Source organism: Magnetospirillum moscoviense (assembly GCF_001650635.1).
GTDB classification, from domain to species: Bacteria; Pseudomonadota; Alphaproteobacteria; order Rhodospirillales; family Magnetospirillaceae; genus Magnetospirillum; species Magnetospirillum moscoviense.
On the sequence record NZ_LWQU01000129.1, the window covers coordinates 1 to 48293 of the forward strand.

40 protein-coding genes and 1 pseudogene are annotated in these 48293 nt (G+C 65.1%); 21 read left to right on the forward strand and 20 right to left on the reverse strand.

Annotated elements, in window-relative coordinates; genetic code table 11:
- Positions 1-165 precede the first annotated feature (165 nt).
- The gene (locus A6A05_RS07960; RefSeq protein ID WP_216635773.1) at positions 166-759 is read right to left on the reverse strand and encodes a hypothetical protein; all 594 of its coding nucleotides are present in this window, start codon (positions 757-759) and stop codon (positions 166-168) included.
- 446 nt (positions 760-1205) lie between these two features.
- On the opposite strand from A6A05_RS07960, the gene A6A05_RS07965 reads away from it, so the two are divergent.
- A complete protein-coding gene (locus A6A05_RS07965; protein WP_068499203.1) occupies positions 1206-1883 on the forward strand; it encodes a response regulator transcription factor in 678 nt (225 codons plus the stop codon).
- Positions 1870-3261 carry a sensor histidine kinase gene (locus A6A05_RS07970; RefSeq protein WP_082910796.1) on the forward strand — a complete coding sequence of 464 codons (1392 nt, stop codon included), beginning with the start codon at positions 1870-1872 and terminating at the stop codon, positions 3259-3261. Before A6A05_RS07965 ends, A6A05_RS07970 begins: the two co-directional genes overlap by 14 nt.
- On the opposite strand, the gene A6A05_RS07975 is transcribed toward A6A05_RS07970, so the two are convergent.
- A complete protein-coding gene (locus tag A6A05_RS07975; protein WP_068499204.1) occupies positions 3262-4044 on the reverse strand; it encodes an Hpt domain-containing protein in 783 nt (260 codons plus the stop codon).
- Positions 4045-4209: 165 nt separating this feature from the next.
- Between A6A05_RS07975 and A6A05_RS07980 the strand changes: the two genes are divergently transcribed.
- Both A6A05_RS07980 and A6A05_RS07985 read left to right on the forward strand, forming a co-directional pair.
- The gene (locus A6A05_RS07980) at positions 4210-6723 is read left to right on the forward strand and encodes an EAL domain-containing protein (RefSeq protein ID WP_068499206.1); all 2514 of its coding nucleotides are present in this window, start codon (positions 4210-4212) and stop codon (positions 6721-6723) included.
- Entirely contained in the window at positions 6720-7607 is an 888-nt protein-coding gene (locus A6A05_RS07985; protein ID WP_245644229.1) for a DMT family transporter, read from the forward strand. Before A6A05_RS07980 ends, A6A05_RS07985 begins: the two co-directional genes overlap by 4 nt.
- A 45-nt stretch (positions 7608-7652) precedes the next feature.
- On the opposite strand, the gene A6A05_RS07990 is transcribed toward A6A05_RS07985, so the two are convergent.
- Together A6A05_RS07990 and alaS are read right to left on the reverse strand one after the other, a co-directional pair.
- Positions 7653-7943, reverse strand: a complete 291-nt coding sequence (locus tag A6A05_RS07990) for a hypothetical protein (protein ID WP_068499208.1) — start codon at positions 7941-7943, stop codon at positions 7653-7655.
- 67 nt (positions 7944-8010) lie between these two features.
- Entirely contained in the window at positions 8011-10641 is a 2631-nt protein-coding gene (alaS, locus tag A6A05_RS07995) for an alanine--tRNA ligase (RefSeq protein WP_068499210.1), read from the reverse strand.
- A 113-nt stretch (positions 10642-10754) separates the two neighbouring features.
- Between alaS and A6A05_RS08000 the strand changes: the two genes are divergently transcribed.
- Complete coding sequence (locus A6A05_RS08000; RefSeq protein ID WP_068499214.1) at positions 10755-11258, forward strand: thermonuclease family protein; 504 nt, start codon at positions 10755-10757, stop codon at positions 11256-11258.
- A gap of 131 nt (positions 11259-11389) precedes the next feature.
- On the opposite strand, the gene A6A05_RS08005 is transcribed toward A6A05_RS08000, so the two are convergent.
- From A6A05_RS08005 to A6A05_RS08030, 6 genes are all read right to left on the reverse strand, one after another.
- Positions 11390-12226: a hypothetical protein gene (locus tag A6A05_RS08005; protein WP_068499216.1), complete on the reverse strand. Its 837-nt coding sequence runs from the start codon at positions 12224-12226 to the stop codon at positions 11390-11392.
- 101 nt (positions 12227-12327) lie between these two features.
- Positions 12328-13101, reverse strand: coding sequence for a hypothetical protein (locus A6A05_RS21480; RefSeq protein ID WP_068499218.1), 774 nt, complete (start codon positions 13099-13101; stop codon positions 12328-12330).
- 48 nt (positions 13102-13149) lie between these two features.
- Positions 13150-14049, reverse strand: coding sequence for a 50S ribosomal protein L11 methyltransferase (locus tag A6A05_RS08015; protein ID WP_068499220.1), 900 nt, complete (start codon positions 14047-14049; stop codon positions 13150-13152).
- A gap of 32 nt (positions 14050-14081) precedes the next feature.
- Positions 14082-14486, reverse strand: a complete 405-nt coding sequence (gene vapC / locus A6A05_RS08020; RefSeq protein WP_068499221.1) for a type II toxin-antitoxin system tRNA(fMet)-specific endonuclease VapC — start codon at positions 14484-14486, stop codon at positions 14082-14084.
- Positions 14486-14707, reverse strand: a complete 222-nt coding sequence (vapB, locus tag A6A05_RS08025; protein ID WP_068499223.1) for a type II toxin-antitoxin system VapB family antitoxin — start codon at positions 14705-14707, stop codon at positions 14486-14488. Before vapB ends, vapC begins: the two co-directional genes overlap by 1 nt.
- Positions 14708-14744: 37 nt before the next feature.
- Entirely contained in the window at positions 14745-16976 is a 2232-nt protein-coding gene (locus A6A05_RS08030) for an ATP-dependent helicase (RefSeq protein ID WP_068499225.1), read from the reverse strand.
- Between the two features lie 99 nt (positions 16977-17075).
- Here A6A05_RS08030 and A6A05_RS08035 point away from each other — a divergent pair, with 99 nt between their 5' ends.
- From A6A05_RS08035 to A6A05_RS08055, 6 genes are all read left to right on the forward strand, one after another.
- Positions 17076-17927, forward strand: a complete 852-nt coding sequence (locus A6A05_RS08035) for a LamG domain-containing protein (RefSeq protein WP_068499227.1) — start codon at positions 17076-17078, stop codon at positions 17925-17927.
- Between the two features lie 43 nt (positions 17928-17970).
- Positions 17971-19200 (forward strand): anion transporter, encoded by a 1230-nt coding sequence (locus A6A05_RS08040; protein WP_068499229.1) that lies wholly within the window; start codon positions 17971-17973, stop codon positions 19198-19200.
- Positions 19201-19558: 358 nt separating this feature from the next.
- The gene (locus tag A6A05_RS20085; protein WP_172822224.1) at positions 19559-21148 is read left to right on the forward strand and encodes a peptidoglycan-binding domain-containing protein; all 1590 of its coding nucleotides are present in this window, start codon (positions 19559-19561) and stop codon (positions 21146-21148) included.
- Positions 21105-21662: a hypothetical protein gene (locus A6A05_RS20755; protein WP_156520955.1), complete on the forward strand. Its 558-nt coding sequence runs from the start codon at positions 21105-21107 to the stop codon at positions 21660-21662. Before A6A05_RS20085 ends, A6A05_RS20755 begins: the two co-directional genes overlap by 44 nt.
- Complete coding sequence (locus tag A6A05_RS08050; protein ID WP_068499230.1) at positions 21659-22723, forward strand: BPSL0067 family protein; 1065 nt, start codon at positions 21659-21661, stop codon at positions 22721-22723. Before A6A05_RS20755 ends, A6A05_RS08050 begins: the two co-directional genes overlap by 4 nt.
- A 40-nt stretch (positions 22724-22763) precedes the next feature.
- Positions 22764-23612, forward strand: coding sequence for a hypothetical protein (locus A6A05_RS08055; protein WP_068499233.1), 849 nt, complete (start codon positions 22764-22766; stop codon positions 23610-23612).
- A 143-nt stretch (positions 23613-23755) separates the two neighbouring features.
- Here A6A05_RS08055 and A6A05_RS08060 read toward each other — a convergent pair whose 3' ends face one another.
- Together A6A05_RS08060 and A6A05_RS08065 are read right to left on the reverse strand one after the other, a co-directional pair.
- A complete protein-coding gene (locus A6A05_RS08060; RefSeq protein WP_245644230.1) occupies positions 23756-24820 on the reverse strand; it encodes a GGDEF domain-containing protein in 1065 nt (354 codons plus the stop codon).
- 27 nt (positions 24821-24847) lie between these two features.
- Positions 24848-25336, reverse strand: a complete 489-nt coding sequence (locus tag A6A05_RS08065) for a pentapeptide repeat-containing protein (protein WP_068499234.1) — start codon at positions 25334-25336, stop codon at positions 24848-24850.
- 137 nt (positions 25337-25473) lie between these two features.
- On the opposite strand from A6A05_RS08065, the gene A6A05_RS08070 reads away from it, so the two are divergent.
- Positions 25474-26349 carry a tetratricopeptide repeat protein gene (locus A6A05_RS08070; protein WP_068499236.1) on the forward strand — a complete coding sequence of 292 codons (876 nt, stop codon included), beginning with the start codon at positions 25474-25476 and terminating at the stop codon, positions 26347-26349.
- A gap of 10 nt (positions 26350-26359) precedes the next feature.
- Here the strand turns inward: A6A05_RS08070 and A6A05_RS08075 are convergent, their stop codons facing one another.
- On the reverse strand, positions 26360-27742 hold the full coding sequence (locus tag A6A05_RS08075; RefSeq protein WP_068499237.1) for a class II 3-deoxy-7-phosphoheptulonate synthase: 1383 nt from the start codon (positions 27740-27742) through the stop codon (positions 26360-26362).
- A gap of 143 nt (positions 27743-27885) precedes the next feature.
- On the opposite strand from A6A05_RS08075, the gene A6A05_RS08080 reads away from it, so the two are divergent.
- The 3 genes from A6A05_RS08080 to A6A05_RS08090 all read left to right on the forward strand — a co-directional run bounded on the left by A6A05_RS08080 (position 27886) and on the right by A6A05_RS08090 (position 29157).
- A complete protein-coding gene (locus tag A6A05_RS08080; protein WP_068499240.1) occupies positions 27886-28512 on the forward strand; it encodes a class I SAM-dependent methyltransferase in 627 nt (208 codons plus the stop codon).
- Between the two features lie 104 nt (positions 28513-28616).
- Positions 28617-28832: an AbrB/MazE/SpoVT family DNA-binding domain-containing protein gene (locus A6A05_RS08085; RefSeq protein ID WP_068499243.1), complete on the forward strand. Its 216-nt coding sequence runs from the start codon at positions 28617-28619 to the stop codon at positions 28830-28832.
- Positions 28819-29157, forward strand: a complete 339-nt coding sequence (locus A6A05_RS08090) for a type II toxin-antitoxin system PemK/MazF family toxin (protein ID WP_068499244.1) — start codon at positions 28819-28821, stop codon at positions 29155-29157. Before A6A05_RS08085 ends, A6A05_RS08090 begins: the two co-directional genes overlap by 14 nt.
- A gap of 3 nt (positions 29158-29160) precedes the next feature.
- Here the strand turns inward: A6A05_RS08090 and A6A05_RS08095 are convergent, their stop codons facing one another.
- The 4 genes from A6A05_RS08095 to A6A05_RS08110 form a co-directional block, all read right to left on the reverse strand.
- Positions 29161-30462 (reverse strand): phenylacetate--CoA ligase, encoded by a 1302-nt coding sequence (locus tag A6A05_RS08095; RefSeq protein WP_068499246.1) that lies wholly within the window; start codon positions 30460-30462, stop codon positions 29161-29163.
- Between the two features lie 67 nt (positions 30463-30529).
- On the reverse strand, positions 30530-32560 hold the full coding sequence (locus tag A6A05_RS08100) for a CoA-binding protein (RefSeq protein WP_068499248.1): 2031 nt from the start codon (positions 32558-32560) through the stop codon (positions 30530-30532).
- A 23-nt stretch (positions 32561-32583) separates the two neighbouring features.
- Positions 32584-32991 (reverse strand): thioesterase family protein, encoded by a 408-nt coding sequence (locus A6A05_RS08105; RefSeq protein ID WP_068499250.1) that lies wholly within the window; start codon positions 32989-32991, stop codon positions 32584-32586.
- 170 nt (positions 32992-33161) lie between these two features.
- Positions 33162-35609, reverse strand: a complete 2448-nt coding sequence (locus tag A6A05_RS08110) for a bacteriohemerythrin (protein ID WP_082910799.1) — start codon at positions 35607-35609, stop codon at positions 33162-33164.
- Positions 35610-35729: 120 nt separating this feature from the next.
- On the opposite strand from A6A05_RS08110, the pseudogene A6A05_RS08115 reads away from it, so the two are divergent.
- Positions 35730-37065: pseudogene (locus tag A6A05_RS08115) on the forward strand (IS701 family transposase).
- Positions 37066-37220: 155 nt separating this feature from the next.
- Here A6A05_RS08115 and A6A05_RS08120 read toward each other — a convergent pair.
- Positions 37221-39509 (reverse strand): bacteriohemerythrin, encoded by a 2289-nt coding sequence (locus tag A6A05_RS08120; protein ID WP_245644231.1) that lies wholly within the window; start codon positions 39507-39509, stop codon positions 37221-37223.
- A 389-nt stretch (positions 39510-39898) separates the two neighbouring features.
- Between A6A05_RS08120 and A6A05_RS08125 the strand changes: the two genes are divergently transcribed.
- Positions 39899-40111: a DUF2934 domain-containing protein gene (locus A6A05_RS08125; RefSeq protein WP_068499256.1), complete on the forward strand. Its 213-nt coding sequence runs from the start codon at positions 39899-39901 to the stop codon at positions 40109-40111.
- 25 nt (positions 40112-40136) lie between these two features.
- On the opposite strand, the gene A6A05_RS08130 is transcribed toward A6A05_RS08125, so the two are convergent.
- Positions 40137-41597 carry an NAD-dependent succinate-semialdehyde dehydrogenase gene (locus A6A05_RS08130; RefSeq protein WP_156520956.1) on the reverse strand — a complete coding sequence of 487 codons (1461 nt, stop codon included), beginning with the start codon at positions 41595-41597 and terminating at the stop codon, positions 40137-40139.
- A gap of 79 nt (positions 41598-41676) precedes the next feature.
- Between A6A05_RS08130 and A6A05_RS08135 the strand changes: the two genes are divergently transcribed.
- Positions 41677-42516: an alpha/beta fold hydrolase gene (locus tag A6A05_RS08135; RefSeq protein ID WP_068499257.1), complete on the forward strand. Its 840-nt coding sequence runs from the start codon at positions 41677-41679 to the stop codon at positions 42514-42516.
- Positions 42517-42771: 255 nt separating this feature from the next.
- Here the strand turns inward: A6A05_RS08135 and A6A05_RS08140 are convergent, their stop codons facing one another.
- Positions 42772-45033: an adenylate/guanylate cyclase domain-containing protein gene (locus A6A05_RS08140; RefSeq protein WP_068499259.1), complete on the reverse strand. Its 2262-nt coding sequence runs from the start codon at positions 45031-45033 to the stop codon at positions 42772-42774.
- A 232-nt stretch (positions 45034-45265) separates the two neighbouring features.
- Here A6A05_RS08140 and A6A05_RS08145 point away from each other — a divergent pair, with 232 nt between their 5' ends.
- Genes A6A05_RS08145 through A6A05_RS08155 form a run of 3 tightly spaced genes read left to right on the forward strand, consistent with a single transcriptional unit; the run spans position 45266 to position 48140 of the window.
- Positions 45266-45784 (forward strand): SET domain-containing protein-lysine N-methyltransferase, encoded by a 519-nt coding sequence (locus tag A6A05_RS08145; protein WP_068499261.1) that lies wholly within the window; start codon positions 45266-45268, stop codon positions 45782-45784.
- On the forward strand, positions 45781-46941 hold the full coding sequence (locus A6A05_RS08150; protein ID WP_068499263.1) for a type III PLP-dependent enzyme: 1161 nt from the start codon (positions 45781-45783) through the stop codon (positions 46939-46941). The genes A6A05_RS08145 and A6A05_RS08150 overlap by 4 nt, the downstream gene beginning before the upstream one ends.
- Entirely contained in the window at positions 46938-48140 is a 1203-nt protein-coding gene (locus A6A05_RS08155) for a TIGR03862 family flavoprotein (RefSeq protein WP_068499265.1), read from the forward strand. Before A6A05_RS08150 ends, A6A05_RS08155 begins: the two co-directional genes overlap by 4 nt.
- Positions 48141-48293 lie beyond the last annotated feature (153 nt).

Below are 48293 nucleotides of genomic sequence, written 5' to 3' on the forward strand. Positions count from 1 at the left end.
CGCGGATCACATCATGGCCAGCGGTCAGGTGAACCGCACAAACAGGCCGGACACATGACTGCACCCAGCCTGGTCGCACAGAACGTCGAATTTCCCTTGCAACGCAGGGGCCGTCCACACATGGGCGCAAGATACGTGGCCCGATTTCATCAATCGGGCCACGTATTATCTCCCGGTGATCCACGTCACCTTGAAGCCCAGCACATGGCCGTCCATCACGTCGATGGCGATGGGAAAGGGCGACCATACCCAGGTCTCGATCCCCTTGCCCTTGCCGGGGCAGCGCCGGGACGGCTTGCCCAACTGGTCGATCACCGCCTGAATCGTGTCGCCCAGCGCCAGGCCGGAAAAACCCGCCGGCATCTCGGTCGGCGGCCCCATCAATTGCATCGCCACCGCCACGTCGTCCTGATAGGTCACGACGTAATAGGGATGGGGGATCGAACGCTGGGCGATGAAATAGCCGCGCGCCTCGGTACGCCAGTCGATGGCGGTAATGGCGTCGGGCGGGCCCAAAGCCTCTTCGACCTGGCGCAGCCCCTGCGAGATCGCCACCGCGCCAATGCGCAGACAAGGCAGGAAGCTGGTCGGCTTGGTGCCGTGGGCCATGGATTGGCCGACATCGTTGGCCACCGCGCAGGCCAGGTTGCGGTCGGCGGTGCGCACGAACCGGCCGGCAACCGGCTGGGGCATGGCGCCGGGTTCGGGCAGTCCCTCGGGGCCCATGCAGGCGGCCGAAGCCGAGGAAGCGGTGGCCACGAGCACGGCCAGAAGGGCAAGGATTTTCATGGCGCCGGATGATAGGCGGGAATGCCGGCCCTGTCACCACCGGCGCTGGGCGCGGTGGGCGTTCCTCCTCCCCTTCGATGCAGGCGCCGGGACGGGTCCGTCAATTCCCGGGATTCTTACGGCGATTTAATGATGCCGAAAGGTGCGTGTAACCAGACGACGGGCATAGTTGTCGTCATCAGGAAGAGACAAGACGTCCAGCGAACCAGCGCTCCTCGCAGACGACATCCTCTCCCCGACAGGCGGACGAACTCCTCCGCCGACCGGACCCCGCGGCCCCCCTCCCCCACCGCCGCGGGAACACTTCACCGGCCGATCCCCCCTCGGCCGGCCCAGCGGAAAACGGCCCCCGCAGCGATCCCCCTGGCTGCGGGGGCTTTCCTTTGGGGCGGCCCACACGGTAATCTGGGAGCACCATGCGAATCCTGCTGATCGAAGATGACGGTGAGGCGGCGGCCTATCTCGCCAAGGGGCTGAAGGAAGCCGGCCATACCGTGGACCATGCCGCCAACGGCACCGACGGTCTGTTCCTGGCCACCACCGAACGCTACGATTCGATGATCGTCGATCGCATGCTGCCGGGCCTGGACGGGTTGGCCATCATCCAGACCCTCAGGAATTCCGGCCACACCACCCCGGTCCTGATCCTGTCGGCGTTGGGCAAGGTCGATGACCGCGTCCGCGGCCTTAAGGCCGGCGGCGACGATTATCTGGTCAAGCCCTATGCCTTCGCCGAGCTACTGGCCCGCATCGAGGCACTGGGCCGGCGCGCCCAGGCCACCCAGCCCGACACCCGCCTGAAGGTCGAGGATCTGGAGATCGACCTACTGGCCCGAGCGGTCACCCGGTCGGGCCGGACCATCGACCTGCAGCCGCGCGAATTCCGCCTGCTGGAATATCTGATGCGCCATGCCGGCCAGGTGGTGACCCGGACCATGCTGCTGGAAAACGTGTGGGAATATCATTTCGACCCGCAGACCAACCTGATCGACGTCCATATCAGTCGGCTGCGCCAGAAGGTCGACAAGGATTTCGACCAACAATTGATCCATACCGTGCGCGGTGCCGGATACTCGCTCCGTGCGGCCCGCTAGTTTTCCCCTGCCGCCCTTGCTGCGCGCCACCATCTTTCGGATGGCGCTGTCCTATCTGGGTATCTTCACCGTCTCGGCCATCGCCCTTCTGGCCCTGGTATCGTGGACGACCTCGGTGTTCATCGAGTGGCAGATCCAGGAAACCGTCGAAGCCGAGACCACCGGCCTGTCCGAGCAATATCGCGAGCGCGGCATCACCGGCATGGCCGAGGTCATCGGCAGCCGCGCCTCGCAGGATCTGGAACGGCGCGCCGTCTATCTGCTCAGTTCGCCCGACGGCACCCGCCTGGCCGGCAATCTGTTCGGCTGGCCGACCGAATCGGTGGCCGAGGGCGGCTGGATGCGCTTTCCCATCGAACGGTTCGGCGAAGGCCGGTTCGGCACCGACATCCTGGCCCGGCTGTACATCCTGCCCGACGGCCACAAGCTGCTGGTCGGCCGCTCGCTGCACGAGGCCCGCCGCGTCAAGTCGGCCATCAATCGCGCCCTGGGCTGGGGTCTGGCGCTGACCATCCTGTTGGGCATCGTCGGCGGCTACCTGACCAGCCGGCACATGCTGCAGCGCGTCGATTCCATGAGCCGCACGGCGCGGCGCATCGTCGGCGGCGACATGGCCAGCCGCATGAAACTAAGCGGCGCCCGGGACGAGTTCGACCAGCTGGCCGCCAGCTTCAACGACATGATGGACGAGATCGAGCGGCTGGTGGACAACATCCGCACCGTCACCGACAACATCGCCCACGATTTGCGCACGCCGCTGAACCGGCTGCGCTCGCGCATCGACGTCGCCCTGCTGGCCGAGCCCGACGCCGCCGCCTTGCGCCGGACCCTCGAGGAAACCCTGGCCGAGGCCGACAATCTGCTGGCCACCTTCAATGCCCTGCTGGCCATCAGCAACGCCGAATCCGGCCAGCGCCTGCACAGCTTCGAGCCCCTGGACCCGGCACGCCTGGCCGAGGACGTGGTCGAGCTGTACGAGCCGTTGGCCGAGGACAAGGGGATTTCGCTGTCGTGCCACGCCGATATTGGCCTGCAGCTGGACGGCGACCGTCATCTGCTGTTCCAGGCCCTGGCCAACTTGGTGGACAACGCCGTCAAATACACCCCGGCGCAGGGTCGGGTCGCCGTCACCGTCGCCGGGCTGGATCAAGCCATCGAAATCGCCGTGACGGATTCGGGGCCGGGGATTCCCAAGGAAGCCTGCGGTCGGGTCCTGGACCGCTTCGTCCGCCTGGACCAGACCCGTTCGACGCCGGGGAACGGCTTGGGGCTGTCGCTGGTCCGCGCCGTCGCCCACCTGCACGGCGCCGCCCTGAACCTGGACGATAACGGGCCGGGCCTGAAGGTGCGGATGACCTTCCCCCTGCCCCCGGCCTGATCAGATCAGGAACAGGTCGTCCAGGGCCTTGAACAGATCGTCGCCGAAGGAAGGCCCCTTGTGCAGCACCGGCACCTTGCGGGGCAGCAGGGCCAGGCGCTCGTCACCCTGGTCCAGCGAGGTGATCACCGCGATAGGGATGTTGCGGGTCGCCGGCATCGACACCAGGCCGATGGCCAGGTCGATACCGTCGAGATGGGGCATGATCGCCGACACCACGATCAGGTCGGGCTTGGTCTGCACCGCCTGCGAGAAGGCCTCGATGGTATCGGGCACCACCGAGACGCGGTAGCCGCATTGCTGCATTTCGCGCTCGACGAAGCGGGTCTGGGCGCCGGGCGGCATCACCAGCATCACCTCGACGTTCCGGACCTCGATGTCGCCGACGTCGAAGCCCAGGCGGGCCGGCAGCTTGCGCACCAGGGCGGCGGTTTCGGTGTCGGGGTCCAACCGCCCCTCGGCCAGGGCCAGCATGATGTCGATGAAGGATTGCAGATCGTCCCACAGCCGGGGCGGCATCACGCGCGGCGCATGGGTGACGTAATCGTCCAGACGCAGCACCACCGTCGCCAGCTGGCGCAGCCCGAAATTGGCGGCCTGGCCCTTGAAGCGAAGGGCGGCGCGGCGGAACGGCTCGATCACCTCGGCCTCGGTCTGATGCCCGTTGCGGCCGGAATCCAGTTTGACGTCAAGTTCCTGCAGGACCTCGACCACCTCGTCGAGGAACTCGTTGCGCATCTCGTCTGCCAGATCGTGCAGCTTACCAGTACCGGAATCAGTCATCGAGTTCGCGCCTTATTGCTGCCCCCAGCCTTGTCACCTTACTCCCTATGTCTGCCTGCGACTACCCTTCCGGAAAGGCATTGATGCATTCGGACGGTTGCGTTGGGAGCAAAACCCTACGACACTGGAACATCGCCTGAATTCGCGGCCAAGGGATGCCGAACGTTGACGACAGAACACACGCTGGACCGCATCGCCAACCGGGAAATCCTGTCCTGCATGCCCGAGACCCCGATCGTCGAGGCGGCGCGGCAGATGGCGTCGCTTCGGTGCAGCTCGATCGTCGTCGTCGAGAACGGCCTGCCGGTCGGCATCTGGACCGAGCGCGATGCCCTGGCCATCGATTTCACCAACCCCGCCTCGGTTCGCCGCCCCATCTCGACGGTGATGAGCAAGCCGATCAAGACCATCCATGCCTCGACCTCGGTGGGCGACGCCGGTGTCCGTTTCCAGATGGAAGGGGTCCGCCATTTCGTGGTGATCGACGATGCCGGCCACCCGGTCGGCGTGGTCAGCCAAAGCGACGTCATCTTGCGCCACGGGGTCGAGCATTTCCTGGTGCTGCGCAACGTCGCCTCGGCGATCAAGCGGCCGATGGTCATGGTTGGCGATCAGGCGCCGCTGACCGAGGCCGTGGCCGAAATGCGCGCCGGCCAAGTCGATGCCGCCGTGGTGATGGGCGAGCGCGGCGAGGCGCCCGGCATCATCACCGAACGCGACGTCGTGCGCATCATCGCCTCGGGCGGCGAGGTCCCGGCCCGGGTCGGCCTGATCGCCAGCCGCCCGCTGATCAGCATGAACAAGAACGACAGCCTGTTGGCTGCGCGCAACATGCTGGAGGAACGCCATATCCGCCACCTGGCGGTGACCGACGACGACGGCACGCTGATCGGGTTGCTGTCCTTCTCGGACATCCTGGCGACCTTGCAGTACGAGTATGTCCAACGCCTGGACGAAGCCTTGCGCGAACGAGACGAGGCGTTGCTGAAATCCCGCAAGGACCTGCATCTGGCCCGCAAGGTCATCGAGGCGTCGCTGGACGGCATCATCATCTGCAGCCCGCAAGGCCTGATCGAATTCGTCAACCCGTCCTTCACCCTGCTGACCGGCTATGCCTATGACGAGGTGATCGGCAAGAATCCCAGCCTTTTGAAATCCGGCCGCCACGACGAAACCTTCTACCGCGCCATGTGGGACACCCTGGCGACCGAGGGCGTGTGGCAGGGCGAGGTGTGGAACCGCAGAAAGACCGGCGAGATCTACCCCGAATGGCTGACCATCAACGTCATCCGCGACGAGGATGGGCGCATCACCCAATATGCGGCGGTGTTCTCGGACATCACCGAACGCAAGCGCACCGAAGAGCGCATCAAGAACCTGGCCTATTTCGACGTGCTGACCGGGCTGCCCAACCGCCGCCTGTTCACCGACCGCCTGCAGATCGCCATCGCCAACGCCCACCGCCACGACCACCAGCTGGCGATCATGTTCCTGGACCTTGACCTGTTCAAACGCATCAACGATTCGCTGGGCCACGGCATCGGCGACCGGGTGCTGGTGGAAACCGCCAACCGCCTGAGCCATTGCGTGCGGGAAGGCGACACCGTCGCCCGGCTGGGCGGCGACGAGTTCGTGGTGCTGCTGCCCGAGATCGACCATGTCGAGGACGCGGCCAAGCTGGCCGAACGCATCATCGCCCACGTCAAGATGCCGTTCCAGGTCACCGACCACGAGCTTTACGTCACCACCTCGATCGGAATCGCCGTCTATCCCGATGACGGCACCACGGCGGAAACCCTGATCAAGAACGCCGACACCGCGATGTACCGGGCCAAGGATCTGGGCCGCAACGCCTTCCAGCTCTACACGCCCGCCATGAATGCCCGCTCGTTCGAGCGCTTGGCGATGGAATCGGCGCTGCGCCACGCGCTGGCCCGCAATGAATTCACCCTGGTCTACCAAGGCAAGGTCAATCTGGTGAACGGCCAGATGTCCGGCGTCGAGGCCCTGGCCCGCTGGCGTCACCCCGAAATGGGCATGGTGTCGCCGGTCGAGTTCATTCCGCTGGCCGAGAACATGGGGCTGATCTCGGAAATCGGCGCCTGGGCCCTGAAGGCCGCCTGCCGCCAATGCAAAAGCTGGCACGAACTGGGCCTGCCCAAGGTGCGCATAGCGGTCAACGTCTCGACCCTGCAATTCCGCGAGAGCGACATCCCGTCGCTGGTCACCGAGGCGCTGGCCGAAAGCGGGCTGGAACCGCATTACCTGGAACTGGAAATCACCGAATCGGTGCTGATGGCCCGGGTCGACGACGTCTCGCAGGTGCTGCGGGATCTGCGCGCCATGGGCGTGCATGTGTCGATCGACGATTTCGGCACCGGCTATTCATCGCTGTCCTACCTGAAGAAGATTCCCATCGACGCCCTGAAGATCGACCGGTCCTTCGTCGCCGACATCGAGGACGGCACCGGCGACGGCGCCGAAATCGTCTCGACCATCATCGACCTGGCCCACAATCTGAAGCTGCGCGCCATCGCCGAGGGCGTCGAAACCGCCGAGCAGGCCGACTTCCTGCGCTCGAAGGGCTGCGACGAGATCCAGGGCTATCTGGTCAGCCGCCCGGTCTCGGGCGAGGATTTGATCAGCCTGTTCGACCGCGACCTGCTGCCCGGCGCGTGACGCGCAAGGCCGACCTAGACGCTGCCGCCATGGCCCTGATGGTGACGTTGTGCGCCGTCTGGGGCCTGAACCAGGTCGCAGCCAAGGTCGCCAATGCCGGTATTTCCCCTTTGTTGCAAGCGGGCCTGCGTTCGGCCGGCGCCGCCGTTCTGGTGGGAGCGTGGTCGGCATGGCGCGGCGTACCGTTATTTGCCAAGGACGGCACCCTGGCCCCCGGATTGCTGGCAGGATTGATGTTCGCCGCCGAATTCGGCCTGATCTTCAAGGGATTGGACTTCACCACCGCCGCCCGGGGCGTAGTGTTCCTTTACACCGCCCCCTTCGTCGTCGCCATCGGCATGCATGTGCTGGTCCCGGCCGAGCGGCTGAACCGTATCCAGACCGGCGGACTGGTTGCCGCCTTCCTGGGCATCGTCGCCGCCTTCGGCGAGGCGCTGACGCTGCCCGCCGACCGACAATGGATCGGGGATGCGATGCTGCTGGCCGCCGCCCTGTTGTGGGGGGCGACCACCCTGGTGGTGCGCATTTCGCCGCTTGGCCGCGCCAAGGCCGAAAAGACCCTGTTCTACCAGCTGGCGGTGTCGGCGATCCTGCTGCCGGTGGCCTCGGTCGCCTTGGGCGAACAGGGCCTGACCGACCCCACCGCCATGGCCTGGGTTTCGCTGGCCTGGCAAATCGCAGGCGTCGCCTTCGCCTCGTACCTGGCGTGGTTCTGGTTGATCACCCGTTATCCGGCCACGCGTCTGTCGGCCTTTTCGTTCCTGACGCCGCTTTTCGGCGTCCTATTCGGCACCGTGCTGCTGGACGAGCCGTTCACCTGGCCATTGGCAGCCGGGTTGGTTCTGGTCGGGCTGGGCATCAGACTGGTCAACACCCGGACATGAAACGGCCGCCACCCGTGGGCGGCGGCCGGTGACCGATGGTCGCGATCAATCGCGGTCCTTCTTGCCCTTCTTGTCCTTCTTGTCCTTTTTGTCCTTCTTGTCCTTGCCGTGGCCCTTCATCTCGTCATCCATACGGTGGTCTTCCGACATGCCGTAATTGGGCGAGCCCTTCTTCGAGGTCGAGGTCGAGGTCCCGGTGGACTTGTTCATCTGCTCGGTCGCGGCCTGGGTGGCGGCGTCCTTGGCGGCCTGGGTGACGGTATCCTTGACGGTCTGGGCCTGGGCCCCCTGGGCGGCCAGCATCAAGATCGCGGCAGCGGCGACGACAAACTTCATGGATAGGTTCCTCCAAGGCTTCAATTGAAACCTCAGAGTGAACCTATCCAAAAGGAATGTAAACCGGTCAGCCGGCCAGCGCCGCCTCGATGCGGGCCACCGCTTCGGCGGCAAGGGCGGCGTCGGGGCCGCCGGCCTGGGCCATGTCGGGACGGCCGCCGCCGCCCTTGCCGCCCACCGCTTCCGAGCCGACCCGGACCAGATCGACCGCCGAGAACCGCCCGGTCAGATCGTCGGTCACCGCCACCACCAGGCTGGCCTTGCCGCCATCGGTGGCGACCAGGGCAACCACGCCCGAGCCGATCTGCTTCTTGATCTCGTCGGCCATGCCCTTCAGATCCTTGGCCGGCACGCCGTCCAGGACCCGGCCCGAGAAATTGATTCCGGCCACCTGCTTGACGGCAGCACCGCCGCCGCCACCGCCGCCGGTGGCCATCTGCTTGCGAGTCTCGGCCAGTTCGCGCTCGAGACGGCGGCGATCCTCGATCAGGCTGGCGACGCGGACCGGCAGGTCGGCGGGCGCGGCCTTCAACACCGACGCCGTCTTGGCCAGCAGCTCTTCCTGCTCGTTGGCCCAGACCAGGAAGGCGCTTCCGGTCACCGCCTCGATGCGGCGCACGCCGGCGGCGACGGCGCTTTCGGCCAGCACCTTGATGCCGCCGATGTCGCCGGTGCGCCCGACATGGGTGCCGCCGCACAGTTCGACCGAGAAATCGCCCATGGACACCACGCGCACTTCCTCGCCGTACTTCTCGCCGAACAGGGCCATGGCCCCGGCCTCGATGGCGGCGTCGGGGGTCATCAGCTTGGTCCCGACCGCCGCGTTCTTGCGGACCTGATCGTTGACGCGGATTTCGACGGCGCGCAATTCGTCATGGCTCAGCGCCTTGGGGTGGGCGAAGTCGAAGCGCAGGCGGTCAGCGCCGACCTGGCTGCCCTTCTGGGTGACGTGGTCGCCCAGCACGGCGCGCAGCGCGGCATGCAGCAGGTGGGTGGCCGAATGGTGGCCGCGGGTGGCGTCGCGGCGGGCGACATCGACGGCGAAATGGGCGTCCTCGCCCACCGTCACCGGGCCGCCTTCGACGGTGCCGACATGGACGATCAGATCGCCCAGCTTCTTCAAGGTGTCACGCACGACGATGCAGGCCTTGCCGCCGGCGATGGTGATGATGCCGGCATCGCCCATCTGGCCGCCGGATTCGCCGTAGAACGGGGTCTGGTTGGCGACCACCATCACTTCATGGCCGGGATGGACCGCTTCCACCGCCTTGCCGGATTCCACCAGGGCGACGATCTTGCCCTCGGCGTCGGTGGCGTCATAGCCCAGGAATTCGCTGGCGCCGACCTTCTCGCGGGTCTCGAACCACAAGGTCTCGGTCGCCGCCTCGCCCGAGCCGGACCACGCCTTGCGGGCCTCGGCGCGCTGGCGCTCCATGGCGGCGGCGAAACCGTCGGTATCGACGCCGATGCCCTTGGCCTTCAAGGCGTCCTGGGTCAGATCCAGCGGGAAGCCATAGGTGTCGTACAGCTTGAACGCCACCTCGCCGGCCAGCTTCTGGCCCGAGCCCAGACGGGTCAGTTCGTCGTCCAGCAGCTTCAGGCCCTTGTCCAGCGTCGCCTTGAAGCGGGTTTCCTCGAGCTTCAGGGTCTCGGTGATCAGGGCGCCGGCGCGGCCCAGTTCGGGATAGGCATCGCCCATCTGGGCGATCAGGGCCGGCACCAGCTTCCACAGCAAGGGATCGGTGCAGCCCATCAGGTGGGCGTGGCGCATGGCGCGGCGCATGATGCGGCGCAGCACATAGCCGCGCCCTTCGTTCGACGGCAGCACGCCGTCGGCGATCAGGAAGCAGCTCGAGCGCAGATGGTCGGCGACGACGCGGTGGCTGACCTTGTGCGGGCCATCGACATCGGCGCCCGAGGCGTTGGCCGATGCCTCGATCAGGGCGCGCATCAGGTCGATGTCGTAATTGTCGTGCTGGCCCTGCAGCACGGCGGCCAGGCGTTCCAACCCCATGCCGGTGTCGATGGACGGCTTGGGCAGCGGGATGCGGGTGGCCTTGTCCACCTGCTCGAACTGCATGAACACCAGATTCCAGATCTCGATGAAACGGTCGCCATCCTGGTCGGGGCTGCCGGGCGGGCCGCCGGGGATGTGCTCGCCATGATCGAAGAAGATTTCCGAGCACGGTCCGCACGGGCCGGTATCGCCCATGGCCCAGAAATTGTCCGAGGTCGGGATGCGGATGATGCGGTCGTCCGAGAAGCCGGCGATCTTCTTCCAGGCGTTGAAGGCCTCGTCATCGTCGTGATAGACGGTGACCAGCAGCTTGTCCTTGGGCAGCCCGAATTCCTTGGTGATCAGGTTCCAGGCCAGCTCGATCGCCCGATCCTTGAAATAATCGCCGAAGCTGAAATTGCCCAGCATCTCGAAGAAGGTGTGGTGGCGGGCGGTATAGCCGACATTGTCGAGGTCGTTGTGCTTGCCGCCGGCGCGCACGCACTTCTGCGAGGTCGCGGCGCGGACATAATCGCGCTTCTCGATCCCGGTGAAGACGTTCTTGAACTGCACCATGCCGGCATTGGTGAACATCAGCGTCGGGTCGTTGCGCGGAACCAGCGGGCTGGAGGACACGACTTCGTGGCCGTTCTTGCCGAAATAGTCGAGGAAGGCGCGGCGGATGGTATTTGCGGTTTGCATGGGACCCCGGGAATCAGGCGCTGAATTGGACCCTCGCTTTTACCCTTTGGCCCGCCCCCTGTCCAGTCGAGCGGGGCTGGTGCCGGCGCCGATCCTGCGATAGAGTGCCGACCATGCATGCAATCCTCGCGTTTATCCTGTTGCTGTTCGCCACCCAGGCTTTTGCCGGCCCGATCCGTTGCTCGGACGATGGCGAGGGCGGCGCCTGCGTGTGGGGCCGGGCCGAAGGGTTCGACGGCGCCACCCTGCAGGTGCGCGGCCTGAAGATCCATGTGGTCGGCATCGGGGTACCCAGCCGTCGCGACCTGTGCGCCAGCCGCACGACGAAAGAGGAATTCGATTGTGCGCGGCCGGCCAGGAAGCGTATGGGCGAGTTGCTGGCCAAGGGGGTGGCTTGCGACATCCTGGACGTTGCGGGCGACAAGCTGCACGGCCGCTGCAGGGTGACCGAGGGCGACCTTGGCCGTCTGCTGGTGGCCGCCGGCACCGCCAAGGCGGCCAAGGACGGCCCCTACGAGCCCGATCAGGCGGCGGCTTTGGCCGCCCACAAGGGCCTGTGGGCCACCGACATCGTACTGCCGAAGGATTGGGACGCGGTCAGGCGCAAGGCGGAATAGGCTCGTGGCGCATGTTCCGATCTGACCCGGTCAGATTGGAACATGCGCCAAGCCCGCGCGGCGCTTAAGCGGGCCCGGCACGGGCCGTACAGACAAAGCCTGAAGCCGGTTCCGATTTATCGGAAACGGCTTCAGGCCGCCACGCGGCCGGCCATCGCCTTCAGTTCGACGAAGAGCGGCCCGAACACCCCCTGCGGCTCGGATCCGTATTGCGCGACGAAGCCAGCCCGGCGGGCGTCGTCATAGGTGGTGGGATGGACCGGGGCGAACAGTGCCTCGAACAACTGCACCATCTGGCGTTCCGAGAATTGGCGCTGGGCCTTGTCCTCGGCCCGCTTGGGCACGAAGGCGTTCGACGCCACCGACACCGCCGACGGAGAGGAATCCATCATGATCAGGAACCAATCCTTGCGCGGGTCGAAGCGGCGGAACGATCGGGCGATGGTGACCAGCACCCGTTCCAGAATCAGGAAGGCCCGAGGATCGGCATGGAAAGATTCCCACTCGATCAGACCGCCCTCGCCCCGGTGGGTTTCGGCGATCAGGCGGATCTTGGCTTTCAGTTCCGAATGCATCTCGTCGCCCAGGATCATGCGCACCGCGGCGAAGAATTGCGGCAGATGCTTGCGCTCGATACCGCTGCCGGCCTGGTCCAGCAGATGTCCGAACGGATGGGTGATCAGCCGCCCCAGATAATCGGTGCGCTTCCGCTCGATCGAGGCCATCTCGAAAATGGCGTCGCAGGTCGATTCGGTCTTGTCGTAGAAGGCGGTCAGCGGGCCTTCGGCGGCCATGAAGGCATTGGCGATGCGGCGGACCTGATCCATCGACACCGAACCGTCCCCGTCCGCCGTTCGCTCGACCACTTCGAGAAACGTCTTGAGGGCCGATCCCACCAGGGACCGGCATCGTCGGCCGCCCGAGGGCCGCTTGTCCGATTCGACTTCGCCGATGACTGCCTCCTGCATTCCGGCCAAGCGAAAAGCTTCCTGCTTTGCAGGAAGACCGCAGCCAAGGATAGCAAGTCACTGTGCGTAAGTGTTAGGAGAAAAAAGTATAGCTCGCAACCCTACTCGCGGTTGCGCGCCCCGCACTCATCCACCAACTTTCCAAGCTGTTTGCACAACTTGGCGCGTTCGTCCTCGTCATTGGCCATGGCGTAAAGACGAACCCACTTTCCCTTCTTGCCCAGATCGACCGATTGCGTCGAAGGCTTTTGTCCGGCCAGGATCGGCGAGGCCTTGGCCAACACCTTCCAACCGGCCTGGGCCGAGCTTTCGGTCTTATAGGACGCCAGATAGACCAGGGTGCGCTTTTCCAGCATCGGGGCCGGAGCCGGGGTCGGGGCCGGAGCGGCGACCGGCGCCGGCTCGGGCGTCAGCACCACCGGCGGCGGGGCCGGCGGCGGCGCGGCGCGGTTCAGGGTCAGCACCCAATTGTTGACCCGGGTCATCAACGAGCCGTCGGGCTGGCTGACATAGGCCCCGAAGGACTGGCCGTCGCACATGACCTCGAGCACCGGCCGGACCGCACCCGAGCGCGTCGCCTCGCCCCGGGTCGGGCCCAACACCGTGGCGGGGCTGGCGTCCCATCCCTGAAAGACCGGGGTCTTGCACAAGCGCCCGGCCGGGTCGCCGGCGGCGTCAAGCGCCAGCATCATCTTCTGCCCCAGATAGGGAGAGGTCATCGGCGTGGGCGACGGCTCGACCGCGGCGGCGCCCACCACCTCCCACATGCCGCCGGGCGGCATGGCGGTGACCTTGGTGACCATCGGTTCGGACGGCTGCGACGCGCAGGCGGCCAGCAACAGAAGCGGCAACGCGACCATGGGGCGACGAGTCATTTCGATCTCCTCTGTTTCACCCCATGGTAGCGTGGTTTCACGGGCTCGTCACCGCCCGATCAGCAAAGTGGCCCAACCGTCACGCACAACCCGGTCCTTCAGGCGCAACCCTTGGCGCTCGTGGGTGCCCATCACCATCCGTTCCTGCCAGTCCAACAGGCCCGACAGCACGGCGACGCCGTCGGGAGCCAGGTGGGCGGCCAGGTCCTTGGCCATGCGCATCAGCGGCTTGGCCAGGATGTTGGCGACGATGATGTCGAACGGTCGGCCCTTCTTCAGGGCCCGGTTGCGGTAACCGTCGGACAGGACCGAGGTGAAGCGGCTGGCGACGCCGTTCAGGCGGGCATTGATGGCGGCGACCTTGACCGCCGCCGGGTCGATATCGGTGGCCAGCACATCGACCGCCCACATCTTGGCCATGGCGATCCCTAAGATGCCCGAGCCCGAGCCCAAATCGAGCGGCTTCATGAACCGGCGGCGCTTGGCCAGGCGGTCCAGCATCATCAGGCAGCCCTTGGTGGTGGCGTGCTCGCCCGAGCCGAAGGCGGTGCCGGCATCGACCAGCAACTCGGTCCGCCCCACCGGCACGCGGCCGTGCCAATGACTGCCGCGCACGAAGAAGCGGCCGGCATCGATGGGCGGAAAGTCGCGCAGGTTTTCCAGCACCCAATCGATATTATCCAACTGCTCGATGTCCAGCGCCGGCACGTCGATGCCGTGGGCGGCGGCCACCGCCGACAGGGCCGAGACGATCTTGACCCGCTCAGGGGGCGTGCGCGAATAGCCTTCCAGGAACCAGTCGCAATCGCCGTCGGAAATGCCCGACTTGTCCTCCATGAACATCGTCACCGATTCGGCAAAGGTCTCGAACACCTCTTCGAACAGGGGAAGGGCGTCGGGTCCGACCTTCAGACGCAGGTGCCAGATGGCGGGAAAAGCGGAGCGCATGCAAAGGTGCCTTTCGTCAGTCAGTCAGTCAGTCAGTCGGCCAGCCAGTCCTCGGCCCTCAGGCCATCGACCCGGCTGAATTCGTCCAGGTTGCCGGTGACCACCACCAGCCCGCGGCTGCGGGCATGGCCGGCGATCATCAGATCATAGGCACCGATCCTTCGGCCTTGGCGTTCCAAGGTGGCTCGGATGTCGGCGAAATGGGCGGCGGCCGCGTCGTCGAACGCCAAGACGGTCAGACGCGCGGCGAATCGCTCGACCTCGGTTCGGGTCTCGGCCGGCCGCGCCGACTTCTCGGCGCCGAACAGCAACTCGCCCAAGGTCACGGTCGAGATGCACAACGAGGCCGCCTCGGCGTTGAAGCGCGCCCGCAAGCCCGAAGGCCGATCCCGTAGCACGCGGATGCAGAGATTGGTGTCCAGCAGATAGCGCAACATCACAAGGAATCGCGATCCTGCGCTGCCGGCTGCCCTCGCTCGGGCAGGTCCAGGCCGGCGGCGTCGAAGAAATCGTCCCACACCGCGTCGGCCGGCACGATCACCCGCCGGGCGCCATCCTTCAGGATCGCGACCTCGCGCACGCCCTCGGGGAAGGCGACATCCTTGGGCAGCCGGACGGCCTGCGAGCGGTTGCTGTGGAACAAGGTGGTGGTGGTCATCGGCGACGCGCCTTTGTATATGCCGGTGGGATATACGCTACATCAATTCGACGAAACTGCCCAGCACCTTCTTGGTGCCGGCCTTGTCGAAGGCGATTTCCAGCTTGTCGCCATCGACGGCGACCACCGTGCCGGGGCCGAACTTGGCGTGCAGCACGCGGTCGCCGGGGTCGAAATCGGTGCCGGCCGGGCGCTGGGCCACCTGCCAGGTGTCGATCTCGGCCGGTTTGCGCCACTGGGTGGCGCCGCCGGCATGAAAGCCGCGCTCGGCCTCGCGCTCGACATGGGCGTCGGGCAGTTCGTCGAGGAAGCGGCTGGGCAGCGCCGTCTGCCACTGGTTATAGATGCGGCGGTTGGCGGCAAAGGTGATCAGCAGGCTTTTCCTGGCCCGGGTCAGGCCGACATAGGCCAGGCGGCGTTCTTCTTCCAGACCGGCCAGGCCGCCCTCGTCCAGGGCGCGCTGGTGGGGGAACACGCCTTCTTCCCAGCCGGGCAGGAACACGCGGTCGAACTCCAGCCCCTTGGCCCCGTGCAGGGTCATGATGACCAATTTGTCCAGGTCGTCGCGATTGTCGTTTTCCATCACCAGCGCGACATGGTCCAGGAACTGTTCCAGCGATTCGTACTCGCCCAGCGCCCGGATCAGTTCGCCCAGATTCTCGACCCGGCCCGGCGCCTCGGGGCTCTTGTCGGCCTTCCACATGGCGAGATAGCCGGACTCGTCGATGATGCGTGCCGCCAGCGGGCCATGGCCGACCAGTTCCAGGTCGCCCCGCCAGCGGATGATGTCGGCGCAAAAGCCGGCCAGGGCGGCGCGCGGCTTGGGCTTCAACTCGTCGGTCTCGGACAGCAGGCGAGCGGCCTCGAACAACGACAGGCCCTTGGCCCGGGCGGTCATGTGGACCATCTGCAGGGCGGCGTCGCCCAGGCCGCGCTTGGGATTGTTGACCACCCGCTCGAAGGCCAGCCCGTCATCGGGCGAGGCGACCAGGCGCAGATAGGCCATGGCGTCGCGGATTTCCAGCCGCTCATAGAAACGCGGCCCGCCCAGCACGCGATAGGGAACGCCGGTGGTGATCAGGCGTTCCTCGAACTCGCGGGTCTGGAAGCCGGCGCGCACCAGGATGGCCATGCCGGCCAAGGCCTGCCCGGCCCGCTGGTGGGTCTCGACGGCATCGACGACGACACGGGCTTCCTCGGGACCGTCCCACACCCCCCTCACCCGCACCTTGACCGATTCGCCCTCGGGGAAGTCCAGGCCGGGCCGCAACGTCTTGCCCAAGCGGCCCTGATTGTGGGCGATCAGATGGCTGGCGGCGGCCAGGATGTGCGGGGTCGAGCGGTAATTGCGCTCCAGCCGGATCACCCGGGCGGCGGGGAAGTCCTTCTCGAACTTCAAGATGTTGCCGACCTCGGCGCCGCGCCAGGAATAGATCGACTGGTCGTCGTCGCCGACGCAGCAGATGTTCTTGTGCTTCTGGGCCAACAGCCTCAGCCACAGATATTGGGCGACGTTGGTGTCCTGGTATTCATCGACCAGGATGAAGCGGAACTGCTCTTGATACTCGGCCAGGATGTCGGCGCGATCCAGGAACAGCGTCAGGCAATGCAGCAACAGGTCGCCGAAATCGCAGGCGTTCACCACCCGCAGCCGTTCCTGGTACAGGCGGTAAATCTCGGGCATGCGGCCGCCGGCCAGCTCGCCGCCTTCGCCCCCCACCTTGGCCGGAACCTGGCCGCGATCCTTCCAGCGCTGGATGGTCCCCATCACCGCCTGGGCCGGCCAGCGCTTGGGATCGATGCCCTCGGCCTCCATCACCTGCTTCAACAGCCGCAACTGATCGTCGGAATCCAGGATGGTGAAATTGCTTTTCAAGCCCACCAGTTCGGCATGGCGGCGCAGGATGCGCACGCACAGGGCATGGAAGGTGCCCAGCCACAGCGATTCGGCCGCCGGACCGACCAGTTGCGCCACCCGCTCGCGCATTTCGCGCGCCGCCTTGTTGGTGAAGGTCACCGCCAGGCATTGCCACGGATGAGCCCGGCCCGAGGCCAGGATATGGGCCAGCCGGCTGGTCAGCACCCGCGTCTTGCCGGTGCCGGCGCCGGAAAGAACCAGCACCGGTCCGTCCAGGGTGGTGACCGCCTGGTGCTGTTCAGGGTTCAGGCCCTTCAGCCAGGGGGCATCGTCCGGCACGGTGCGGACGGTGCGGGCCTGGGGCGCGGGCGCGGCGGGGAGTTCGTCGTCGAGGGCGAAAGGGTCGGACATGGCGGCAGACTATAGCGTCACATTTCGGCGTTTGCCATGCCCGGTGGCGGGTGTTACTCCTGCCCGCGGGGTTCGGTCCTTTGGGGATGAGGGATCGACATGAGGTTCGTCGTATGGTTGCTGGCCGTCTCGCTGTTCGCGGCGACGGGGAGCGGGGCGTGGGCCCATCGCTTGGCCGACGATCTGTGGGCCTATTGGCCGCTGACCAGCGACAGCTTCGACGCCTCGCCCCGGGAATTGCACGGCACCGGCCGAGGCGCGGTAACGATCGAGCCCTCGGCCGGGCCGTTCACCGGCGCCACCCGCTTCGACGGCGGCTGGATCGAGATCCCCCCCAGCGACACCGCCGATTTCGCCGATTTCGCCATTTCGGCCTGGATCAAATACGACAGCGCCGGAACCGATTTCACTCCGATCATCGGCCGGCTGGGGCTGGTCGGTCGCCGCGGCGCCCTGGCCTATGACCTGGGCGACGGCACCACGCCCCAATTGCTGACCACCGACATCACGCCGCAATGGAATCGCTGGGCGCATTTCGCCCTGACCCACGACGCCGCCAGCCGCACCCTGATCCTGTGGGTCAATGGCTGGAGGACCTTCGAGCGGCAATTGCCGACGGGATCGATGGTGCCGGCGCCGTTCAGCGGACGTTACGGACTGGGCGGCGGACCGGGGATCAAATCGACCTTCCGCGGCGAAATCGCCGACGTGGTGATCTATCGCCGCTCGTTAAGCCCCGACGAAATCAGTCTGTTCAGCCAGGGCGTCGGCCGCACCACCCGGCCGCAGGTCGGCATCAGCCAGGGATGCGGCGGCTCGGGCCAGACTCCCTGCCAGGTCTGCGCGCGCCATGCCGAATGGCCGCCGGCCCAATGGGCCGAATGCACGCCGGCCCGCGTGCCGTGGTGCGCTGGCTTCGCCCAGGCCAATCAGCACGCCACCTGTCCGTAACAGGCCATGACAGGGCCGTCCGGTCCGGTTAGTCTGTGCCCCCATGGACACCGTCACGGTCGGCCTGTTCGTCTTCACCTATGTCGGCATGGCCCTGGGCCGTGTTCCGGGCCTGAAGCTCGACCGCACCGGCATCGCCTTGCTGGCCGCCGTCGGATTGCTGGTCAGCGGCGCCATGGATGTGGACCAGGCCGGCGCGGCGATCGACATACCGACGCTTCTGCTGCTGTTCGCCCTGATGATCGTCTCGGCCCAGTTCCAGGAGGCCGGCCTTTACCGCATGGCCGCCGCCCGGGTCGCCGCCGCCACCGGTTCCAGCAGCCGCATCCTGCTGGTCACCATCCTGGTGTCGGGCCTGTTGTCGGCGATCCTGGCCAACGACATCGTGGTGTTCGCCATGACCCCGATCCTGGCCGAGGGCGTGCGCCAGCGTGGCCTGGACCCCCGCCCCTTCCTGCTGGGCCTGGCCGGCGGCGCCAATGCCGGATCGGCGATGACGGTGATCGGCAACCCGCAAAACATCCTGATCGGCCAGGTCGGCGGGCTGGATTTCTGGCATTTCATGGTCGCCTGCGCGGTACCGGCCCTGGTCAGCCTGATCGTCGTGCATCGCATGATCCTGTGGCTGTGGAAGGGCGCGTTGACCGCCGAGCCACAGCCGCCGGCGGCGGTTCCGGTGCCGCGTCCCGATCCGTGGCAATACGGCAAGGGCGTCGCCGCCATCGTCTTCCTGCTGGCGCTGTTCGCCACCGACCTGCCGCGCGAGGTGGGCGCGCTGCTGGTCGCCGGCCTGCTGCTGCTCAGCCGCCGCCTGGCCAGCCGCGACATGATCGGCGCCGTCGATTGGCACCTGTTGCTGCTGTTCGCCTGCCTGTTCGTGGTCACCGACGCCTTTTCCTCGACCGGCATGGCCTCGACCGGCATCGAATTGCTGGCGGAAGCCGGCTGGCTGCCCGACCGCCTGAGCACGATGGCCCCGATGATGCTGGCGGCCAGCAACACCATCGGCAACGTGCCGGCGACCATGCTGCTCTTGTCCTTGTGGCCAGTCGATGATGTCGGCCCGCTTTACGGCATGGCCCTGCTATCGACATTGGCCGGTAACCTGCTGCTGGTCGGCAGCCTGGCCAACATCATCGTCGCCGAACGAGCCGCCGCCTCGGGGGTCAAACTGTCCTTCCTGGATTTCGCCCGCGCCGGCATCCCCATGACGCTGGCCACCATGGCGGTGGCCGTCGCCTGGCTGTGGGCCGGCCAATGGATGGTTTGGTAACCCGCCGACCAATGAGAACAAAACGTGATTGACGGCGCCATGCCGACGGCGTTATAAGCGATTGCGTCACCGCTCTTCGTGCGCCCGGATCGAACCCTCGGTCCGGGCGCTTTGCGTTTCCCCCTCCCGTCACGCCAGTCCGCCGCCCGCTTGCCTGCAAGCGGCGCGTCGCCGTGCGCATGAAAGGATCATTGAGATGTTCGAGTTCCAGTCCCTGTTTTCCGGTCCGGGCCGCCGCCCTGCGGCCGAGGACGATGATCAACGTTTTCCCGCCTTCCAGGCCGCCTGGCGGCAAGGCACCGACGCGACCACGCTATTCGGCCCCAAGCCGTTCGAATTGAAGGGCAGCGTCGGGACCTTGGGCGCCGACAATTTCCGTCCCGACGTCGCCAAGGTCGAGACCTTCCTGAATCGCACCGGCCATTACCAGCCGCTGACCGAGGACGGCCCCGGCGGTTATCACAGCGACAGCCTGGACGGCGCCATCAAGGGCTTCCAGAAAGAGAACGGCCTGCAAGTCGATGGCCTGCTGAAGCCGAACGGCCCGACCATCGGCGCCCTGGGCGAGCGCCTGGTCGGAGCCGGCGAGGCGTCAACGGCCGGCACGCTCGATTTCCGTCAGGAAATCACCCGCGAGCCGAAATCAGGTCCGAACGATCCCGACACCGAAATCATGGAAATTCCCGGCTGGAATCCCAACCTGCCACCGATCCGCGTTCCCGTTCCCAAGATCAAGTGGCCCGAACCCCGCCTTGATCCACCCTACGACGCGACCGCTCTTGACGCCGATCCATTCCCCGGCCACACCATTTCCGAGATGGGCGCCAAGGACCATGACAGTTGGGCGGCGCAATTGCCCCGTGATTCCGACCCCGGCCAGACCGCGCGCATGCTGAAGGGTGCCATCGCCGAATATGGCGACCAGGGCCGCGCCGACGTCGCCGACCTGCTGGGCCGCTTCCACCAGATCGATCCGGACAAGGCGGAAGGCTTGCGCACCCTGTTGAAGGACGATCACGGCGAGGACGTGCCGTTCCGTGTCGCGCCGCTGGGCGAAGGATACCGCGAGCCGACCGACGACGAAAAACTGGCCAAGGCCCCCAAAACCCCGTTCGGCAGCGCCCAGGGCGCCGACCGCTGGGCGGCCGGCAACATGGCCGAGGTGCTGCTGGGCAAGGGCGACTATGCCGATGCGGTGAAGCACTTCAGCACAGACAACAGCGCCACCATGCCGTATCTGGCCGCAGTGCACGAAAGCATGCGCGACAAGGACCCGATGGCGGCGATGAAATTCGCCACCCAGATGCAGAAGGCCGGGCTGGCGATGGCGGAGGACGCGCCGGAACAACCGACCCCGACGCCGACGCCTGAGCCGACGCTGGCCACCCAGCCGCCACAGACCACGCCGGCACCGACACCGGAGCCTACTCCTCCGCCTCCCCCCGAACCTCCGACCATGACGCCCGCTCCAACACCTGAGCCAACCCGGAAGCCTGAAATCGCACCAGCCGAAGAGAGTGATCCGCCGGTGACGACATCGGCACCGGAACAAACAAAGCAGAAGTCACTACCGACATTCGATGCAGATAAAAGCGTCGAAACCTTGCAGACCGAGGCGAGACCTTCGCCTGGAGGCAATTGTGCTAGGGCAGTGAAGAAGGCATTAAAGGCTGGTGGCGCGGACATTGGAACTGGGGTTGAATCCGCAAAGGATATGGGGCCTGCCCTGCAAGGGGGCGGGTTTACTCCGATCGAACAAAAAGATTATTATCCACGGAAAGGTGATGTCGTCGTAATTCAGCCCTATGCCGGTGGAAATCAACACGGCCACATTGCCATGTATGATGGAAAGTCTTGGATCTCTGATGCGAAGCAGAGAGACATGTGGGGAGGGCAAGGATATCGTGACCATCGGCCACCGTTTCGCGTTTATCGCCGGGGTTCTTAGCATCCTTTTTCATGCAGGGGGGGCGAAAGCCTCCCCTGCAGGACAGGAGACAGTTCCCCATGCGTCCTATCATCCCGCCGAGAACGCCGTCGAAAAGGCACTCGACTTCATTCTTGTCGCTGCAGACAATGACCTCAGAATCAACAGATTTATTCTTGACAGTAACGGTGCAGCAAAAAAATATCGTGAGTTTCGGCGTTATTTCACTGATGCATACCTTAATAGCGCTAGAATCGTTGAGAGGCGTTTACTTAATTCAGAGTGCGGCGGAAAATACATCAGAGGAGAGATATGCGGGTATAATGCAAGCGCCCTGAATTGTGCCCAGTCAGATTCTGAGCTTGGCTATTTCTTCAGCACGGAGACAACTTCTGCAAGTCAGGCTACTATCTTGGTAGCATGGGGCGGCAATAGTACACCAACAGGCCGTTACAGAATGGTTCTTTTGGCGGGAATGTGGGTCGTTGATGGCGTCGATTGCATTAAGATCGGAACAAATTTTAACTTTCATTGACAAATAGAGTCGGGACCTCGGGCACCGACAATTTACGTCCCGACGTCGCCGACCTGCTGGGCCGCTTCCACAAGATCGATCCGGACAAGGCGGAAGGCTTGCGCACCCTGTTGAAGGACGATCACGGCGAGGACGTGCCGTTCCGTGTCGCGCCGCTGGGCGAAGGATACCGCGAGCCGACCGACGACGAAAAACTGGCCAAGGCCCCCAAAACCCCGTTCGGCAGCGCCCAGGGCGCCGACCGCTGGGCGGCCGGCAACATGGCCGAGGTGCTGCTGGGCAAGGGCGACTATGCCGATGCGGTGAAGCACTTCAGCACAGACAACAGCGCCACCATGCCGTATCTGGCCGCAGTGCACGAAAGCATGCGCGACAAGGACCCGATGGCGGCGATGAAATTCGCCACCCAGATGCAGAAGGCCGGGCTGGCAATGGCGGAGGACGCGCCGGAACCGCCGACGCCCCCGACCACTCAGGCGCCTACGCCGGTCACCAACCCGCCGGAAACCACCACCCCGGTTCCGACACCGGAACCGACGCCGGCTCCTACGACATTGGAACCGACGACAAGCGCGCCCGACAAGCAGAAGCCCTCCCCAGGCAATGGTGCCGACGCAAGGGTGATGGATGTCCCGAAGATGCACCAACAGGTTCGCGACGCCCAAAGCGGCAATAAGCACATCTCCTCTGGCGCAGACAAAGGGAGTCAGGAGTGCGTAGCCTTGTTAAAGACCTTCCGCTCCGACCTGGGCAGCACCAAGGATTGGAAGGCTGGAGCTCCTGTGAAGGATAACGGGGGCATCGAGCCGGGCGACGCCTTGGGCAAGGGGTTCGATAAGGACGGGAATTATCCCAGCAACTCGGCCGGTAACCACGCCATCGTAATCACCGAGGTTGAGCGGGATACTTCTGGAAAGGTCGTCTCCGTGAAAATTGCGGAGCAGTGGGCGGCGCGGCCGGCTCACGGGAACCGAGGGCCAAGGGCTGCGCAGCCGGTCCGCGAACGGACGTTAACTCCGGACGAGATTGACGAATACCGTGTGATAGAGCGCAGGAAGTGATATCTGTAGGAGCACGACCTCTGAGAGCATAGGCGTACAGATGAAGAAATCTCTGACCGCAGTTGCGCTCCTTTCCGCCGCGCTCCTCCTAGGAGGAAACGTCGCCCCGACTGCAGCGGCTGAGATGAAGATTTCCGAGGCGTGTCCGGCCTATCGGGGGGAGGACGACAGGCATTGTCCTCCCGCCCAATCCCTCGCCTGGTTGGCCTGCCCGGCGTTCTGGCCAAAGGACGGCAAGACGCCGCTTTCTTTTGCCACACCCCACCCGATCAACGGACAGAACTATTCCCGGCCCGACTGGACGCGAAAGGATTTCGAGCGGGAGAGCCGAGGGTTTTACCTCGATTGTCAATACGGTGCACGCGAAGGTCACAAGGGCGTGCGCGAGCACCTGACGGTCGTGGTGCCCATCCCCGTCGTCCAATACGGGCGGCGCCGGGTCGGGTCGGGTTGGGAGATCGGCTTCACCGTTCTGCGGGACCACGCACCAGCACATCCGGAAATGCTTTTCCCCGAGCCACTCGATGGAAAGACCCGCTTGGAGGGGATCGCCCTTGGATTTGGCCGAGAGGAGGCTTCGAGCCTTGCCGCTGGACAAGCTTCAGAAACAAGCGAGGGCCAAATCACTTTTTCCCGGGAAGGCCGTCAGGTCGCCATCACCCTCGACCCGCAATCCCAACGCGTCCGGATGGTAGCCATCACCGTCGCCGGGAGTGACGAGGTCGCGGTTCTGCGGCAGCTGGCGGTACGCCGGTTCGGCTTCAACTGGAGCGGAGAGTTTGATGAGGGTGAGAAGCGCTGGATGTCTGCCGACAAGCGGTTCGCCGTTGAATTCAGGCGGAATTCGACGACCGAAGCTGCCTCACTACGCCTTTTCGTTCTGCGTTAGCCCTCACGGCTTGCCCCCGTGGATAAAACGCGGCCGCTCCCAAATCGAAGACAGCCCGACGCCACCCCACTGCATGCTCGAGGTTTATAGCGTCATCGACCGCACGTAGCGTAATCCCCCCCTTGCTCGTTCGCAGGTGGCGATCAGGGCTCGAAATCCAGCGCCTGGGTGCCGCGCAGCTCGGTCTGGCTGATCACCCGGTTGCGCCCCTCGCGCTTGGCCATGTAAAGCGCCTCGTCGGCGCGGTGGACAAAGGCGCCCAGGCTTTCGCCGAATTCGTATTCGGCCACGCCGATCGACAAGGTCACCTGGCCCAGCACCTGATTGGTGCGCCGGTTCAGCACCTTGCGGCTGGCGACGTTGCGGCGGATGGTGTCGGCCACGGCGATCGCCTCAATCAGGCGGGTGCCCGGCAGGATCACCGCGAATTCCTCGCCGCCATAACGGGCGGCGGTGTCCTTGCCCTTGACGCTGTCCTGGATGGTGCGGGCCACCAGCTTCAGCACCTGATCGCCCAGCATGTGGCCGTGGCTGTCGTTGAATTGCTTGAAGAAATCGATGTCGATCATCAAGAGCGACAGGAACGAACGATCCTCCTCGCCCTCCAGCGCCGCTTCGCGCAGGGCGACGTCGAACAGCTTGCGGTTGGCCAGGCCGGTCAGGGCGTCGGTGGTGGCCTCGCGCTTCAACTGGTCCAGATCCTCGCGCAGGCGGGCGATCTCGCCCGACGAGTTTTCCAGCCGTTCCTCGAGCTGGCGGTTGACCTCGATCATCGACTTGGTCTCGTCCAGGATGCCGCGGATCAGGTCGCCCAGATCGTTAGGGGCGGGATCGCGATTCAATTCGCCCGAGAAGCTGACCAGCGCCTCGCCATATTGCGCCGCCCCCTGGTTGGCGGTGGACAGATAGGCCAGCACCTGGGCGACGGCGTTCTCGATGCGCTGGCCGACGGCGCGCAATTCCGCCTCGTGCTGGCTGGTGCCGAAGAAGCGTTCATAGAGATCGGCGCAGACATCGTCCGAGAATTTCTGCCCGGCCCGCAGCACCCCGTTGATCGCCTTGGTCAATTCGGGGTCGCGGTCGGCCACGAAGGCGTACCAGATGATGAAATTGTTGGGATGCGCCGGCACACCGTGCCGATCCATCATGCCCAGGGCGGCCCGGGCACAATGAGCGGCGACTTCGATCGGATCGGAGAACTTGAACACACCTGCCTCGATCTCAGTGACATGGCTTCAGTGACATTGGCCGAGCGACCCCTCGGCGCAGATCTTGATCCCATCGACCCACCGCGCACCCGACAGATCGGCATGCAGGAAGTCGGCCCCGGCCAGCTTGGCCCCGGTCAAATTCGCCCCCTTCAGCGAGGCGCGGAAGAACCGCGTCCGCCGCAGGTCGGCATCCACCAGCGACGCGCCTTCAAGGTCGGTCTTGGTGAAGTCGGCCTCGATGAAGACGCCGCCGTCAAGCCGCGCGGCGCGCATCTCGGCGCTGGTGAAGCGAGCGCGGTAGGCATCGACCTGGGAAAGATCGGCGCCATCCAGGTTGGCGCGCTGGAAACTGGTCTCGCGCAGTCGAGAACCCGCCAGCTTTTCCTTGGCCAAATCACGCCCATCCATGAAGCAGCGCTGCCAATCGACCCGCGCGTCGGCGGGCGCCGTGCAGTCGGCCGCCAACGCCGCCATGGGGGCAAGAAACACCAGCATGAAAATGCCGAAACGCATATCCAAGATTTACCCCTCCCCGCTGCCGGTGTCCAAGCGTAATTTTGGTTGAACCGGAGACATCGGCAACAGTTTACCCCGGCCCGCCATCGGCTTACCATTGTCGACCGATCCCCCCATCAAACGCGGAGCGAATCATGGGCAAGAGCAAGGCGGAACTGACGCTGGACGACGCCGAACGGCTGTGGCTGGCCGGCGAGGCGCAGCGAGCCGCCGAAGCCTTCCGCCGCGCCCGCCTGCAGGCCCACGAAGAGGGCGACCATTCCTGCGAGGGACAGGCTTTGCTGCAATTGGGCGATCTCGAAGCCGAGACCGGCATGCATTCCCACGCCCGAGAGACCTATGCCGAGGCCCGCGCGGTGCTGTCGGCGGCAGGCGATGGACGCGGCCAGGCCGGTGCCCTGGTCCGCCTGGGCGCGCTGGCCTGGCGCGAGGGCCACGAGGCCGAAGCCCGGCAATTCTATCAATCGGCCGGCGAGATGTTCGACGCGGCCTGCGACAAGTCGGGCCAGGCCCATGTCGCCAAGCGGCTGGGGCACCTTGAACGAGACCTGGGCCGCCATGATCGCGCCCTGGATCATTACACAAGCGCCCTGACCCTGTACCGTCAGGCCCACGACACCTTGGGCCAGGCCAACGGATTGCGGGCGGTGGCGGCCTTGCAGCGCCGCCTGGGTCATGCCGACCTGGCGCGCCAATCCTTCAGCGAAGCGGTCGAGCTTTACCGCGAGGCCGGCGACGCCCTGGGTGAGGCGGCGGCCCTGCGCGGCGTCGGCCATGTCGCCACCGACATGGGCGACCTGGATGGCGCCAAGGAGGCGCTGAACGCCTCCCGTCACCTTTACGCCGCCATCGGCGCCCTGCGGACCGAGGCCGAAACCCTGGTGGAATATGCCCGGCTGATCGCGCCGACCCAGTCGGCACCGGCCCGGCGCCACCTGATCCACGCCGCCACCTTGTTTCGCCGCCTGGGCGACGAAACCAAGGCGGCCGAGGTGGAAGCGCTGATCTGATCCCTGCCGCTTAGCGCGCCGCCACTTTCACCGCCTGGTCGCTCAGGCGCTCGGCCTTCAGCTGGTCGGCGATCAGGAAGGCCAGCTCAAGGGCCTGGTTGGCGTTCAGGCGCGGGTCGCAATGGGTGTGGTAGCGATCGCCCAGCCGGGCCTCGGTCACCGCCTTGCTGCCGCCGACGCATTCGGTGACGTCCTGGCCGGTCATCTCGAAATGGACGCCGCCGGCATGGGTGCCTTCCGCCTTGTGCACGGCGAAGAAGGCGCGGACCTCGGCCAGGATGCGGTCGAACTCGCGGGTCTTGTAGCCGGTGCTGGCCTTGACGGTATTGGCGTGCATCGGGTCGCACGACCACACCACCGAACGGCCCTCGCGGGTGACGTGGCGGACCAGGGCCGGCAGCTTTTCCTCGATCTTCTCGGCGCCCATGCGGGTGATGACGGTGATGCGGCCGGGCTCGTTGGCGGGGTTCAAGGTATCGATCAGGCGCAGCAGGTCGTCGCCCGACATGCCGGGGCCGGCCTTGAAGCCGATGGGATTCTTGACGCCCCTGAGGAATTCGACATGGCCAGCATCCAGCTGGCGGGTGCGCTCGCCGATCCACAGCATGTGGGCCGAACAATCGTACCAGTCGCCCGAAGTCGAATCGATGCGGGTCAGCGCCTGCTCGTAGGGCAGCAGCAGCGCCTCGTGGCTGGTGAAGAACTCGGTCTCGCGAATCTGGGGAGTGGTCTCGCTGGTCATGCCGCAGGCGCCCATGAAGGCCAGCGTCTCGGACAGGCGGTTGGCCATTTCCTCGTACAGCTTGCCCTGCAGGCTGCCGGCGACGCAGCCCAGCGTCCACTGATGCACCTTGTGCAGGTCGGCATAGCCGCCCTGGGCGAAGGCCCGCAACAGGTTCAGCGTGGCGGCCGACTGGTTGTAGGCGCGGACCATGCGGTCGGGATCGGGGATGCGGGCCTCGGGGGTGAACTCGATGCCGTTGATGATGTCGCCGCGATAGCTGGGCAGGGTCACGCCGTCGATGGTTTCGTTGTCGGCCGAGCGCGGCTTGGCGAACTGGCCGGCCATGCGGCCGACCTTGACCACCGGCATGGCGGCGCCATAGGTCAGCACCACCGCCATCTGCAGCATGACGCGGAAGGTGTCGCGGATGTTGTTGGCGCGGAATTCGGCGAAGCTTTCGGCGCAATCGCCGCCTTGCAGCAGGAAGGCCTTGCCGTCGGCGACATTGGCCAACGACGCCTTCAGGCGCCGGGCCTCACCGGCGAACACCAGCGGCGGAAAGGTGGCCAGCGCCTCTTCGGTCTGGGCCAGCTTGGCCTGGTCCGGATAGGTCGGAACCTGGTGCAAGGTCTTGCTCCGCCAGGTGTCGGGAGTCCACACGTCCGCCATGTCATCCTCGAAAATCAGCCAGTGCCATCTCGCAATCGCGAGAGGCGAAGGCAGTTGATATACGACGGCGCAAGCCCGATTTCCAGCGTGACGACGCAAGCCGGCGATATCACAATACAATCAGCATGGAAAGTGGGGCCGCGATGACCATCGACGAGGAACGCAAGGATCACTGGCAGAAGGTGTGGTCCACCAAGCAGGCCGACGAGGTCAGCTGGTTCCAGCCCGAGCCGACCCTGTCCATGGAGCTGATCGAGCGCCAGGCCTTACGCAAGGATGCCGGCATCATCGATATCGGCGGCGGCGCCTCGCTGCTGGTCGATCGGCTGATCGAGCGCGGCTGGCACCATGTGGCGGTGCTGGACATTTCCCAGGCGGCGCTGGATCAGGCGGCGGAACGATTGGGGCCGGCCGGCGACGACGTCACCTGGATCGAGGCCGACATCCTGGAATGGCGGCCGGTGCCCGGCCTGTTCGAGCTGTGGCACGACCGGGCGGTGTTCCACTTCCTGACCCGGCCCGAGGACCAGAAGGCCTATCGTCGCATCCTGATGACCGCTTTGGTGCCCGGCGGCACGGTGATCCTGGCCACCTTCGCCCCCGACGGGCCGGAAAAATGCAGCGGCTTGCCCGTGGCCCGCCACGACATCGAATCCCTGGCCCGCGTGCTGGGAGCGGATTTCGAGCTGATCGAAACCCGCCGCGAGGACCACGTCACGCCCTCCGGCAAGACCCAATCCTTCACCTGGGGGGTGTTCCGGCGGGTGTGAGCGGAAGCGATGCCGGTGCGGCCGGAAACGACTTGGCCTTGATATCGATCCGGTGAACGCGTACCCTCCCTGGAAAGGAAGTTCCTTACCACCATGGACCAACCATGATCACCAGCAAACTGACCAGCAAGGCGCAGACTACCATCCCGCAAGCGGTGCGGGCCGCGCTGCACCTGAAGGAAGGTGACGAACTCGTCTATGTGATCGAGGATGGCCGGGTTGTTCTGACGCGGGCGCCATCGCCCCCCAACGAGGACCCGTTCGCCACCTTCGGTGAATGGTCGTCGGAAGCGGACCGGCGCGCCTATGCCGGCCTTTAACGCCTGGGACATCGTCAAAGTTCCGTTTCCCTACACCGATCGGCCGGTTCGGCAGCGTCGTCCGGCCTTGGTCGTCGCCGCCAACGACATTCAACGCTGCCACGGTTTGCTATGGGTCTTGATGATCACCAGTGCTGAAAACCGGAGCTGGCCAGGGGATGTGGAAATCATCGACCTTCTCGGCGCCGGCCTGCCGGCCCCATCGGTGGTCCGCACCGCCAAGATCGCCGTGATCGAAGCCAAGGACGCCGAACGGATCGGCCGTCTGGAAAGCGAATCGCAAATGCGGGTCCGTCAAATGGTAACGGCCGAATTGGCGCTTTGACCCCTACCCCTTGCGCAAATCCCTCACCCGCACCGCCTTGCCCTGACTGCGCGGCAATTCGCCCGGCAGGCGCACCAGCACCTCGCACGAGACGCCGATCATCGACTTGATGTGGTGACGGACCTGGTGGGCCAGCAGGTGGCGGGCCTCTTCCGTCGCGTTCTCGACCGCCTCGGCCTCGACGGTCAGATGGTCCATCGAGCCCTGGCGCGACACCACCAACTGGTAATGCGGCGCGATGCCGGGGAAACCGACCAGCACCGATTCGATCTGGCTGGGATAGACGTTGACGCCGCGGATGATCAGCATGTCGTCGTTCCTGCCCGTCACCCGCAGGATACGGACATGGCTGCGCCCGCACGAACAGGGCTCGTCGGTCAGCCGGGTGATGTCGCGGGTGCGGTAGCGGATCATCGGCAGGCCTTCCTTGGCCAGCGTGGTAATGACCAGCTCGCCCGCCTCGCCCATCGGCACCGGCTCCAGCGTGTCGGGATCGACCACCTCGAACAGGAAGGCATCCTCCCAGCCGTGCAGGCCGACGCGGGCCGAGCATTCGATCGCCACCCCCGGCCCCATGATCTCGGACAGGCCGTACATGTCGGCGGCCTTGATGCCAAGGCGCCGATCCAGCTCGGCCCGCATGGTCTCGCTCCACGGCTCGGCGCCGAACACGCCGACCCGCAAGGGGCCGTTCGCCAGGTCGATGCCCATCTGCTCGGCCATTTCCACCAGGTTCAGCGCATAGGACGGCGTCGCCGCCAGCACGGTGGCGCCGAAATCCTGGATCAGCGCGATCTGGCGCTCGGTCTGGCCGCCCGACATCGGGGTGACGGTGGCGCCCAGCGCCTCGACGCCGTAATGGAAGCCCAGGCCGCCGGTGAACAGCCCATAGCCATAGGAATTGTGGACCATGTCGCCCGGACGGACCCCGGCGGCGGCCAGCGAGCGGGCCATCAGGCCCGACCAGGTGGCGATGTCGGCCTTGGTATAGCCGACCACGGTGGGCTTGCCGGTGGTGCCCGAGCTGGCATGCAGGCGCACCAATTGCTCACGCGGGACGGCGAACAGGCCGAACGGATAATTGTCGCGCAGGTCGGTCTTGACGGTGAACGGGAAGCGGCGCAGATCGGCCAGGCTGGTCAGATCGTCGGGCGTCACCCCGGCCATGGCGAAGGCCCGGCGGTAATGGGGCACGTTGGCATAGGCGCGGGCCAGGGTGACCTTCAGGCGATCCAGTTGCAGGGCGCGAAGGCTGGGGCGGTCCAGGCGCTCGATCTCGGGCGCGAACATGAAGGAATCGGTCATCGGTCCGGTGGCCTGACAGGAAACGGGGGACCGGACAATAGCCCGATCCCCCGATTGTTCAAAAGCCCTAATCCCGAGCCTTGATGGCATCCGCCGCGAAGCGGGCCTCGACATAGAGGGCCAGGGCCCGGGTGCCCCTCGAGCAATTGCGGAAGATGCACACGCCCTGGTCCATCAGCCGGCCGGCCATGGCATCGTAAAGCGGTCCGCCATCGATGATGCCGATCAGCGGCTTGGCGTTCCTGGCCACCACCGCCGGCATCAAAGCGACGCTGCTTTTGGGATTGTTGATGTCGATGCCGGGCCGCAACTTGCTGTCTTCCAGCGCCATCACCGACGGCGCCGTCGGGTCCATGCCCAGCACCACCGCATCGATGCCGTCATCGGCCAGGAAGGCCTCGGCGATGGCCAGGTGGGCCTCGTCGTCGGCGCCGGGATTGATGTCGATGGGGTTCCTGATCTCGACCAGGGCGTCCAGCTTCTTGGTCACCAGGATGTCCTGGACCTGGGCCATGGTGGCCGGGGCCAACTGGCCGGCCTGCAGGCTGGCGGTCTCGGTGACCATGGAATCGGCGATGCCGACCGCCTCGAAGCCGGCGCCCGAAATGCCGCCGACGCGGTTGCCGCAGATGTCCTTATGGTGCAGGCAGCCGGCGACATAAAACAGATCGTCGAACAGGTCGGGGTCGCAGGCGACCATGGCGCCGGCATGGCGCACCACCTGCTCGAACAGCACCGGGTCGCCCGCCACCGAGGCGGTATGGCCCATCACCCCCTTGGCCCCGGCCTCAGTGCGGCCGGACTTGTAGACCACCACCTGCTTGCCCGACGTCACCGCCGCCCGCACGGCACGGATGAAGTCCAGCCCGTCGCCGTCCTTGAAGCCCTCGACATAGATGCCGATGGTCTCGAGCTCGGGCCGGGCGGCGAAATAGGTCAGCATGTCGCCGTGGGTCAGGTCGGTCTGGTTGCCCAGGGCCAGCATGGTGGCCGGGTCCAGCCACGGATTGCGGCTGAGCCGGGTGATCATGAAGGCACCGCTTTGGCTGAGCAGCACCGAATTGCGTTGCGGCTTCTTGGCGGGCTTGGGCAGGCGTTCGAGCGGGATGAACCACGAATCGTAGCCGCCGGCATGGGACACCACGCCCAGGCAATTGGCGCCCAGAAAGATCGGACCGCCGCCGGGATTGCCATGGGCGGCATTGATCTTCGCCGCCAGGGCGGCGGCCGGCTCGCGGCTGGCCTGGGTCTCCCCCAGGGAACCGGGGATCAGCATCACCGAATGAACCATGTCGGTGGCGATGATCTCGTCGACCAGGTCATAGACGGCACCGGCGGCGACGGCGACGATCAAAAGGTCCAGCTTGTCCGGCAGGGCGGCCAGGCTGTCGATGCAGGCAATTCCGTCGATTTCGGTCTCGCCCGGCTTGATCACCAGCAGCTGGTCCTTGGGATAGCCGCTGCCCATCAGGTTCTTCAAGATGATGCGGCCGAAATTCATGCCGGTCGCCGACACCCCGATAATGCCGATGCGGCCGGGATGGATCAGTTTGTCGATCTTGGCGATCGGCCGGGGCAGGCGCTTGGGCGCTGGCTGGCCCAAACGGCAGCGGGCGGCGCCGACCGCGGGCTTATCCCCGATCCGCACCGGGTCCAGCACCAGCTCGGCCAGCACTTGGTCGGCGGCCAGGGCGTTGCCCAGCGCCACCAGCCGGCCGAACAGCAAGGCCAGCACGGGATCGGGGGAAACCCGGCTGGCCGCCGCCAGGCGCCGATAGGCGAAGGTGCGGCTAAAGCGGGCCAGGAAGTCGGCGCCGTCGGTCAGTTCGGTGCTGGCATGGACGATGGCGCTGTCCTTGCGGAAATGGCCGTCGGCCAAGGCGAAGTCGGCTCCGCCCACGCCGGCGCTGATCACCATGCCGAACTCGCGGGTGTTGGTCAGCCCGACGCGGATATCGACCGCTGCGCCCGCCTCACCCTGGGCCAGGCCCAGCCCGTCCAGCAGCAGGCCGATCTCGGCCGCATCCAGTTCCGTCCGGCCGGCCGCAGCCGCCCGCCCGATCGCCGCGACGGCGTCGGCCACCCGAAAGTTCGTCATGATCGCTTCCTTTCGCGCGGCGCCTACAGTGCCTTCAGCTTCTCGGCCTTGGCGGCAAGGCGGCCCTTGGTCTGGGCGACATTGACGACAAAGCGCTTGTGCACGCCCTTGGCGATGTTGTCGAGATTGTCCCGCGCGGTGAACGAGAAGGTCACCGCCGGCCCCTTCACTTCCTCGATGGTCACGGTCAGATCGACCCATTGGCCCAGCAAGGTCGGCGCCATGTGATCCACTTCGACACGGGTGCCGACCGAATCTTCGCCGTCATCGGAATGGGCCAGCAGCAGCTCGCGGCTGGTGATCTCCATGTCGTAGATCAGGGCCGGGGTGCTGTAGACGCGGGCTTCCTCGCCCATGAAACCGATGGTGCGGGCGGCATCGACGGTCCAGCGGCAGGTATGGGTCAGGCCGGCGGCCAGGGTGCTCATCATGGTGGTTTCCTCTCCGGGGCTGGATCGGCTTCTGATACACGGGCGATATCGTCCGATCCTGATTGTGTATCGCATTCTAGTACCGGAATACCGATTTACGCAAGCCCCGTGACGCCACCATGAAAAAGCCCCCCGGTCCATCGGGCCGGGCGGCTTGGACCAACGGGCTCTCACGCCGAGCGTTTGCTGGCCGAGGCCAAGGCCAAGGCCATTTGCCGATCGTCGTTGGCGAAATGGTGGCGGGTCCATTTGGCCAGGAAGTCGAACAATTCGGAGGTGGCATTGGCCTTGCCGTCCTCGATGGCCCGCCTGGCCTGGACCAAGCTATCGACGAAGCGCCGGTGATTGGCCTGATGCGACCCAAGTTCGCCGTAGCCGGCCTTGGTCATCTGCGCCTCTTCCTCGGCGAAGTGGGCCTTCATCTCTTCCAGCAGCCCCGGCAACATCCGGGCAATTCCCTTGCCGCCTTGACCGGTCATCATGTCGCCATACAGCGCGTTGATCTTGGACAGATAGGCCTGATGATGGCTGTCGATGGCGGCGATGCCGGTCGCGAAGTCGGGCTGCCACGCCACCAGGGCCATGCCTTCCTTGTCGGAACGGACCTGATCCAGGAAGCGCTTGACCTCGCCTTGAAGGTACTCGGCCTGCTCGGACAACTCGCTGGCCGACATGCGGATCTGTTCTGCCGCCCCGCCGGTATCGTTGGCGGCCTGTTCGACCGACCCGATATTGGCCGACACTTCCTGGGTCCCGGACGCCGCCTGTTCGACGTTGCGGGCGATTTCGTCGGTGGCCGCCGTCTGCTCCTGCACCGCCGAGGCCACCGTGGTCGAGATCTCGTTGACCTCGCGGATAACCTTGGAAATGCTGTCGATGGCCTTGACCGCTTCCTGGGTGCCTTGCTGCACCGCATGGATGTGGGCGGTGATTTCTTCCGTTGCCTTGGCGGTCTGGCTGGCCAGGCCCTTGACCTCGCCGGCCACCACCGCGAAGCCCTTGCCGGCATCGCCGGCACGCGCCGCTTCAATGGTGGCATTCAGCGCCAACATGTTGGTCTGGCCGGCGATGGCGTTGATCAGCTGCACGATCTGGCCGATCTTGCCGACGGCGGTGGACAAATTTTCCACCATGGCGGTGGTGTGCCTGGCTTCCTCGTCGGCCTTGGCGGCCACTTGCAGCGACCGCTCGACCTGATGCGAGATTTCATTGATGGACGCCGCCAATTCCTCGGTCGCCGAGGCCACCGTCTGGACATTGGCCGACGCCTGCTGGGCCGAAGCGGCAACGGTGGTAGCCTGATGACTGGTCTCGGTGGCGGTCGCCGCCATCTGGCTGGCCGAGGCCTGCAATTCCGTCACCGCGCCGGTCACCGTCTGCACCACTTTACCGACGCTGGATTCGAACGAATCGGCCATATGGTTCATGGCGGCGCGGCGATCGGCCTCGGCCTGGCGCTTTTGCTCCTCTTGCTCAGCCTCCAGCTGACGGACGCGGACCAACTGGTTCTTGAAATGATCGACCGATTTGGCCATGGCGCCGATTTCATCGCCACGATCGGCGAAGGGAACCTCGACCGACAGGTTGTTGGCGGCCAACTGGCCCATCACCCCGGTCATCGACTTGATCGGCCGGGAAATCAACCGGGCGATCACCACCGCCACGACAACGGTAATCACCGCGGCCAGCAAACCGATCAAGCCCACCGCCCGCTTAAGGGCAAGCACCTCGGCGAAGGCCTCGGCCTCATCCACTTCGGCGATAACCGCCCAACTGGTCGCCCCGACCGTGACCGGCGCATAGGACGACAAGACCGGATTGCCGTTGTAATCGATGATCAACGCCGTCCCGGCACGGCCGGCCAGCGCCTCGCGCGACGCGTCGGTGACGACGGCGCCCTTGGTCGGATTGGCGAAGGAAGCCTTGACCGAGTGACCGGCCGGGTCCAGGAACGAATCCGACCGCATCAGTTTGTCCTGGCCGACCAGATAGGTCTCGCCGGTCTGCCCCATGCCGTTGCGTTCCTGCATGATCGAGTTGATCGCGTCCAACGACAGCTGCAACGCGACGATACCGACAACCTTGCCCCCCTCCTTGACCGGCGCGGCGACGAAGGCCGCCGGCTCGTTGTTCGAGGCCGCATAGGGGGCGAAATCACTGATCGCGGCCTTGCCGCTTTTCATCACCTCACGGACCAGCTGTCCCATGTTGCTTTGGGCGTAGGGGCCGGTCAGGAAGTTGGTTTGATAGTCGGGTTCCTTGGCCACGGTGAAGAAGGCTTGCCCGCCGGGTTCGATCAGGAACAGGTCGTAATAGCCATAGGCCTTGACGTAATCGGCCAGGAACGCTTCCTTCGCCGGCGTCAGCGCCGTCGGCTGGGTGTAGCCGCCATTGGCGGCGATCAGCGACAGGACCTCGATATCGCCCAGCCGTTCCTGGAAGTAGCGCGAGATCTGCCCGCTCTTGATAGAGCGAACGGCGTCCAGCTTCTCGAACGATTGCTGGTTCAAGGCGGTGTTGGCTTTCTGTACGGCAATCACGCCGACAACCAGCAGCGGGATCACACCGATCAGCAGGAAGGCGATGAGGATTTTCCGAGCGAGACTCATATTCGGCATCGGCCTACGTCCTTCCTTGATTCACCAGATGACCTCAAAATATCGGGTCTTTGCCCTAGCACTACTTTGGCATATTTTTAGCTACGGGCGGGTTTTTGGGGTTCCCAAGAGCAAGTTTGCGTGATTCATAAGAGGTCGGCTTATGGAGGGCCGATCAATGGACGTGGACTGGCAAGGCGATCTCGACCGTTGGCTTGCGCCGTTTGTTGCGGCGCTACGGCACAAGACGCGGGCGCGGATGTGCCCGCTCTATGTCGCGGGCTTGATTGGTCCCGGAGACCGCAAGAGCGTTCAGCCGATGGCGGCGCGCGCCGGCGAGGTCGGCTACGATCAGCTTCATCATTTCGTCGCTGCGGGTGTTTGGGACAGTGCTCCCCTGGAGGCTGTTCTGCTGAAAGAGGCGGATGGCTTGGTCGGCGATGAGGCGGGGTTTCTGGTCATTGATGACACGGCACAGCCCAAGAAGGGACGTCACTCGGTTGGCGTAGCACCTCAATATGCCTCGTCGCTCGGGAAGACTGCCAACTGTCAGTCGCTGGTCTCGGTCACGTTGGCGTCGCGCGAGGTGCCGGTGATGGTGGGCCTGCGGCTATTCCTGCCGGAGAGCTGGACGGATGACCCTGAGCGCATGGCGCGGGCCGGTGTGCCGAAGGATAGACACAATGCTCTGACAAAGCCGGAGATTGCGATCGAGGAGATCGACCGGGTCATCGCCTCCGGCGCGCGTTTCGGCTGTGTGCTTGCCGATGCAGGGTACGGATCCAGCGGACCATTCCGTCAGGCTCTAAGCGAGCGCGGTCTGATGTGGGCGGTGGGTCTGTCACGACGCCAGACCGTCTACCCCGCCGACGTTGACCTGATCTTTCCCGTCGCGAAGACTGGAAAGCCTCGCAAATACCATATTCCCAATCAGCCCCCGGTCTCTGCCGAAGCGTTGCTGGCCACAGCAAAATGGCAGAAGGTCAGTTGGCGGCGGGGCACCAAAGGTCGGCTGACATGTCTCTTCGCGGCCCGCCGTGTCCGCGTTGCGGATGGCCATAAGCACCGGATGCTCGATAACCGTATGCAGTGCATGCCGGGCGATGAGGTGTGGCTCGTCGGCGAGCGGCGGTCGACCGGGGAGCAAAAATACTATGTGTCGAATCTGCCGACCGATACCTCCATCAAGACGCTCGCTGCCACGATCAAGGCCAGGTGGGTCTGTGAACAGGCCCATCAGCAGCTCAAGGAAGAACTTGGGCTCGACCACTTTGAAGGTAGATCCTGGACGGGATTACACCGACACGCACTGATGACGATGATCGCCTACGCCTTCCTTCAATCCCGCCGTCTCAAGGCAGCGGGGCGGAAAAAAAAGAGTCTCGGCCCCCCCGCCACAACCAAGCTTGCCGGCCATAAGGCAAGCGATCCTCGACCTCTTCATGCGACATCCACCCCGACGATGTCCCCACTGTGACAGGCTCCTTGCGGATGCAGCGGAGCCTAAAGTGCCAAAGTAGTGCTAGAACCATAAACCTAATCCGAAAGATTGCTACCACCCCGCAGTTGATTGGCATTGAAAACGAAAGCCCCCCGGCCCATCGGGCCGGGGGGCTTTGTTCGCAAGGGTGATCAGGCGACCTTCTTGCCGGTCAGGGCCAAGGCCATGTCGTGGTCATCGTGGGCGAAATGCTCGCGGGTCCAAGTGGCCAGGAAGTCAAACAAGGCGGTGGAGGCGCCGTCACGCCCCTCCTCGATGGCCCGTTTGCCATTGGTGAACCCATCGACGAAGCGGCGGTGATTGGCCTGGTGCTGCGCCAGCTTGGCATAGCCGGCCTTGGTCATCTGCGCCTCTTCCTCGGCGAAGTGGGATTTCATCATGTCCAGCATGGTCGGCAGCAATTTGACGATTCCCTTGCCGCCGTCGCCGGTCATCATGTCGGCGAACAGCGAGTTCAGCTGGTCGAGATAGGCGCGATGGTGGCTGTCGATGACCGAGATGCCGGTTTCGTATTCCGGCAGCCAGGCCATCAGCTTCATCTCGTCCTTGTCCGAGCGGACCTGATCGAGGAAGCGGGTAACCTCGCCGCGCAGATATTCCGCCTGTTCGGACAATTCGGTCGCCGACATGCGAATCTGCTCGGCGGCACCACCGGTATCGTTGGCGGCCTGTTCGACCGAGCCGATATTGGCCGACACTTCCTGGGTACCCGACGCCGCCTGCTCGACATTGCGGGCGATTTCGTCGGTGGCCGCCGTCTGTTCCTGCACCGCCGAGGCCACCGTGGTCGAGATCTCGTTGACCTCGCGGATGACCTTGGAAATGCTGTCGATGGCCTTGACCGCCTCCTGAGTGCCTTGTTGCACCGCCTGGATGTGGGCGGTGATTTCTTCCGTCGCCTTGGCGGTCTGGCTGGCCAGGCCCTTGACCTCGCCGGCCACCACCGCGAAGCCCTTGCCGGCATCGCCGGCACGCGCCGCTTCAATGGTGGCATTCAGCGCCAACATGTTGGTCTGGCCGGCGATGGCGTTGATCAGCTGCACGATCTGGCCGATCTTGCCGACGGCGGTGGACAAATTTTCCACCATGGCGGTGGTGTGCCTGGCTTCCTCGTCGGCCTTGGCGGCCACTTGCAGCGACCGCTCGACCTGATGCGAGATTTCATTGATGGACGCCGCCAATTCCTCGGTCGCCGAGGCCACCGTCTGGACATTGGCCGACGCCTGCTGGGCCGAAGCGGCAACGGTGGTAGCCTGATGACTGGTCTCGGTGGCGGTCGCCGCCATCTGGCTGGCCGAGGCCTGCAATTCCGTCACCGCGCCGGTCACCGTCTGCACCACCTTGCCGACACTGGATTCGAACGCGTCGGCCATGTGGTTCATGGCGGCGCGGCGATCGGCCTCGGCCTGGCGTTTTTGTTCCTCTTGCTCCGCTTCCAACTGACGGACACGGACCATTTGCGCCTTAAAGTGATCGACCGATTTGGCCATCTCGCCGATTTCGTCGCCCCGGTCGGCATAAGGAACATCGACCGACAGGTTGTTGGCGGCCAACTGACCCATCACCCCGGTCATGGCGTTGACCGGATTGACGATCGAGCGGGCGATCAGGAAGGCGGCGGCGATGCCGGACACCAGGGCAACCAGCACCACGACCATCGACACGGCGTTCTGGCGGGCGAGAACGCTGACGGTTTCCTCGTACAGCGTCTCGAGATAATGCATCTGGGATTCACGGGTTTCCTGGCCCAGTTGCCCGAATTCCTCGGCGACCTTGGCCATGGTTACGTTGACCAGCTTGTTGCGCTCGAGAATCGCCTCGGCGGTCTGTTTGAAAACGGCTTCGTACTCGACGACGGCCTTGGCCGCCTCGCTGATCTTGCTCCGCTGGGTCGCGTTTCGCGCAACCGTCATCGCCTGGTTCGCGCGCGCGGACGCTTCCTCACCCAGCTGATCGACTTCCTTCATCAATTCCGGGTCGGGTTCCGACAGGAACTTGACCGCGTTCAGGCGCATCAAGACCAGTTGTTCCTGGGTCTTGCCGACCAAGGCGGCGACATCGTGCTCGCCCCGGGCCAACGCCTCGTCGATCACCGAGGACAGCTGCTTGCGCGCCTCGGCGCCGCGGGGATTGAGAACGTTATGGACCAATTCGTCGCGCTTGTTACGCAAGACCAACAGCTTGTCGAAATCCCCCGCATATTCGTCGAGCAGCTTGAGCATGCGTTCAAGGTTCGCCTTGCGGCCGGGATCTGACGTCGCGGCGATCGCCTTGGGCAATTCGGCCCGCAGAGACGGAACCAGCTTCTTGGCGGCTTCCTCGAATCTGTCCGCGCCGGTGTAGGTGAATCCCACGACGTTTCGGCGCATGTGGGCGACGTCGCGTTCGATGCCCGAGACTCGCAGGGCGTTCTCGGCCACGGAGGCGTATCGTTTGGAATCGCTGGCGACTTCGCTTCCGCCAATGATCGCGAGACCACCAACAATCAAAAGAAGAAGCAGAGTAAGGGAAAAGCCACCCCAGATTCTCGCCTTGACCGAAATATTGCCAGCAAGTCCCATTCTAGCCCCCTATCGACCTCATTCTTTCGACTTATTTCACGCCCCCCACTCGCCGTTCGTATTATTAGTAACGCACAGAACGGCATACTTTTCCACCGAAAATTGCCGGAAACGACAGAGCTTATCGGGGTAAGCCGGGGATGCATAGTCAGCACCAGGCTTTATCCCGGAAGTATAAATTCAGGGTAGAATTTTGCGGCACTTGAACGATATTATTTGCCACTTTGATTTCAGCCCGAGGCGAAGCGATGAGCACCGACGACCAGAACAAGATCCGCCAATTAGCCCATCAGATCTGGGAAGATGAGGGCCGCCCCGAGGGCCGGGAGGACGAGCACTGGTTTCGCGCCGAAGAGATGGTGGCCGCCGCCAGGGCGACCAAGGCCTCACCTAAGGCCAAAACCCCTGCCAAGGCGAAGGCGCCGGCCAAGCCAAAGGCACCGGCCAAGAAGAAGGCCTAAGGGGCAGCGGCTGGCCCCCGTCAGATCAGGTCAGCCCGCCCATGCACAGATACTTGACCTCGAGGAATTCCTCGATCCCGTACTTCGACCCTTCGCGGCCGATGCCGGATTCCTTGACGCCGCCGAAGGGAGCGACCTCGGTCGAGATGATGCCCTCGTTGATGCCGACGATGCCGTATTCCAGCGCTTCCGCCACCCGCCAGCAGCGGCCGATGTCGCGCGAATAGAAATAGGCGGCCAGGCCGAATTCGGTGTCGTTGGCCATCTGGATGGCCTGGGCCTCGGTTTCGAAGCGAAACAGCGGCGCCACCGGCCCGAAGGTCTCCTCGCGCGCCACCAGCATGGAATGCGTGATGTCGGTCAGAATGGTCGGCTGGAAGAAGGTGCCGCCCAAGGCATGGCGGCCGCCGCCCAGCATCACCTTCGCCCCCTTGGCGATGGCGTCGGCGATGTGGCGTTCGACCTTCTCCACCGCTGCCTGGTTGATCAGCGGCCCCTGGTGGGTCTCGCCCTCCAGACCGGCGCCGACCACCATCTTGCCCACCGCCAGGGCCAGCTTGGCGGCGAAGGAATCGTAGATTCCGGCCTGGACCAGGATGCGGTTGGCGCACACGCAGGTCTGGCCGGTATTGCGGTATTTCGAGGCCATGGCGCCGGCCACCGCCGCGTCCAGATCGGCGTCGTCGAAGACGATGAAGGGGGCGTTGCCGCCCAGTTCGAAGCTGACCTTCTTCATGGTGTCGGCGCATTGCTTCATCAGCAGCTTGCCGACCTCGGTCGAGCCGGTGAAGGACAGCTTGCGCACGATCGGGTTGGCCGTCAGCTCGGCGCCGACCGCGACGTAATCGGCGGTGGGCAAAACGTTCAGCACGCCGGCGGGAAAGCCCGCCCGCACCGCCAGTTCGGCCAGGGCCAGCGCCGACAGCGGCGTGTCCTCGGCCGGCTTGACCACTACCGTACAGCCGGCAGCCAGGGCCGGGGCGCATTTGCGGGTGATCATGGCGATGGGAAAGTTCCACGGCGTGATCGCCGCCACCACGCCGATCGGTTCCTTGGTCACCACGATGCGCCGGCCGGGCGCGGTCGCCGGGATGACGTCGCCATACACCCGCTTGGCCTCTTCGGCATACCATTCGACGAAGGCGGCGCCGTAGACCACCTCGCCCTTGGCCTCGGCCAGCGGCTTGCCCTGTTCGGCGGTCATCAGCAGGGCCAAGTCATCGGCGTTGGCGATGATCAGATCGAACCACCGCTTCAAGATGGCGGCACGGTCCTTGGCGGTCATGGCCCGCCACGCCGGAAGAGCCGCGTTGGCCGCTTCGATGGCGCGCCGCGTCTCGGCCTGACCGACCGAGGCCACCCGCACGATCACCGAGCCGTCGGCCGGATTGGTCACCGCCAGGCTGGCCCCGGAATCGGCATGAATCCATTGGCCGTTCACATGGGCGTGGTGGCGCAGCAGCTTGATGTCGGCAAGGTTCAGCATGGCGATCTTTCCGGTTTGGCGAGACATTCGGCGCCCTCCAGATATACTCGGGGCCGACCAGAACCGCAAAGGCCAAGCCATGAAAGCATGCCGCTCGACTTATGTTCCCGTGATGGGCCACGACATCCATGTGCTGGAATGGGGCGATCCCACCCTGCCGCCCCTGGTGATGTGGCACGGACTGGTCCGTAACGCCCGCGACTTCGACGTGGCGGCGGCCCATTTCGCCGACCGTTTCCGGGTGATCTGCCCCGACACCATCGGCCGCGGCCTGTCGTCATGGTCGACCAATCCCGATACCGATTACACCCTGCCGGCCTATTGCCTGCATGCCTTGGGCCTGCTGGACGCCCTGGGGGTCGAGACCTGCGCCTGGGTCGGCACCTCGATGGGCGGGCTGATGGGCATGGGCCTGGCCGGCACCGAGCCGGGCAAGGCCCGCATCACCCGCCTGGTCGTCAACGATGCCGGCCCGCAGTTGAACGAGGCGGCCATCGAGCGCATCCGCGCCTATGCCGGCATGGTGCCGGAATTTTCCACCATGGCCGAGTTCGAGGGATTCTTGCGGCTGATCTATGCCCCGTTCGGCGCTCTTTCGGACGCCGAGTGGCGCAAGATGGCAGAAACGTCGGTGCGTCGACGCGATTCGGGCAAGCTGTCCAGCCATTACGACCCCCAGCTGATGCGGGTGTTCGCCGAACAATACACGCCGTTGGACATGTGGCCGATCTATGACGCCATCACCTGCCCGACCCTGCTGCTGCGGGGCGAAAGCTCGGACCTGCTGCTGGCCGAGATTGCGGCGGCGATGACCACGCGCGGGCCGAAGGCCGGCCTGATCACCGTTCCCGGCTGCGGCCACGCGCCTTACCTTAATACGCCGGAGCAACTGGCGGTGCTGGATGGGTTCCTGAATTAGCTTTCGGGGAAAAGTCCCTCGCTTCGCTCGGTGTACTTTTCCCCGAGGATTTGAACGGAGAAAAATAGGCTTGGGGCGGCCCTGCGCCTATTTTTCACTTGTTTCAGCGGCACCGCCGAGGCGGGCGTCGCCCGCCTCGGCGGTGCGAGAAAACTCGAACCCGCGCGGAAAGCTTGCTTGAGCACGGGTTTTCCCTATTCAACCGGAGAAAAGTACACCGAGGCGAAGCCGAGGGACTTTTCCCCGAACTCACCCTCAGCCGCCCGGCCAATAGACGGAATCCTCGCCCATCAGCAAGGCGGTGGCATCGCCGGTGGTGCCGCCGTGCGGCATCTTGTCGGACCCGATCATCTTCTTGACGCTGTCCATCACCGAACCGACCGACGGCGCCGCCATCTCGGTGATGTTGCTGTCGGAATCGGCGGCCGGTTCCTCGATCTCGTCGTCGGCGGACAGGTCGTCCTCGGTCTTGCGGCGCAGGTGGTAGACCGTCTGCTTGCCGAAATCCTTGGCCAGACTGAGAACACCCACATATTCCGAGATGAACTTCTCGACGAATTCCTCGCCGTTATTGACCGCCTCGGACCGCAAGGCCGATTGCTCGGCGGTCAGCACCGCGACGAATTGCTGGGTGGCATAGACGTGACCGATCACCGTCACCGGCTCCAGCCGGGCGGCGCGGTTGATGTGGCTGCCGTAGAAATTGGGATTGCCGCGGATCGGGTCGATCGCCTCGAACACCGGGCCGGCATGCAGGGATATGCGCAGGTTCAGCGGATTGGGCAGCTTGTCGATCATCTCGGTGCCCAGGCGGCTCACCACCTCTTGCAGGGTCATGGCGTATTCGGCCATCGGCGTGGCCTTGTCCATCACCACGAAGATGGCGTCGCCCCAGGTATTGATCGATTTGGGCTCGATGCCGCATTCCGACACCCCGGCCTTGACGCGCTCCAGGAATTCCAGGAAGGCGGGAATATGCTCTTCCTTCAGCTTGGAATAGCCGGCGATGTCGCAAAACATCATCGAGCGGATGACGCGGCCCTGGCCTTCTTCCTCGTCGCCGCCGAAATCCAGGTCGGGCATGGCCGGACCGTCCTCGCCGATCAGTTCGGGATGCATCTGCAACAGGCCGTCGAGATCGATGATGCGCAGCCGCGAGATGTCTTCCCACTGATCGATGAAATCGCCGGCGCCGCCGACCAGAGAGCCGGGCATCATGTCCCACACCGCCAGCAGGTAAGGCGTGGTGTGCAGGAAGGCGGCCCGAAGCGTCGACAGCCCGTGCAGGCACTGGTTGGCGAAGCGGTACAGCATCTCGTGGCCGAGGAACCGCTCTTCCGTGGCATAGGTCACCGAGGCGGCCAGCTTCAACGCGTTCTTGAAGCGCATTTCCCAGCGCGGCCCGCCATAGCGGACATTCTCGGCGATGAAATCGTCGTGGGCGAACGGCATCACCACGTTGACCTCGGCGCCGCGCTCCAGCATCGCCTCGATGAACAACAGATCCGACCCGCACGAGGCCATGGAATAGCCGACCTGGGCGTCCAGCTCGTCCAGCCGGGTGGCGATCTCGGCCCGCACCGAGGCTTCCAGCGCCGGCGGGAAATGCGGCCCCGACCCCGGCCGGTCCAGCGGATGGCCGGTGAACACCACCACCGTCGGCGGCTTGATGATGTCGGTCAATTCGTCGGGAATCTCGATGCCGCCGCGCTTCAACAGCTCGATCTGCTGCAGCGAGCGGACGATACGGCTGTAATGGACGCCTTCCAGCGACTTGGCCCACTGGAAGGTGCCGATCGCCGCGGCGCCGTCGCCCAACAGCAATTGCGCCTGTCCCAGGGTGGCGAGGATGCGGTAGCGGTCATCGACGGTCGATTCCGGCGGGGTCTCGGCCCCGGCCAGCAGGTCGTGCACCTGGCCGGCCAGGGCGCGGGCCTGGGCATGATCCTTCAGCAGCACAGACATCACGGCTGCGTCGATGCCGTCGCGCGGGTTGCCGCCGGCGGCGAAGGCGCGCAGGAACATCTCGCGGCAATGTTCCAGGTCGCGACGCTGGCCCGATGACAGCCACGCCTCGCGGAAGACGCGGGCCAGCGAGTTGTAGACGTCGGCGTCGGCATCGGCCACCAGCTTCTTGCCGCGCACCAGCTCGATCGCCTCGGCCAGTTCGGCCACCGCCCCCAGCGCCTGGTTGTGATCGGCATTGTCCAAATTGACGATGGCGCTTTTCAGGCTGGCCTGCAGCCGGCGGAACGGGCCTTCGTCGATCAGGATGGCATCCAGCACCGGAGCCAGCAGGCGCCTCGCCTCGTCGACCGCGCCGGTCTGCGACAAGGCGATGGCGCCGAAGATGATCAGCTTGAAATTGCCGGGGAAGAAGCGAAGACCGTCGCGGCAGACATCGTGGGCAAGAAAGTTCTGCCCCTCTTCCAACAGCCCCCGCGCCGTGTTTTCCCATTCCGCCTGGGTTCGTGGCGCCGGCCCGCTCGAGACGGTGGCGGTGGTGCTTTCAGCCATGTCGCCGTTCTTTCAACATTGCTCCCCTCCTGGTTTTTACCATGCATTGCGGGGCGCCGCGAGCGGTTCGGCGCGCCCTAACCATCCGGGGGTGTCCACCATCAAAAAAGTCAATGTGACCAATACGCTAAACGAATTTTCAAATCCCTTGTATCGCCGATTGACGAGGCCATGTAGCTAATAATACCGTGTTTGACGATTCTCACTTTCCGGCCTCGAAGAGGGCGACGCCATGAGTGACCTTTATCCACCCGAGTTTCGCGTCGATCCCGAGCTGCCGGCCACCACCGATTTCACGGTGACGTCGGTCGATGGACGGGTCGGAATGGGGGTCCGCACCAACAAGGCGTTTACCCGGGGCGTCCGGGTCGCCAAGTTCACCGGACAATTGTCGTCGAAAATCCTGCAGCACACGCTGCAGGTGACCCCCGACATGCACCTGCATGATCCGTGGTTCGTCGGCCTGTTCACCCATTCCTGCGCGCCCAATTGCGTATTGGACATGCAGCGCCTGGAAATCTGGGCTCTGACCGACATCGGATCGGGCGAGCTGTTGACCATCGACTATTCGATGACCGAGGACGTGCTGCACCGCCAGTTCGCCTGCGGTTGCGGTTCGGCCCATTGCCGGCGCTGGATCACCGGCCGGCGCGAGGGCCCCAACGAGACCGGCCGCGCCTATCTGGCCGGGCTTGAATCGAAGAAGATCAAGCGCATGGTGGCCCGCCAGCCGCGGCGGGGCACCCGGTGATCGGTCGCTTCGGTTCGGTCGCCCAACTGATCGCCCAGGAAAGTCCCGAAACCCCGGTTCACCTGCTCAGGCCCCACCGACTGGCGGCAGTGGCCCGCCAGTTCCTGGCCGGATTTCCCGGCACCGTGCTTTATGCCGTCAAGTGCAACGCCCATCCGCTGGTGCTGGAAACCCTGGCGGCGGAAGGCATCACCCATTTCGACGTCGCCTCGGCGATGGAAATCCGCCGTGTCAGGGAAAGCGTGCCGGGCGGAGTGATGTACTATCACCACCCGGCCAAAAGCCCGTCCCAGATCGCGCTGGCCCGCGACATGGGCGTCGGCTTCTACGCCGTCGATTGCATCGCCGAGCTGGAAAAGATCGCCGCCATCGCAGGCTTGGACTGGGTGCCGATGGTCCGCCTGGCCATCCCCAAGGGCACCGGTGCGGTCTATGACCTGTCGACCAAATTCGGCGCCACCCCCGATGTGTTCGTGGCGACGCTGCAACGCGCCGCCCAATTGGGCCTGAAGCCCGGCATCACCTTCCATGTCGGCTCGCAATGCCTGGACCCGGAAGCCTTCCGGCTGGGCATCAAGCTTGCGTGCGAGTGCATCGATCAAGCCGGGGTGGCCATCGAGCTGATGGATATCGGCGGCGGCTTCCCCGCCTATTACCGCACCACCGACGCGCCGCCGCTGGCCACCTTCTTCGCCGTCATCGAGGATGCCCGCCAGCGCCTGGCCGCACCGCGCGGCATCCGCCTGGCCTGCGAGCCGGGCCGCGGCCTGGTGGCGGAAGGCGGCTCGCTGCTGACCCGGGTCAACCTGAGAAAGCCGGATTCGGTCTATCTGAACGACGGCATCTTCGGCGGCCTGACCGAGGTCTATTGGGGCAAGGACGATCTCGCCCTGCCCTATCGGGTGATGGATTCCGCTGGCCGCCCCCGGCTGGGTCCATTGGCCGCCTTCACCGCCTATGGCCCGACCTGCGACGGCAACGATAAATTGCCCTATGCGCTGGAGCTGCCGGCCGACATCGCCGATGGCGATTACATCGAGTTCAACCTGATCGGTGCCTATGGCCGCGAAATGGCGGCCCGCTATAACGGCATGAGTTCCGAGGCGGTGGCGGTGATCGAGGCCGATTTCGCCGGCCATCACCAGCCAGAACCGTGAGCCGCCCGCCCGCCATCGTCATCGGCGCCGGCCCGGCCGGCTTGATGGCGGCAGAGATGATGGCCCGGCACAGCCTGACGGTATCGGTCTACGATTGGATGCCCAGCCCGGGGCGCAAGCTGATGCGGGCCGGCATCGGCGGGCTGAACCTGACCCATTCCGAGCCAGCCGCTGACTTCCTGACCCGTTACGGCAGCGCCGCTGGCTGGCTGGCGCCGATGCTGGCCCAATTCGGCCCCGACCAACTGCGAGTTTGGGCCGCCGAGTTGGGCATCGACACCTTCGTCGGCAGTTCGGGCCGGGTGTTTCCCGTCGGCATGAAGGCGGCACCGCTGCTGCGGGCCTGGCTGCGCCGGCTGCAAGGATTGGGGGTGTCCTTCCAACCGCGCCATCGCTGGCTGGGCTGGAATTCAGACGGCACCTTGCGCTTCGACGCGGCCCCCTCGGTCGCCAGCGCCGTCACCGTGCTGGCGCTGGGTGGTGCCAGTTGGCCGCGCCTGGGGTCCGATGGCGGCTGGACCGACATCCTGGCCGCGCGCGGGGTGGCGATCTCGCCGTTTTGCCCCAGCAATTGCGGCTTCGAGGTGGGGTGGAGCGACTTCTTCAAGGACCGCTTCGCCGGCACCCCCATCAAGCCGGCCGGGCTGAGCTTCCAGGGCCGCAGCTTGAAAGGCGAATTCATGATCACCCGCCACGGCATCGAGGGCGGCGCCATCTATGCCCTGTCGGCCGCCTTGCGCGACGCCATCCAGGCGGACGGCCAGGCGGTGCTGACCATCGACCTCAAGCCCGATTGGAGCCTGGAACGCCTGACCCAAGCCCTGGACAGCCCGCGCGGCAGCCGCTCGCTCGCCACCCATCTGGACAAGGTGGCGCGGCTGAAGGGGGCGCAGGTGGCCCTGCTGCGCGAGGGCGTGCGCGAGCTTCCCACCGAAACAGCCCGCTTAGCGGCACGCATCAAGGCGGTGCCGCTGACCCTGACCGCGCCGCGCCCGCTGGCCGAGGCCATCAGCACCGCCGGCGGCATCGGATTGGAGCAAGTGGATGATGGCTTGATGCTGAAGGCGCTGCCGGGCGTGTTCGTGGCCGGCGAGATGCTGGACTGGGAAGCCCCGACCGGCGGCTACCTGCTGACCGCGTGCCTGGCCCAGGGCCGGTGGGCGGGACTGGCGGCGGCCCAATTCCTTAGCCGGTTCTAAGCACCGCCGCATCCAAGCGGGTGAGATCGGGAATATCGACGACGTTGCCGTGAAGGCGTAACAAACCTTCTTGCTCGATTGAACGAAACCGCTGGCGCGGTATTGGAGCCTGATGTGACGTCGAAGGCTCCCGTCTGACAGGGTTGGTTTCCC

What these genes read in the sequence shown, in the direction of transcription:
- A6A05_RS08005 (WP_068499216.1), bottom strand. Translation starts at nt 12,226, where the DNA reads ATGCAGGAGGCAGTCATCGGCGAAGTCGAATCGGACAAGCGGCCCTCG.
- A6A05_RS08140 (WP_068499259.1), bottom strand. Translation starts at nt 45,033, where the DNA reads ATGGCTGAAAGCACCACCGCCACCGTCTCGAGCGGGCCGGCGCCACGA.
- A6A05_RS08095 (WP_068499246.1), bottom strand. Translation starts at nt 30,462, where the DNA reads ATGACCGATTCCTTCATGTTCGCGCCCGAGATCGAGCGCCTGGACCGC.
- alaS (WP_068499210.1), bottom strand. Translation starts at nt 10,641, where the DNA reads ATGCAAACCGCAAATACCATCCGCCGCGCCTTCCTCGACTATTTCGGC.
- A6A05_RS08110 (WP_082910799.1), bottom strand. Translation starts at nt 35,609, where the DNA reads ATGCCGAATATGAGTCTCGCTCGGAAAATCCTCATCGCCTTCCTGCTG.
- A6A05_RS08000 (WP_068499214.1), top strand. Translation starts at nt 10,755, where the DNA reads ATGCATGCAATCCTCGCGTTTATCCTGTTGCTGTTCGCCACCCAGGCT.
- vapC (WP_068499221.1), bottom strand. Translation starts at nt 14,486, where the DNA reads ATGTTGCGCTATCTGCTGGACACCAATCTCTGCATCCGCGTGCTACGG.
- A6A05_RS08145 (WP_068499261.1), top strand. Translation starts at nt 45,266, where the DNA reads ATGAGTGACCTTTATCCACCCGAGTTTCGCGTCGATCCCGAGCTGCCG.
- A6A05_RS08015 (WP_068499220.1), bottom strand. Translation starts at nt 14,049, where the DNA reads ATGCGCTCCGCTTTTCCCGCCATCTGGCACCTGCGTCTGAAGGTCGGA.
- A6A05_RS08100 (WP_068499248.1), bottom strand. Translation starts at nt 32,560, where the DNA reads ATGACGAACTTTCGGGTGGCCGACGCCGTCGCGGCGATCGGGCGGGCG.
- A6A05_RS08130 (WP_156520956.1), bottom strand. Translation starts at nt 41,597, where the DNA reads ATGCTGAACCTTGCCGACATCAAGCTGCTGCGCCACCACGCCCATGTG.
- A6A05_RS08125 (WP_068499256.1), top strand. Translation starts at nt 39,899, where the DNA reads ATGAGCACCGACGACCAGAACAAGATCCGCCAATTAGCCCATCAGATC.
- vapB (WP_068499223.1), bottom strand. Translation starts at nt 14,707, where the DNA reads ATGACCACCACCACCTTGTTCCACAGCAACCGCTCGCAGGCCGTCCGG.
- A6A05_RS08065 (WP_068499234.1), bottom strand. Translation starts at nt 25,336, where the DNA reads ATGCGTTTCGGCATTTTCATGCTGGTGTTTCTTGCCCCCATGGCGGCG.
- A6A05_RS21480 (WP_068499218.1), bottom strand. Translation starts at nt 13,101, where the DNA reads ATGACTCGTCGCCCCATGGTCGCGTTGCCGCTTCTGTTGCTGGCCGCC.
- A6A05_RS08105 (WP_068499250.1), bottom strand. Translation starts at nt 32,991, where the DNA reads ATGATGAGCACCCTGGCCGCCGGCCTGACCCATACCTGCCGCTGGACC.
- A6A05_RS08085 (WP_068499243.1), top strand. Translation starts at nt 28,617, where the DNA reads ATGATCACCAGCAAACTGACCAGCAAGGCGCAGACTACCATCCCGCAA.
- A6A05_RS07975 (WP_068499204.1), bottom strand. Translation starts at nt 4,044, where the DNA reads ATGACTGATTCCGGTACTGGTAAGCTGCACGATCTGGCAGACGAGATG.
- A6A05_RS08090 (WP_068499244.1), top strand. Translation starts at nt 28,819, where the DNA reads ATGCCGGCCTTTAACGCCTGGGACATCGTCAAAGTTCCGTTTCCCTAC.
- A6A05_RS08030 (WP_068499225.1), bottom strand. Translation starts at nt 16,976, where the DNA reads ATGTCCGACCCTTTCGCCCTCGACGACGAACTCCCCGCCGCGCCCGCG.
- A6A05_RS08035 (WP_068499227.1), top strand. Translation starts at nt 17,076, where the DNA reads ATGAGGTTCGTCGTATGGTTGCTGGCCGTCTCGCTGTTCGCGGCGACG.
- A6A05_RS07965 (WP_068499203.1), top strand. Translation starts at nt 1,206, where the DNA reads ATGCGAATCCTGCTGATCGAAGATGACGGTGAGGCGGCGGCCTATCTC.
- A6A05_RS08135 (WP_068499257.1), top strand. Translation starts at nt 41,677, where the DNA reads ATGAAAGCATGCCGCTCGACTTATGTTCCCGTGATGGGCCACGACATC.
- A6A05_RS08075 (WP_068499237.1), bottom strand. Translation starts at nt 27,742, where the DNA reads ATGGCGGACGTGTGGACTCCCGACACCTGGCGGAGCAAGACCTTGCAC.
- A6A05_RS07990 (WP_068499208.1), bottom strand. Translation starts at nt 7,943, where the DNA reads ATGAAGTTTGTCGTCGCCGCTGCCGCGATCTTGATGCTGGCCGCCCAG.
- A6A05_RS08040 (WP_068499229.1), top strand. Translation starts at nt 17,971, where the DNA reads ATGGACACCGTCACGGTCGGCCTGTTCGTCTTCACCTATGTCGGCATG.
- A6A05_RS08080 (WP_068499240.1), top strand. Translation starts at nt 27,886, where the DNA reads ATGACCATCGACGAGGAACGCAAGGATCACTGGCAGAAGGTGTGGTCC.
- A6A05_RS08070 (WP_068499236.1), top strand. Translation starts at nt 25,474, where the DNA reads ATGGGCAAGAGCAAGGCGGAACTGACGCTGGACGACGCCGAACGGCTG.
- A6A05_RS08055 (WP_068499233.1), top strand. Translation starts at nt 22,764, where the DNA reads ATGAAGAAATCTCTGACCGCAGTTGCGCTCCTTTCCGCCGCGCTCCTC.